The 55698-nt window shown below is 70.6% G+C and carries 38 protein-coding genes and 1 pseudogene; 11 read left to right on the forward strand and 28 right to left on the reverse strand.

Annotated elements, in window-relative coordinates; translation table 11 throughout:
• Window positions 1-230: 230 nt before the first annotated feature.
• The 3 genes from AC5P1B_RS32600 to thyX all read right to left on the reverse strand — a co-directional run bounded on the left by AC5P1B_RS32600 (window position 231) and on the right by thyX (window position 3942).
• The gene (locus AC5P1B_RS32600; RefSeq protein ID WP_493891615.1) at window positions 231-1916 is read right to left on the reverse strand and encodes a ribonuclease J; all 1686 of its coding nucleotides are present in this window, start codon (window positions 1914-1916) and stop codon (window positions 231-233) included.
• 126 nt (window positions 1917-2042) lie between these two features.
• Window positions 2043-2942 (reverse strand): 4-hydroxy-tetrahydrodipicolinate synthase, encoded by a 900-nt coding sequence (gene dapA / locus AC5P1B_RS32605; RefSeq protein WP_493891616.1) that lies wholly within the window; start codon window positions 2940-2942, stop codon window positions 2043-2045.
• Window positions 2943-3201: 259 nt separating this feature from the next.
• Complete coding sequence (gene thyX, locus AC5P1B_RS32610; RefSeq protein ID WP_493891617.1) at window positions 3202-3942, reverse strand: FAD-dependent thymidylate synthase; 741 nt, start codon at window positions 3940-3942, stop codon at window positions 3202-3204.
• A 249-nt stretch (window positions 3943-4191) separates the two neighbouring features.
• On the opposite strand from thyX, the gene AC5P1B_RS32615 reads away from it, so the two are divergent.
• Together AC5P1B_RS32615 and AC5P1B_RS32620 are read left to right on the forward strand one after the other, a co-directional pair.
• A complete protein-coding gene (locus AC5P1B_RS32615; protein ID WP_493891618.1) occupies window positions 4192-4434 on the forward strand; it encodes a hypothetical protein in 243 nt (80 codons plus the stop codon).
• Window positions 4435-4489: 55 nt separating this feature from the next.
• Window positions 4490-5035, forward strand: coding sequence for an SCO5741 family PH domain-containing membrane protein (locus AC5P1B_RS32620; RefSeq protein ID WP_493891619.1), 546 nt, complete (start codon window positions 4490-4492; stop codon window positions 5033-5035).
• A gap of 106 nt (window positions 5036-5141) precedes the next feature.
• Here AC5P1B_RS32620 and AC5P1B_RS32625 read toward each other — a convergent pair whose 3' ends face one another.
• The 6 genes from AC5P1B_RS32625 to eccD form a co-directional block, all read right to left on the reverse strand.
• Window positions 5142-5594 (reverse strand): hypothetical protein, encoded by a 453-nt coding sequence (locus tag AC5P1B_RS32625; protein ID WP_493891620.1) that lies wholly within the window; start codon window positions 5592-5594, stop codon window positions 5142-5144.
• Window positions 5595-5599: 5 nt separating this feature from the next.
• Window positions 5600-6352: a 4-hydroxy-tetrahydrodipicolinate reductase gene (gene dapB / locus AC5P1B_RS32630; RefSeq protein WP_493891621.1), complete on the reverse strand. Its 753-nt coding sequence runs from the start codon at window positions 6350-6352 to the stop codon at window positions 5600-5602.
• Window positions 6353-6427: 75 nt separating this feature from the next.
• Window positions 6428-7819, reverse strand: coding sequence for a M16 family metallopeptidase (locus AC5P1B_RS32635; RefSeq protein WP_493891622.1), 1392 nt, complete (start codon window positions 7817-7819; stop codon window positions 6428-6430).
• Entirely contained in the window at window positions 7816-10032 is a 2217-nt protein-coding gene (locus AC5P1B_RS32640; protein WP_493891623.1) for a polyribonucleotide nucleotidyltransferase, read from the reverse strand. Before AC5P1B_RS32640 ends, AC5P1B_RS32635 begins: the two co-directional genes overlap by 4 nt.
• A 416-nt stretch (window positions 10033-10448) precedes the next feature.
• Window positions 10449-10736 (reverse strand): 30S ribosomal protein S15, encoded by a 288-nt coding sequence (gene rpsO, locus AC5P1B_RS32645; RefSeq protein WP_383697749.1) that lies wholly within the window; start codon window positions 10734-10736, stop codon window positions 10449-10451.
• A gap of 416 nt (window positions 10737-11152) precedes the next feature.
• Window positions 11153-12622: a type VII secretion integral membrane protein EccD gene (gene eccD, locus AC5P1B_RS32650; RefSeq protein WP_493891624.1), complete on the reverse strand. Its 1470-nt coding sequence runs from the start codon at window positions 12620-12622 to the stop codon at window positions 11153-11155.
• Between the two features lie 162 nt (window positions 12623-12784).
• Between eccD and eccCa the strand changes: the two genes are divergently transcribed.
• A complete protein-coding gene (eccCa, locus tag AC5P1B_RS32655; RefSeq protein ID WP_493891625.1) occupies window positions 12785-16768 on the forward strand; it encodes a type VII secretion protein EccCa in 3984 nt (1327 codons plus the stop codon).
• Between the two features lie 171 nt (window positions 16769-16939).
• Here the strand turns inward: eccCa and AC5P1B_RS32660 are convergent, their stop codons facing one another.
• From AC5P1B_RS32660 to eccB, 7 genes are all read right to left on the reverse strand, one after another.
• Complete coding sequence (locus AC5P1B_RS32660) at window positions 16940-17248, reverse strand: WXG100 family type VII secretion target (RefSeq protein WP_493891626.1); 309 nt, start codon at window positions 17246-17248, stop codon at window positions 16940-16942.
• Window positions 17249-17342: 94 nt separating this feature from the next.
• Window positions 17343-17723, reverse strand: coding sequence for a WXG100 family type VII secretion target (locus AC5P1B_RS32665; protein WP_493891627.1), 381 nt, complete (start codon window positions 17721-17723; stop codon window positions 17343-17345).
• 163 nt (window positions 17724-17886) lie between these two features.
• Window positions 17887-18978: a S8 family serine peptidase gene (locus tag AC5P1B_RS32670; RefSeq protein WP_493891647.1), complete on the reverse strand. Its 1092-nt coding sequence runs from the start codon at window positions 18976-18978 to the stop codon at window positions 17887-17889.
• 1745 nt (window positions 18979-20723) lie between these two features.
• Window positions 20724-21149, reverse strand: a complete 426-nt coding sequence (locus tag AC5P1B_RS32675) for a DUF2563 family protein (RefSeq protein ID WP_493891628.1) — start codon at window positions 21147-21149, stop codon at window positions 20724-20726.
• A 387-nt stretch (window positions 21150-21536) separates the two neighbouring features.
• Window positions 21537-22976: an outer membrane protein assembly factor BamB family protein gene (locus AC5P1B_RS32680; protein WP_493891629.1), complete on the reverse strand. Its 1440-nt coding sequence runs from the start codon at window positions 22974-22976 to the stop codon at window positions 21537-21539.
• A gap of 661 nt (window positions 22977-23637) precedes the next feature.
• Window positions 23638-24948, reverse strand: a complete 1311-nt coding sequence (gene mycP / locus AC5P1B_RS32685) for a type VII secretion-associated serine protease mycosin (protein WP_493891630.1) — start codon at window positions 24946-24948, stop codon at window positions 23638-23640.
• Window positions 24949-25235: 287 nt separating this feature from the next.
• Window positions 25236-26810, reverse strand: coding sequence for a type VII secretion protein EccB (eccB, locus tag AC5P1B_RS32690; protein WP_493891631.1), 1575 nt, complete (start codon window positions 26808-26810; stop codon window positions 25236-25238).
• Between the two features lie 406 nt (window positions 26811-27216).
• Between eccB and eccE the strand changes: the two genes are divergently transcribed.
• The 5 genes and pseudogenes from eccE to AC5P1B_RS32715 all read left to right on the forward strand — a co-directional run bounded on the left by eccE (window position 27217) and on the right by AC5P1B_RS32715 (window position 33904).
• Window positions 27217-28554 (forward strand): type VII secretion protein EccE, encoded by a 1338-nt coding sequence (gene eccE, locus AC5P1B_RS32695; RefSeq protein ID WP_493891632.1) that lies wholly within the window; start codon window positions 27217-27219, stop codon window positions 28552-28554.
• Between the two features lie 362 nt (window positions 28555-28916).
• Window positions 28917-29741 (forward strand): hypothetical protein, encoded by an 825-nt coding sequence (locus tag AC5P1B_RS32700; RefSeq protein ID WP_493891633.1) that lies wholly within the window; start codon window positions 28917-28919, stop codon window positions 29739-29741.
• A gap of 119 nt (window positions 29742-29860) precedes the next feature.
• A pseudogene (locus AC5P1B_RS32705) lies at window positions 29861-30052 on the forward strand (hypothetical protein); the annotation flags it as partial.
• A 38-nt stretch (window positions 30053-30090) separates the two neighbouring features.
• On the forward strand, window positions 30091-30453 hold the full coding sequence (locus AC5P1B_RS32710) for a hypothetical protein (RefSeq protein WP_493891651.1): 363 nt from the start codon (window positions 30091-30093) through the stop codon (window positions 30451-30453).
• Window positions 30454-30832: 379 nt separating this feature from the next.
• On the forward strand, window positions 30833-33904 hold the full coding sequence (locus AC5P1B_RS32715; RefSeq protein WP_493891648.1) for a MinD/ParA family ATP-binding protein: 3072 nt from the start codon (window positions 30833-30835) through the stop codon (window positions 33902-33904).
• A 175-nt stretch (window positions 33905-34079) separates the two neighbouring features.
• On the opposite strand, the gene AC5P1B_RS32720 is transcribed toward AC5P1B_RS32715, so the two are convergent.
• From AC5P1B_RS32720 to rimP, 9 genes are all read right to left on the reverse strand, one after another.
• The gene (locus AC5P1B_RS32720) at window positions 34080-35057 is read right to left on the reverse strand and encodes a bifunctional riboflavin kinase/FAD synthetase (RefSeq protein ID WP_493891634.1); all 978 of its coding nucleotides are present in this window, start codon (window positions 35055-35057) and stop codon (window positions 34080-34082) included.
• A gap of 45 nt (window positions 35058-35102) precedes the next feature.
• A complete protein-coding gene (locus tag AC5P1B_RS32725) occupies window positions 35103-40601 on the reverse strand; it encodes a hypothetical protein (protein WP_493891635.1) in 5499 nt (1832 codons plus the stop codon).
• Window positions 40602-41331: 730 nt separating this feature from the next.
• On the reverse strand, window positions 41332-42234 hold the full coding sequence (gene truB / locus AC5P1B_RS32730; protein WP_493891636.1) for a tRNA pseudouridine(55) synthase TruB: 903 nt from the start codon (window positions 42232-42234) through the stop codon (window positions 41332-41334).
• Window positions 42231-42761, reverse strand: a complete 531-nt coding sequence (gene rbfA, locus AC5P1B_RS32735) for a 30S ribosome-binding factor RbfA (protein WP_493891637.1) — start codon at window positions 42759-42761, stop codon at window positions 42231-42233. The genes truB and rbfA overlap by 4 nt, the downstream gene beginning before the upstream one ends.
• A 92-nt stretch (window positions 42762-42853) precedes the next feature.
• Entirely contained in the window at window positions 42854-43147 is a 294-nt protein-coding gene (locus tag AC5P1B_RS32740) for a DUF503 domain-containing protein (RefSeq protein WP_493891638.1), read from the reverse strand.
• 168 nt (window positions 43148-43315) lie between these two features.
• Window positions 43316-46483 (reverse strand): translation initiation factor IF-2, encoded by a 3168-nt coding sequence (gene infB / locus AC5P1B_RS32745; RefSeq protein ID WP_493891639.1) that lies wholly within the window; start codon window positions 46481-46483, stop codon window positions 43316-43318.
• A gap of 154 nt (window positions 46484-46637) precedes the next feature.
• Entirely contained in the window at window positions 46638-46916 is a 279-nt protein-coding gene (locus tag AC5P1B_RS32750) for a YlxR family protein (protein ID WP_493891640.1), read from the reverse strand.
• Between the two features lie 313 nt (window positions 46917-47229).
• A complete protein-coding gene (nusA, locus tag AC5P1B_RS32755) occupies window positions 47230-48234 on the reverse strand; it encodes a transcription termination factor NusA (RefSeq protein WP_493891641.1) in 1005 nt (334 codons plus the stop codon).
• 2 nt (window positions 48235-48236) lie between these two features.
• On the reverse strand, window positions 48237-48749 hold the full coding sequence (rimP, locus tag AC5P1B_RS32760) for a ribosome maturation factor RimP (RefSeq protein ID WP_493891642.1): 513 nt from the start codon (window positions 48747-48749) through the stop codon (window positions 48237-48239).
• A 208-nt stretch (window positions 48750-48957) separates the two neighbouring features.
• On the opposite strand from rimP, the gene AC5P1B_RS32765 reads away from it, so the two are divergent.
• The 3 genes from AC5P1B_RS32765 (at window position 48958) to AC5P1B_RS32775 (ending at window position 51650) form a co-directional block, all read left to right on the forward strand.
• The gene (locus AC5P1B_RS32765; RefSeq protein ID WP_493891649.1) at window positions 48958-49530 is read left to right on the forward strand and encodes a hypothetical protein; all 573 of its coding nucleotides are present in this window, start codon (window positions 48958-48960) and stop codon (window positions 49528-49530) included.
• Between the two features lie 357 nt (window positions 49531-49887).
• Window positions 49888-50343, forward strand: coding sequence for a ferritin-like domain-containing protein (locus AC5P1B_RS32770; RefSeq protein ID WP_493891650.1), 456 nt, complete (start codon window positions 49888-49890; stop codon window positions 50341-50343).
• Between the two features lie 356 nt (window positions 50344-50699).
• Window positions 50700-51650, forward strand: coding sequence for an aminoglycoside phosphotransferase family protein (locus AC5P1B_RS32775; protein WP_493891643.1), 951 nt, complete (start codon window positions 50700-50702; stop codon window positions 51648-51650).
• 293 nt (window positions 51651-51943) lie between these two features.
• On the opposite strand, the gene AC5P1B_RS32780 is transcribed toward AC5P1B_RS32775, so the two are convergent.
• The 3 genes from AC5P1B_RS32780 to AC5P1B_RS32790 form a co-directional block, all read right to left on the reverse strand.
• Window positions 51944-53653, reverse strand: a complete 1710-nt coding sequence (locus AC5P1B_RS32780) for a proline--tRNA ligase (RefSeq protein WP_493891644.1) — start codon at window positions 53651-53653, stop codon at window positions 51944-51946.
• A 367-nt stretch (window positions 53654-54020) separates the two neighbouring features.
• Window positions 54021-54590, reverse strand: a complete 570-nt coding sequence (locus AC5P1B_RS32785; protein ID WP_493891645.1) for a GNAT family N-acetyltransferase — start codon at window positions 54588-54590, stop codon at window positions 54021-54023.
• A gap of 25 nt (window positions 54591-54615) precedes the next feature.
• Complete coding sequence (locus AC5P1B_RS32790) at window positions 54616-55461, reverse strand: GNAT family N-acetyltransferase (RefSeq protein ID WP_493891646.1); 846 nt, start codon at window positions 55459-55461, stop codon at window positions 54616-54618.
• Window positions 55462-55698 lie beyond the last annotated feature (237 nt).

Below are 55698 nucleotides of genomic sequence, written 5' to 3' on the forward strand. Positions count from 1 at the left end.
AAGCCGCGGTCTGGTCTGAATTTGTTTCCAGTGGCCGTTGGAGGGCCTTTGCCTTTCGGCTGCTCCGACTTTATCAGGTCTCCCTGAGTCGAATTCCCACCCCCTCTGCGGAACCTTCTCAGCGCACAAGTACGCCGGGTTCCCGGTGAGGTGGAGCCGTAAACGTACTGGACGGCCGCGCCCGGAGGCAAATCGAGGCCGGGCACGGCCGTCGAGAGGGTGATGGGGCGTCAGACCTCGATGACCACAGGGAGGATCATCGGCCGACGGCGGTAGCTGTCGGACACCCACTTGCCGATCGCACGCCGTACGAGCTGCTGAAGCTGGTGCGGCTCAGCGACGCCGTCCGAAGCGGATTTGGCCAGCGCTTCCTCGATCTTCGGGGCCACGGCGACGAATGCGGAATCGTCGATGCCGGAGCCACGGGCCTGGATATGCGGGCCCCCGACGATCTTGCCGGTCGTACTGTCCACCACGATGAAGACGGAGATGATGCCCTCGTCTCCCAGGATGCGCCGGTCCTTGAGGGAGGACTCCGTGACATCGCCGACCGACAGGCCGTCCACGTACACATAGCCCGCCTGCACCTTGCCGACGATCTTGGCGATGCCGTCCACCAAGTCGACGACGACGCCGTCCTCGGCGATGACCACCCGGTCCTTGGGCACACCGGTCAACGCGCCGAGTTCCGCGTTGGCGCGCAGATGGCGCCATTCACCGTGGACGGGCATGAGGTTGCGCGGCTTGCAGATGTTGTAGAAGTACAGCAGCTCACCGGCGGACGCGTGGCCGGAGACGTGCACCTTCGCATTGCCCTTATGGATGACGTTCGCGCCCCAGCGCGTCAAGCCGTTGATGACCCGGTACACCGCGTTCTCGTTACCGGGGATCAGCGACGAGGCCAGGATGACCGTGTCGCCCTGCACGATGCGGATCTGATGATCACGGTTGGCCATGCGGGACAGCGCCGCCATCGGTTCGCCCTGTGACCCCGTACAGACCAGGACGACCTCGTCGTCCGGCAGGTCGTCCAGGACGCGGACGTCGACGACGAGCCCGGCGGGGACGCGCAGATAGCCCAGGTCACGGGCGATGCCCATGTTGCGGACCATCGATCTGCCGACGAAGGCGACGCGCCGCCCGAACTCGTGGGCGGCGTCGAGGATCTGCTGGATACGGTGCACGTGGCTGGCGAAGCTGGCCACGATGATCCGCTTGTCCGCGCTGGCGAAAACCTGGCGCAGGACGTTCGAGATGTCCCGCTCAGGTGCGACGAAGCCGGGGACCTCGGCGTTCGTGGAGTCCGAGAGCAGCAGGTCGATGCCCTCCTCGCCGAGCTTCGCGAAGGCGGGCAGGTCGGTCAGGCGGCCGTCGAGCGGAAGCTGATCCATCTTGAAGTCGCCGGTGTGGACGACCATGCCCGCCGGGGTCCTGATGGCGACGGCGAGGGCGTCCGGAATGGAGTGGTTCACCGCGACGAACTCGCAGGCGAAGGGGCCGATCCGTTCCTCGTGCCCCTCCTTCACCTCAAGGGTGTACGGCCGGATGCGGTGCTCCTGGAGCTTCGCCTCGATCAGTGCGAGCGTCAGCTTGGAGCCGATCAGCGGGATGTCCGGCTTTTCGCGCAGCAGGTAGGGGACGCCGCCGATGTGGTCCTCGTGGCCGTGCGTGAGCACGATGCCGTCGATGTCGCCGAGGCGGTCCCGGATGGACGAGAAGTCCGGCAGGATCAAGTCAACTCCGGGCTGCTCCTCCTCGGGGAAGAGCACTCCGCAGTCGACGATCAACAGCCGTCCACCGTATTCGAAGACGGTCATATTGCGGCCGATTTCGCCCAGCCCGCCGAGCGGGGTGACGCGCAGGCCGTCCTTGGGAAGCTTCGGCGGTGAGCCGAGCTCTGGATGCGGATGACTCAAAAGACTCTCCTCACCACGCGCGCCACATGTCCCCTGGTCTCCGAAGGGAGCACACAGGGAGGCACGTGGCGCGGGTGACATTCGTGCACTTGCAGTTAGGGCGGTATGAAGTTGTGAAGTCTGTGGTTACAGCTGTACCCCGCCAGCGGCAAGATCGCGCTTGAGCTGCTCGGTTTCCTCGGGAGAGAGCTCCACGAGGGGCAGTCGCAGCGGGCCTGCGGGCAGGCCCTGGAGCGTGAGCGCGGCCTTCGTCGTGATGACGCCCTGGGTGCGGAACATGCCGGTGAAGACCGGAAGCAGCTGCTGGTGGATCTCGGTCGCCTTCGCGACGTCCCCGGTCAGGTGCGCGTCGAGCAGGGAGCGCAGCTCGGGGCTGACGAGGTGGCCGACGACGGAGACGAACCCGACGGCGCCGACGGAGAGCAGCGGCAGGTTCAGCATGTCGTCGCCCGAGTACCAGGCGAGCCGCGAGCGGGCGATGGCCCAGCTGGCGCGGCCGAGGTCGCCCTTGGCGTCCTTGTTGGCGACGACGCGCGGGTGCTCAGCGAGCCTGACCATGGTCTCGGTGCTGATCGGGACGCCGCTGCGGCCAGGGATGTCGTACAGCATGACCGGCAGCTCGGTGGCGTCGGCGATGGCCGTGAAGTGCCGGAGCAGGCCCTCCTGCGGGGGCTTGCTGTAGTACGGCGTGACCGCGAGCAGACCGTGGGCGCCGGCCTTGGCGGCGGCGCGGGCCAGCTCGACGCTGTGCCGGGTGTCGTTGGTGCCGGCTCCGGCGACGACATGGGCGCGCTCCCCGACCGCTTCCACGACGGCCCGTACGAGCTGGGCTTTTTCCGCATCGCTGGTCGTGGGGGACTCACCGGTGGTGCCGTTGATGATCAGTCCGTCGTTGCCGGCGTCCACCAGGTGGGCGGCAAGCCGCTGAGCGCCGTCGAGATCGAGCGCGCCGTCAGCCGTGAACGGCGTGACCATGGCGGTCAGCACGCGCCCGAAGGGGGTCTGCGATGTGGAAGTCGGGGCCATAGGCACCACGCTACTCGCAGCGCACCCTACCGTGCGCCCTCGGGGGACCCGCGACGCCGTCAGGGTGTCCGAGGAAAGCGGGAGAAAACCAGCCAAGGTCGGGGAGGCTGGGGAAAATTCTTGAGGAATCTTGAGAAAAAGGGCACCGGCACTGCCTGCTCGGGGGTTCAGACAGTGCCGGGCCCGTTTGATCAGCCTAGATGAACTTCATGAAACGCCGCAATACGGACATCTCGTCGCACGGTCCGGACACCAGCGCCTACGGGGCGACGCGCCCGTTGGCGTTGAACGCCGCGTGGGTGAGCGGCATCAGCCGGGCCCACTCGGCCTCCATCAGCTCGCCGACCATCTCGATCTCCCGCTGCGGGAAGGACGGCACGGCCGCCTGCTCGTGCTGGGTGCGCAGGCCGAGGAAGTGCATCAGGGACCGCGCGTTGCACGTCGCGTACATCGAGGAGTACAGGCCGACCGGGAGCACGGCGCGCGCGACCTCGCGGGCGACTCCGGCGTCGAGCATCTCCTGGTAGGCCTCGTAGGCGTGGCCGTAGGAGTCCTCCATGATCTTGCCCGTGAGGTGCTGCTGCGCCTGGGTGCCCTCGACGAACTGGTACTTGCCGGGGCGGCCCTGCTGGACCAGCTTGCGGGACTCTCCTGGGATATAGAAGACGGGCTGCAGCTCGCGGTAGCGGCCGGACTCCTCGTTGTACGACCAGCCCACGCGGTGCCGCATGAACTCACGGAAGACGAAGATCGGGGCGCCCACGAAGAAGGTCATCGAGTTGTGCTCGAAGGGGCTGCCGTGCCGGTCCCGCATCAGGAAGTTGATGAGCCCCTTGGAGCGCTCCGGGTCTTTCTGCAGTTCCTCCAGCGATTGCTCGCCCGCTGTGGAGACCCGTGCGGCCCACAGCACATCGGAGTCGGAAGCGCTGTGTTTGACCAGCTCAACGGTCATGTCACTGCGGAAACTGGCCGTGGCGCTCGCTTCGGGAGTGTCGGTCACTGAGAGGGTCCTTCCAGTTGCTTCGCTCGGGCGGCGCCCAGCTTACGGGCCACCACCGACAGTCGCGGCGGACACCTCCGACCGGGTGGTTGCGGGACAAAACGGACCCCGATGGCGGAGTCGGAAGAGGCGATTGATATTTTTCTCCTCAGTTGCCCGATACGGGCACGACAGGGGCAGCTCATACGTTCCTCCCACAGATGCCCTATTCGCGCGGCCGCCGCGCCCGAGTTCACAGGAGAGCGCCAAATGTTCCGCCGGCGAGAGCCCGTGCCGTTCGCCTTCGTCGCCGAAGCCGACCGGTTCCGCAGCAACGTGACGCCGCCGCCCCGAGAACCGTCGACGCGCTCCCAGATAGCCGGGCGAACCCTGGTCGGGCTCACCATAGCGGCGGGATTCGCCGGGGCCCTGCTGTTCGGCATGCCGTCCCTGGACTCCGGCTCACACACCACTCACCGGGTGCCGCACTCGGAAGCGGCCGAGGGCCACTGAGCGGTAACCTCACGCACCGACAGCCCCATCGAGCTGCTGGTGAGTGAGGACGACCGTGCCCCTGCCCTTTCTGACGGCTGACCGCGAGTTCGACGATCCGGCCACCGCCGCCCCGCTGCCCTACGAGAGCCAGGATCAGTGGCACCGCCCGTACCGGCCCGGGCCGTGGCGGGTCGCGCTGGCCGCCGTACTGCTGCTGCTCACGTCCTTCGTCCTGCTGTCAGCCATGATCATCGCGCTCGCGGGCTCCCTGCCCGGGGCCGGTGTGTGCGTGGCCATCGCCGCTCTGATCATCGCCGTCGCCGTACGGCTGCTGCGGGTCGGCGTCTGGGTGAGCGAGAGCGGGCTCCGCCAGACCGGTTTCCTGCGCACCGTGACGTTGAGCTGGCAGCAGGTCGCCTCGGTCCGCACGGGGCAGCAGCCGGTGAAGCTGCTGGGGCTGCCGCGTACGGTGCAGGGCCAGGCGCTGATCATCACCACGGCGGACGGCGCGCCGCTCCGTACGCTGATCACCGACCACAACAGCGACTTCCTCAGCCGCCCCGGGGCGTTCGACCGGGCCGCCGCCACCATCAAGGCATGGGCCGCCCAGCACGCGTGAGCACTGCGGCGCGCGCGGTCCGCCAACGCGTCAGGCCCTCGCCGACGCGATGGGCCGGCGAGGGCCTGACGAGCAGATCAGCGGCGCCGCCGCCCCGTACCACCGGCTAGCCGCGCACCGGCTGCCCGTCGCGCAGGTTGATGGCGCGCTGCATCGCCTTACGCGCGCGCGGCGTATCGCGGGCGTCGTAGTAGGCGATGGCCAGCCGGAACCAGACACGCCAGTCGTCCGGGGCCGCCTCGGTCTGGGCCCGCCGCTCGGCGAAGACCGCGTCCGCCGACTCCCGGTCGATCCGGCCGCTCGGCGTGCGCGCCAGGTCATCGACGGGCAGCGCGCCCTCCGCTTCAAGCTCGCGGGCGAGGCGCCCCGCGTTGCGGGCGAACTTCGTGGTCTGCCACAGGAACCAGGCCCCGATGAACGGCAGGATCAGCACGCCCGCGCCGAACGCGATGGTCAGCACGGTGCCCTGCTGGATCAGCAGCACCCCGCGGCTCCCGACGAGCACGAAGTAGACGACCAGGACAGCGGCGAGCCCGAAGTAGGTGATCTTTGCGCGCATGGTTCTCAGCCCAGATCCAGAAAGTTTTCCAGCCCGAAGGTCAGGCCCTCGGTGGTCACCACGCGCCGCGCGCCGAGCAGGATGCCCGGCATGAAGGAGCTGTGGTGGATGGAGTCGTGCCTGATGGTGAGCGTCTCGCCGGTGTCACCGAGCAGCACCTCCTGGTGGGCGAGGAGCCCGCGCAGCCGCACGGAGTGCACCGGTACGCCGTCCACGTCCGCGCCGCGCGCACCGTCCAGCGCCGTGGTCGTCGCGTCCGGCTGCGGGGCGCAGCCCGCCTCCTGGCGCGCGGCGGCGATCAGCTGCGCGGTGCGGGTGGCGGTGCCGGACGGGGCGTCCGCCTTGTTGGGGTGGTGCAGCTCGATGATCTCTACGGACTCGAAGAAGCGGGCCGCCTGCTGGGCGAACCGCATGGTGAGCACCGCGCCGATGGAGAAGTTCGGGGCGATGAGTACGCCCGTGCCCGGGGAGGCGTCCAGCCACTCCCCCAGCTGTGCCAGCCGGTCCTCGGTCCAGCCGGTCGTGCCGACCACCGCGTGAATGCCGTTGCGGACGCAGAACTCAAGGTTGCCCATGACCGAGTCGGGATGGGTCAGCTCGACGAGGACCTGGGCGCCCGCCTCGGTCAGCGTCTCCAGCCGGTCTCCGCGGCCGAGCGCGGCGACGAGTTCCATGTCGTCCGCCGCCTCGACCGCCCGTACGGCCTCGGAGCCGATCCGGCCCCTGGCTCCGGTCACGGCAACGCGCAGCTTGCTCATCGTTCCTGGCTTTCTCTCGGTTGGGGAGTCGGACGGCTGGGCGGGTGGGACACGGCCGCGGGCACGGCCGTCAGGTCAGGCGACCGCGTCGTGGAGGCGGGCGGCCTGCTTGTCCTTGAGGGGACCGATGACCGCGAGGGAAGGGCGCTGCCCCAGGACGTCGCGGGCGACTTCGCGCACCTCGTCCGGGGTGACGGCGGCGATCTTCCGCAGCATGTCGTCGACGGACATCTGATCGCCCCAGCACAGCTCGCTCTTGCCGATGCGGTTCATGAGGGCGCCGGTGTCCTCCAGGCCGAGCACCGTCGAGCCGGAGAGCTGGCCGATGGCGCGGCGCAGCTCCTCGTCGCTCAGGCCGTTCTCGGCGACCTGGTCGAGCTCGTCGCGGCAGATCTTCAGCACGTCGTGCACCTGGCTCGGGCGGCAGCCCGCGTAGACGCCGAACAGGCCGCAGTCAGCGAAGCCCGAGGTGTACGAGTACACGCTGTAGGCCAGCCCGCGCTTCTCCCTGACCTCCTGGAACAAGCGGGAACTCATGCCGCCGCCCAGCGCGGTGTTCAGGACGCCGAGTGCCCAGCGGCGGGCGTCGGTACGGGCGATGCCCGGCATGCCGAGCATGACGTGCGCCTGCTCCGTCTTGCGGTCCAGCAGGTCGACGCGGCCGGCCGTGCGGATCGTACGGCTGCCCGAGCGCGGCGCGACCGGCTCCGCGTCCGTACGCTCCAGCGCACCGGCCCGGTCGAAGGCCGCGCGGACCTGGCGTACGACACGGGCGTGGTCGACGTTGCCCGCCGCGGCCACCACCAGGTGGGTGGGGTCGTAGTGCTTGCGGTAGAAACGCGCGACGCGGTCCCGTGTCAGGGCGTTGACCGTGTCGACGGTGCCGAGCACGGGGCGGCCGAGGGGGGTGTCGCCGAACATGGTCTCGGCGAACAGGTCGTGCACGCAGTCGCCGGGGTCGTCCTCGGTCATCGCGATCTCTTCGAGGATGACGCCGCGTTCGGCGTCCACGTCCTCGGCCTCGATCAGCGAACCGGTCAGCATGTCGCACACGACGTCGATGGCGAGCGGCAGATCGGAGTCCAGGACCCGTGCGTAATAGCAGGTGTACTCCTTCGCGGTGAACGCGTTCATCTCACCGCCGACCGCGTCGAGAGCGGCGGAGATGTCGAGCGCGCTGCGCCGCTTGGTGCCCTTGAAGAGCAGGTGCTCCAGGTAGTGGGTGGCTCCGTTGAGCGCCGGGGTCTCGTCCCTGGAGCCGACGTGTGCCCAGATGCCGAACGTCGCCGACCGGACGGACGGCAGGGTCTCGGTGACGACCCGCAAGCCCCCGGGGAGGGTGGTCCTGCGGACCGTTCCGATGCCGTTCTCGCCCTTCAGGAGGGTCTGGGTGGTGGACCGGGTACGGGCGACGGCCCGCCCCTCCGAAGAGGGGCGGGCCGTCGCGCGGTGCGCACGGGACGTCACTGGGCGGCTTCGTCCTTCTCGTCGTCGCCGGCCTCGCCCTCGATCACGGGGATCAGGGAGAGCTTGCCGCGCTGGTCGATCTCAGCGATCTCGACCTGGACCTTCGCGCCGACCGCGAGCACGTCCTCGACGTTCTCCACGCGCTTGCCACCGGCGAGCTTGCGGATCTGCGAGATGTGCAGCAGGCCGTCCTTGCCCGGGAGCAGGGACACGAACGCGCCGAAGGTGGTGGTCTTGACGACCGTACCCAGGTAGCGCTCGCCGACCTCCGGCATGGTCGGGTTGGCGATGCCGTTGATCGTGGCACGGGCGGCCTCGGCGGCCGGGCCGTCGGCGGCACCGATGTAGATGGTGCCGTCGTCCTCGATCGTGATGTCGGCGCCGGTGTCCTCCTGGATCTGGTTGATCATCTTGCCCTTGGGGCCGATGACCTCACCGATCTTGTCCACCGGGATCTTGACGGTGATGATCCGGGGGGCGTTCGGGGACATCTCGTCCGGGACGTCGATGGCCTCGTTCATCACATCGAGGATGTGGAGGCGCGCGTCGCGGGCCTGCTTCAGCGCGGCGGCCAGGACCGAGGCGGGGATGCCGTCGAGCTTGGTGTCGAGCTGGAGCGCGGTGACGAACTGCTTCGTACCGGCGACCTTGAAGTCCATGTCACCGAACGCGTCCTCCGCACCGAGGATGTCGGTGAGGGCGACGTAGTGCGTCTGGCCGTCGATCTCCTGGGAGATCAGACCCATGGCGATACCGGCGACGGGGGCCTTCAGCGGCACACCGGCGTTCAGCAGCGACATGGTGGAGGCGCAGACGGAGCCCATGGAGGTCGAACCGTTGGAGCCGAGCGCCTCGGAGACCTGGCGGATGGCGTACGGGAACTCCTCGCGCGACGGCAGCACGGGCACGATCGCCCGCTCGGCCAGCGCGCCGTGGCCGATCTCGCGGCGCTTGGGCGAACCCACGCGGCCGGTCTCACCGACCGAGTAGGGCGGGAAGTTGTAGTTGTGCATGTAGCGCTTGCGCGTCACCGGCGACAGCGTGTCCAGCTGCTGCTCCATGCGGAGCATGTTCAGCGTGGTGACACCCAGGATCTGGGTCTCGCCGCGCTCGAACAGCGCCGAGCCGTGCACCCGCGGAATCGCCTCGACCTCAGCGGCGAGCGTACGGATGTCCGTCACGCCGCGGCCGTCGATGCGCTTCTTCTCCTTGATGACACGCTCACGGACCAGGGACTTGGTCAGCGAACGGTACGCGGCGGAGATCTCCTTCTCGCGGCCCTCGAACTGCGGGAGCAGCTTCTCGGCGGCCAGACCCTTGACGCGGTCCAGCTCCGTCTCGCGCTCCTGCTTGCCCGCGATGGTCAGCGCCTGGGACAGCTCGCTCTTGACCGCGGCGGTCAGCGCCTCCAGGACGTCGTCCTGGTACTCAAGGAAGACCGGGAACTCGCCAGTCGGCTTCGCGGCCTTGGCGGCGAGCTCCGACTGGGCCTTGCACAGCGCCTTGATGAACGGCTTGGCAGCCTCAAGACCGGCAGCCACGACCTCTTCGGTGGGGGCTTCGGCGCCGTCCTTGACCAGCTGGATCGTCTTCTCGGTGGCCTCAGCCTCGACCATCATGATCGCGACGTCACCGTCATCGAGGACGCGACCGGCGACGACCATGTCGAAGACGGCGTTCTCCAGCTCGGTGTGGGTCGGGAAAGCGACCCACTGGCCGTTGATCAGCGCGACACGCGTGCCACCGATCGGGCCGGAGAACGGCAGACCCGCCAGCTGCGTGGAGCAGGAGGCGGCGTTGATGGCGACCACGTCGTAGAGGTGGTCGGGGTTGAGCGCCATGATCGTCTCGACGATCTGGATCTCGTTACGCAGGCCCTTCTTGAACGAGGGGCGCAGCGGGCGGTCGATCAGGCGGCAGGTGAGGACCGCGTCCTCGGAGGGCCGGCCCTCACGACGGAAGAAGGAACCGGGGATCTTCCCGGCTGCGTACATCCGCTCCTCGACGTCGACGGTCAGCGGGAAGAAGTCCAGCTGGTCCTTCGGGTTCTTGGAAGCGGTGGTGGCCGACAGCACCATGGTGTCGTCGTCCAGGTACGCCACGGCGGAGCCGGCGGCCTGCTTGGCCAGGCGGCCCGTCTCGAAGCGGATGGTGCGGGTGCCGAAGCTGCCGTTGTCGATTACGGCCTCGGCGTAGTGGGTCTCGTTCTCCACCAGGAAAATCTCCTCGTCTGCGTCCCTCGCCCGTGTGGCGGGGGACGTTGGTGGTGGAGCGCCTCGTGCCGTTGGTTCCGGCGGCCGGGCCGGTCTTCGATCGAAGCCACCGGAATTGCCAGTTCCGGGAGCCACTACCGAGGACCGGCGCCTGCGGCGTCGATGCGGCGGGAAGAGAGCGCTCCCCCTCGTTCTTTATGGCGTTATGGGACCAGACTACAAACCTTCGGCCACCGCGACGATGGCAAAGGCGTCTGCCCAGGTCGTCACGGAGTCACTCCGTGGACGACCGCGTACAGCGGCACGTCACGCACTGAGGCGCCACATATGCTCGCTGTCCGTGTACGTCCGTACATACGTACATGTACGGCAAAGGGAGCGGCCCCCAGGCGGGGGAACCGCTCCCTGCACGCGTATTACTTGGCGCCTGCCGCACCACGGCGGATGCCGAGGCGCTCGACGAGCGCACGGAAACGCGTGATGTCCTTCTTCGCCAGGTACTGCAGCAGGCGGCGACGCTGGCCAACCAGGAGCAGCAGACCACGGCGCGAGTGGTGGTCGTGCTTGTGCGTCTTGAGGTGCTCCGTCAGATCCGAGATGCGACGCGAGAGCATGGCGACCTGAACCTCGGGGGAACCGGTGTCACCCTCCTTGGTGGCGAACTCGCTCATGATCTGCTTCTTCGTTGCGGCGTCAAGCGGCACGCGTACTCCTTGGTTTCTCGTTTTAGCCGCCGAGTGCCCCTGGTCTGACACGCAGGGGAGCTTCCGTGACTCGGGAGGCGGGGTCCGCTGGGCGCAGTTTCCAGACACTCCGGAAACGCGTACACACACGGCCGTCACACAGCGTACCAGTCGAGGACATGACCCTTTACCACTGGTCGCGGGGGTCGGCGACCAGGCGGGGCGGGCGGGACCGGCATCGTACGGGGGATACGGGGCGCGGGGCACGGGCACGGGGCTGCACCGCACGGGGCACGGGGGCGCCGTACGGGGCACGGGGGCGCCGTACGGGGCACGGGGCACGGGGCAGGGACACCGCCGCACGGAGCACGGAGCACGAAGCACGGAGCCCGCACCGCATGGGGCGCGGGGCGCCTCTGTCGCGCCCCGCGCGTGCGTCAGCCGCTGGTCATGCTCCGTGCCGACGCGTAGATGTCGAGTACGGCAAGGCACAGCGGCACCAGTGACAGCAGGAAGGCGCCCTCGGCGAGGTCGGAGACGCGGCCCCAGAACGGCGTGAGCCCCTTCTTCGGGATGATCAGGCCGATGGCGGTGATCAGCGCGGCTCCGGCCGCGACGGCTCCGGCGAGCCAGACCGTACGCCCGTCCATGCCGGTGTGGTCGCCGCGCAGCAGTTCGTGGCGCATACCGCCCGGGGTGTTCAGCGCGAGGCCGAGTACCAGCAGCCCGATGGCGGTGATTCCCGCGATGAGGACGCAGGCGACCTGCGAGGTGTAGCGGAAGAGCCGGGCGCGCAGCAGCATCGCCAGGCCGGTGGTGAGCGCCAGCACCTGCCCCCACAGCGAGTCGGAGAAGCCGAGGACGGCGGCCGCGCCGATGACGACCACGGAGCAGCCGCCGACCAGGCCGAGCAGCATCTCGTGGCCGCGCCGCGCCTGGGCCGCGACGCGCTCCGCGTCCACCGGCTCGGGCGCGGGCGGCTGATCCGGGTCGGCGTCGAAGTCGGCACGCGTCGCGCTGTACGGGGAGGCGTAGCCGATGGGCAGCCGGGCGAAGCGGGTGGACAGGCCGGGCAGGAACGCCATGGTGCCGATCGCGACCGGCGCGCAGACCGCGGCGGCGTCGGTGGCGGTGACCTCACTGAGGATGGCGCAGAACGTGGCGAGGGTGCCGATGGTGGCGGCGAAAGCGACGGCGACGAAAGGTGCCGCTCCGTGCGGCGTCAGTGCGGCCAGCGCGACGGACGCCACCAGCAAGCAGACGCAGCCCAGCAGGAACTGCAGCTGCCCGGGCCCCTCCCCCTGCTCTGCGGCGGTGATCCCCGAGCCTGCGATGAGCAGCTGCGGCATGGCGGCCAGGCCCAGCGCGACGGCCGAGGCCCGGTCGTCGTAGACCCGTGCCCTGACCCCGGCCAGCGCCGTCAGCAGCAGTCCGGCCACGCCGGCGATGATCCCGGGGAGGCTGTGCATGTTGTGCCGGTCGGGGTCGGCGTACCAGAGCACGGCGCCCAGCAGGATGAGCAGCAGCACCCCGCCGACCAGCCCGGCACCGCGCAGCAGGTCGTCCCGCCACAGGTGCCGGTCGCGGACCACGGCGGTGGCGACGGCGTCGGACACGTCGTCGAAGACGGCCGGCGGGAGGGACTCGGCGAACGGCCGCAGGCTCAGCAGTTCGCCATCGAGTACGCGCTGGGCGGCCAGGGTGCGTGCGCTGTCGAGGACGGCCCCGTCACGGCGCAGCAGGTGGTAGCCGGTGGGCGCGCCCGCGGGCTGGGTCTGCCCGGTCAGCCGCAGGATTTCGGGATACACGTCGGCAACCGCGATGTCGTCCGGCAGGGCGACGTCGATGCGGCTGTCGGGAGCGACGACGGTGACACGGCAGAAGCCGGTCGTTGCGGTCGGACTCACCAGGGGGACCCCTCTGTTCGACGGATGCGCGGCGACACCCTATCTACGCTGATGTCACAGCGTGTCAGTAGGATCACCGAGTGCGGTGAGCGGTCGGCGCTATGGGGCGTTTCGACCCGGCATTTCCCGACGTCGTCACCGCGCAGGGGGATTGGTTCGCCGGTGAGTCAGATCGTCGTCACGCGTCCGCCGAGGGCTTTGCCGTCTCAAGTGCCTTCGGATGAGCTGCGGGTGGAGGCGCCGCCTGAGCTGCCGCGCGGCCAGCAGGAGGGCGTGCTGATGCAGCTGCTCCCGATGCTGGGCATGGGTTCGTCGGTGGTCTTCTTCTTCATGCCGGGCGCTCCCCCGTTCATGCGCATCATGGGCGCGCTGATGCTGGTCTCCACGGTCGCCATGGTCATCGCGCAGGTCGTGCGCTACCGCAGGGGCACGCAGGGTCAGCTGGCGGACGTACGGCGGGACTATCTGAAGTACCTCGCCCAGACCCGGCGCCAGGTCCGGCGGACGGCGCGGGCGCAGCGCGACGCCCAGCTGTTTCTGCATCCGGCGCCGGACCAGCTGTGGTCGCTGGTGGCCGAGGGCTCCGCGCGTTCCGCCGGGGACGCGACCGGCCGCGTGTGGGAGCGCCGGGTCAGCGACCCGGACTTCGGGCAGGCCAGGGTCGGCCTCGGCGCGCAGCAGCTGGCGACGCCCCTGGTGGCGCCCGACACCGCGCCCGTGGACGAGCTTGAGCCGCTGTCGGCGGGCGCCATGCAGCGTTTCCTGGCGGTGCACGGCTCGCTGGACGGATTGCCGATGGCGGTGTCGCTGCGCCGCTTCTACCACGTGACGGTCTCGGGCGACGCGGAGTCGGCGCACGGTGCGGCGCGGGCGCTGGTGGCGCAGCTGGTCGCGCTGCACTCGCCGGAGGACCTGCTGGTCGCTGTGGTGGCATCGCCGGGCGCGGTGCCGCGCTGGGACTGGACGAAGTGGCTGCCGCACACGCAGCTGCAGGGCACGGTGGACGGCGCTGGTACGAAGCGGCTGTTCGGTGACGACCTCGGCGAGCTGGAGGAGCTGCTCGCCGGGCGGCTGGACGGGCGGCCGCGGTTCAACCGCGACGGCCAGCCGCTGCTCGACCAGCCTCATCTGGTGATCGTGCTGGACGGTGGAATGGTGCCGCCGGACTCGGTGTTCGCGGCGCAGGAAGGGCTGCAGGGCGTCACCGTCGTCGAGGTGGTCTCCGGTGAGCTCGACGAGCCGCGCGGCGGCCTTTCCGTCGTCGTACGGCCGGGGCGGCTCAGTCTCGACTCGGGCGGCGGCGTCCGCTACGAGGGCGTGCCGGACGTGCTGTCCCTGGAGGCGTCGGAAGCGCTGGCCCGCCAGTTGGCGCCGTTGCGGATGGGCGGCGGGGACGATGACGAACCGCTGCTCGCCAATCTCGACTTCACCGACCTGCTGGGGCTGGGTGACGCGGCGGCCGTGGACGTGGCGCGTACCTGGCGGCCCCGTACGCAGGCCGAGCGGCTGCGCGTGCCGATCGGCGTCGGCGAAGACGGCCAGCCCGTCATGCTCGACCTGAAGGAGGCCGCGCAGGAGGGCATGGGGCCGCACGGGCTGTGCGTGGGCGCCACCGGCTCCGGCAAGTCCGAGCTGCTGCGCACCCTGGTCCTCGGCCTCGCTGTCACGCACTCCTCCGAGACGCTGAACTTCGTCCTGGCGGACTTCAAGGGCGGCGCGACCTTCACGGGCATGTCCCGCATGCCGCACGTGTCGGCGGTCATCACCAACCTGTCGGACGACCTGACGCTGGTCGACCGGATGGGGGACTCCCTCCGCGGCGAGCTGCAACGGCGCCAGGAGCTGCTGCGCTCCGCGGGCAACTACGCCAACATCCACGACTACGAGAAGGCACGCGCGGCGGGCGCGCCTCTGGAACCGCTGGCGTCGCTGGTCCTGGTCATCGACGAGTTCAGCGAACTCCTGACGGCCAAGCCGGACTTCATCGACATGTTCATCCAGATCGGCCGCATCGGTCGCTCGCTCGGCGTCCATCTGCTGCTGGCCTCCCAGCGTCTGGAGGAGGGCCGCCTACGGGGCCTGGACACCTACCTCTCGTACCGCATCGGCCTGCGCACCTTCTCCGCCGCCGAGTCCCGTACGGCACTGGGCGTCCCTGACGCGTACCACCTGCCGTCCGTTCCGGGTTCCGGCTACCTCAAGTGCGGTACGGAGGAGATGACCCGCTTCAAGGCGGCGTACGTCTCCGGGGTGTACCGCACGGGCGCCGCGCCCACGTCAGCCGGTGCGCTGCCCGTCGAACGCCGACCCGCTCTGTTCACCGCCGCCCCGGTGCCCGTCGTGTACGCGGCCCCGGACCCGGGGGCGGCGCTCACGCCCGCGCGCGCGGGTGACGACGCGCTGGCCGACACGGTCCTCGACGTGATCGTCCGCCGCCTCGAAGGTCAGGGGCAGGCCGCCCACCAGGTCTGGCTGCCGCCGCTGGACGAGGCGCCGCCGCTGGACCAGTTGCTCCCGCCGCTGTCCACCTCCCCCGAGCGGGGGCTGCACGCCGCGGAGTACACCCGCTCGGGCGGTCTTGTCGTTCCGCTCGGCCTCATCGACAAACCCTTCGAGCAGCGCCGCGAAGTCCTCTACCGCGACTTCTCGGGCGCGGCGGGCCACATGCTGCTCGTCGGCGGGCCCCAGTCCGGCAAGTCCACGCTCCTGCGCACCATGATCACGGCTTTCGCGCTGACCCACACGCCGCACGAAGTCCAGTTCTACGGGCTCGACTTCGGCGGTGGCGGCATGAGCGCCATCGCCGACCTGCCGCATGTCGGCGGCATCGCCTCCCGGCTGGACCCGGAGAAGGTACGGCGCACCGTCGCCGAGGTGGCCGGTGTCCTGGCCCGCCGCGAGGAGTACTTCCGCGCCAACGGCATCGACAGCATCGCCACCTACCGCCAGCAGCGCGCCGCCGGTCGGCTCGCTGACCAGCCCTGGGGTGATGTGTTCCTGGTCATCGACGGCTGGGGGCCGTTCAAGCAGGACTACGAGATCCTCGAAAGCGTCGTCACCGACATCGCCGCCCGCGGCCTCGGCTACGGCGTCCACGTCGTCGTCACCGCCTCGCGTTACATGGAGATGCGCGCCAACCTCAAGGACCAGCTCCTCGGCCGCCTCGAACTGCGCCTCGGGGACTCCATCGACTCCGAATTCGACCGCAAGGTCGCCGCGAACGTGCCCGCCGGCGTCCCCGGCCGCGGCCAGGCCCCCGAGAAGCTCCACTTCATGAGCGGCCTGCCGCGCGCCGCCTCAGCCCAGGGCGCCCCGGAGAGCCTGTCCGAAGCGACCTCGTCCCTGGTGCGCGCCATCACCAGCCACTGGTCCGGCCCGCACGCCCCAGCCGTCCGCCTCCTGCCCCGCAAACTCCGCGCGGACCAGCTCCCGAAGGGGTTCGAATTCCCGGAGCGCGGCATCGCCATCGGCATCGACGAGACCAATCTGGAGCCGGTCTTCGTCGACTTCGAGACCGACCCGTTCTTCCTCATCTTCGGCGAGAGCGAATCCGGCAAGACAGCTCTGCTGAGGCTGATCGCGAAACAGATCTCGGAGCGGTACGGCCCGGACGAAGCGAAGATCGTCGTTGGTGACTACCGCCGGTCCCTGCTCGAAGCGATCCCCGACAGCCACCTCCTGGAGTACGCCCCCGTCGCCTCGGCCCTCCAGCTCCACGTGAACGCCCTCAACGGCCTCATGGACCGCCGGACGCCGCAGCCCGACATCACGGCGCAGCAGCTACGCGACCGCAGCTGGTGGAGCGGCCCTCAGTTCTTCGTCATCATCGACGACTACGAACTCGTCTCCACCAGCAGCGGCAATCCCCTGTCGGTGATGGTGGAGAACCTGCCCTTCGCCCGCGACGTCGGCATCCGCTTCATCATCGCCCGCAGCTCAGCGGGGGCGAACCGCTCCATGTTCGAAGCCTTCATGCAACGCGTCAAGGAACTCGGCGCCCAGGGCGTAGTCCTCTCCGGCGACCGCAACGAGGGCGAGGTCCTCGGCAACGTCCGCCCCCGCCCCATGCCCCCGGGCCGGGGCTTCATGGTCACCCGCAAGCGCGGCACACCGCTGGTCCAGCTGGGCTGGCTGCAGGACCACTGACGCGGGTCCGCCGGCACGAGCTCGCCGGCACGGGTTCACTGATACGGGTTCGCCGGCACGGGTTCGATGATTCGAGTGATTCTGGCAGCGGGCGGGGCTCGGAAAACAGTCGGGGCGGACACTCAGCACAGAGTGTCCGCCCTGACCCGCCTACGCGCGCTCAGTACGCGCTTAGTAGCCGATGTCGAACAACTTCGAGGCCCGGCGGTCCGTCTCCTGATAGTCCATGCTGCCCTGTCGGATCTTCTTGGAGATCTCCGTAAGCGTCTTCTGGATGTGATCACCACGAGCGTGGAACTGCTGGTCCGCCGCGTCGAACATCAGCTTCGCCTCACCGTCCCAGCCATGTGACACGGCCTTGACCGCGTTCCAGATCTCGTCGAGCTGCCGCTGCACCACGCCTGAAGCTCGCTCGATGTCTCCGGCCGTCTGCTCGACCGACCCGTAATTGACCTTGAGATCAACGTTGTCTTGTGCCATTTCTCCCCCACTCCCTCAGTCTTCGTCCACATATGACGCGTCGGCGCCGGGGCTGGCGCTGGCGCAGGCGCAGGCGCTGGTCAATGCCAGGTCTCTAGTAACCACTGATCTTGCTGTCGAGTCCCGCCATGTCATTTCGGCCGGACCCACTGAGATGCCCGCCGGCAGCGTCGCCGTTGACGTCGATCGCCCGGAAGCTCGACAGGATCTCGGCGTCGTTGTTGGAGCCGTAGTTGCGGGTGGCGATGACGGCCTCGTGAATACCGTCGATCAGCCTGCGCAGCGCGTCGTGGTCATCGTTCAGCGACGTCTGAGCCCGCTGGAACGCGCCCGCGCCGTCACCGGTCCATGCGGCTTGCACGGTGGCGAGCGTATTCGCCAGGTTCCGCAGGTTGGTCGACAACTCCCCACTCACCAAGCCGATCGTGCTCTCGAACTTCTGAAAGGCCGCGTAGCTGATTTGCTGGCCGGACATGTTCCACCCTTCGCCTTGTCCGAGCGAGTTGTACCCTGAAGCTGATGGGCGCGCTCAACACTCGGTGTCCCCCCTGCTGGAGGCGGTCAATTGTGTTGTGTTCTGTTCGCTGACTGTGCGGCCAAGTCCCCGCCACAGCCGTTCCCACGTAGCCGTTTCTCGGCTACGCCTTTCGGCGGCGGCTCAGGAAGAACGCACCGCCGCCGACTACCGCCGCTGTGGCCACCCCAACCCCAACCCACACGCCGGTGCCCGACCCTTCATCGTCACTGGCGGCCGCGACGGGCCCGGCAGGTTCCCCCTTGGAGCCCCCACCGTTCTTCTCCTCACCGCCGGAGGAAGGTGCCGCTGAGGAGGCCGACGGTTTCGGCTTCGGCTTCACCCGTTCCGGGAAAAGCGGATTGACGTCGGCAGGGCCAGGGTCTCCCTTACCTTCAAGCAGGACCTTGGCCGGGCGGATGGTCCCGTACCCGATGTACTTACTCGGGACCTTGCCCTCGGGTTTTCCCGCCGTATCCATCATCACGCGGAGAACCTGATTGTTCGTCCAGTTCGGGTGCTTGGACCAGATGAGGGCGGCTGCTGCGGAGGTGAGGGCGGTGGCTTGGCTGGTGCCGCGGGTAGCACAAAAGGCATCCTCCGTCTTGCAATGTGCGGGAATATCTACACCCGGCGCCGCAAGAGCTACCTGAGATCCGTACGTGGACCACTTCGCGACCTTCCCTGCCTTATCCGTGGCAGCCACGCCCACTACACCGGGTAGTGACGCCGGATACTCTCGCGAATTCCCTCCGTCACCAGAATTGCCAGTAGCAGCGAATATCAGCTTCCCCTTGGATAGAGCATATTTGATAGCCGACTGGACTATGGCGATGTTCGGCGAGTCGACGAAACTCCCTTGCGAGATGTTGATGATCTTCGCTTCCGAGTCGGCGGCGTATCGAATTCCCTCACTCAAAGGTCTTTCAAAACTACCAAACACAGACGAGGAGTCTTCATTTTTTACGGGAAGAATTTTTACTCCAGGGGCCAATCCCCGTATACCCCCTCCTTTCCCTGTGCCTGCAATGATGCTCGCCATGGCTGTCCCATGCCCATGCTCATCTTCACGTGGGTCGCCGCCGCCTTCCGTCAGATCTCTCCCCTGAAGCACCTGCCCTCGCAGTTCAGGAAGGGAAGCATTAACACCGCTGTCAAGGACAGCGACCGTCACATCTTTTCCCGTGCTCACCTTCCACACGCTGTCCGCTTTCATCGCGTCCAAATGCCATTGTCGAGACCGGATTCTCTCCGCCGCCTCCGCAGCACCAAGCGAGCTAAGACATATACAGACGGCGATAGCAATCACAGTCAGGAGTTCCGCTCTTCGGCGTGAGTGCCGTTGAGAGGTTGGTGACGAGAAGGCATCCCGAGACATATCGCGTGTCCTATCGACTACTCAATGACGCGCGGAACGGTGCTGCGAATCCCAGCGTCGGCATCCTCTGCTGTCCCGTTGTGCCGCCGGTGGCGTTCAGCACTCTGATTATTGATGCGTGAATCCGGGCTAGGCATTTCACCTTCCCGGACGAGACCTGTCCCACCGGGGGTGAAGCCGGAGCGTCCGTGGTTATTTGTACGCGATTCGGCGATAAAGCCGCCCGGCTCAGCCGCCACTCTCCGGACTGTGCTATTTCGGCCGACATCCGCACCCAAGCCTCCAGGATCGGGATGGCCGCCTGCGGCCATCGGTCCCCTCATCGCTGCCCCTCGCTCCTCACCGACGACAGTCCCACGGTTGGTCGAAGTGGGTGTAGCGGGGGCGCGGGGCGCGCTGACTGGCCCGCCGTGCTCTGACGCCACTCGGCGTCCAGCAGGGGTTCCGCCGGCAGGCGTTCCAGCGCCCAGGGCTCCGGGATGCGCGCCGCCGCCCATTGGTCCTCGCGTCAGAGGGCTGCGCTCCTCACCAATCACCGTTCCGCGAGGAGAGCGTGAGGCGGGATTTGCTGGGCTGCTCACCGCCCGAGGCTGACCGCCGGTTGTTCCCTCACCAACCGGCCCAGGATGCGGACCGCCGCCCCCACGAAGTCCCGGCTTACCTGAGTTGGTGACAGGCTTCGTCGCATCCGTGCTGCCAACAGCGTTCCTGCCCACTGGACGCCTGGACACAATGTCGCTTGGCGTAGTCGGCTGGGCAATGCCGGGTCTGCCAATGACGGGGGGCAAGTCCGCACGTGGGGGTTCCTGGACGGACGCACGCGTGCCGCCGTCTGGACGCTGGGGTGCCTGCGCAGACGGCACCCCAACGGAGTCGAGGTTCGTGGTTGCCGACGGGTCTGCTTCCGCCATACGGATATCGCTTGGCTGTGCGAATCCGTTCGCTTCATGAGGAGAACGACTGGCATGCGACACCGCCACCGCAGAAGACTCACTGCCTCTGCCAGCGCCAATGGCCTCGCCCGTCGGCACGGCTAGGTTGTAACGCCTCTCACCGCTCTCCCGGCGCCACTGGGCCATCGGCTTGAACTCCGGCTCCCGCTCCGCATCAATGTCCTCCCGAGCCGCCTTGTAATAGGACGAGAGCCGCTCCATTTGCTGGATCGCCTCATCGCGCTTCGTGGTCGACTCTTTGAGAACGGTGGCCTTCAGATCCGTGTCGCCATGAGCTGACGCCCGATCAACCGGTTTCGGCACGGCGGCCTTCGCCTCGGTCAGCGCCTGACCGGCGTTCACCATGTGGTCGCCTACCGCGCTCGTGAAGGCTCCCAGTCGAATGACCTCTCGCGAGAAGCCGTCCGCCCATTCCTGGAAGCCCCGCGCGCCCTCGCCTTTCCACTCCACTCGGGCGACGTAGCGTCGTAGTTCACGACCGATCGCCCGGACCTTCGGCGCCGCGTCACTGAGCGCGTTTCCCGCGCTCGTCAGCTCGCCGGGATTCGCGTCGGCGACCATCGCGTACAGCTCTTCGAGGGACCGGCCCTCGAACTCTCCCTTTCCCAACGCCCTGCTCCCCGCTAGCTGTTAGCTGTAGGCCGAGCCGGAGCCCCCGGTGGACCCGTCTCCCGTATCCCGCTTCGCGGCCGCCTCCTCATTCGCCGACTGGCCGTCGGCTGACTGCGCGTAATCCTTTTCGGCTCGCCTCTGGAGCTCAGCGAACCGGGCCCGCTGGTCGGCGTCCACGCCGCCGTAGCCGCGGTCGGCGATCTGGACCGCGATACCCAGCGCCTCAAGCTGATCGCCCAGTGTCCGCGAGAACTTCTCCAGGCGGGCGTGGACCTTCTCGTACATGCTCGCCAGGTCGTCGGCGGCTCCAAAACCCTTGCCGTAGGCGGCCCGGGCGATTTTCTGGTCGCCGATCTTCGTCTTCGATGCCGACGACTTCTCCAAGTCGGTCAGGATCTGGTCAATGCGCCCCTTGAAGTGCGCGAGGGTCTCAGCCTCGCGCACGAGGTTGGGGCCACCTTGAGCTCTGGGATTGTCCGATTCGCCCATCTCGCTCCGCCTCCCCCTACGCCGTAGATGACGTCGCGTACCACTCTAACCACTCCGTGCTACCTCGCGCGCAGGGGTAGGGCGAACAAGACGGGGCTCACTACCGCTCGGACAGGGGCGGCGAACTGGCGATTCAGGGTGACTGTCGTGTCATCTGACAGGCAGCCAAACGAGTGACTGGCTAGGGCGTGTCGGCGCCCGAACGAGGTGGTGTCGCCCGGGCGTTCCGCGCAGCGGGGGCGCGGCGGCACCCGCTGCCATGCGATGCCATGTGACGCCAAAGCAGAGGGGGCGGGCACCAGTTGGTGTCCGCCCCCTCTGCGTGGGGAAACGTCAGAGCAGTCAGGGGCCGAAGGCCAGAATGAGCTTCTCGCCTTCCTCGGAGCCCGTCAGGCGCTCGGAGGCCATATAGAAGCGGCCCTCGTCATCGAGCACCCGCCGCGTGCGGTAAAAACCGTCCTCGGTCTTCCGGGTCGCCGCCGGGAGTTGCAGCACCGTCTTCTTCGGCGCACCGCCACTCGGCGAGATGCTGACGAGCGCACCGGCCTTGTCGTAGGTCGGCTCCTGGTAGGCGATGAGGTTCTTACCGTCCATACGGAGCGGGGACATCATTTTGCCGTCGGCCTTGGACTCCCACTTCTTCTTGCCCGTATCGAGGTCGAAGGCGTGGATTTCGGTGGTGAGGCCGCTGCCGCTGCTGTCCATCTTCGTCGGCAGGTAGAAGGTGTCGTCCGACGCGACGACTCCCTGACACCCGCCCATGTTGGTGCCGAAGATGTCCATCCCGCAGTCGGGCTGGTAGCTCTGCTTGCCGGGATCGAGGGCGGAGCGTTCCTTGCCGCCCTCCTTGAGGGCGATGATGCCGCCGGACTTCCGCTTTTCATCGACGAGATGAATCACCACCGGGCTGGTGGAGTAGACCTTGGTGACCTCGTACCCCTTACGGACCGGGAACGTCCATTTGACCTTTCCGGTGGCCGGGTCCATCTTCTGCAGCTTGGCTGTGCCGTCGGTGCAGGAGTAGGCACGCAGCAGGGCCTTGCCGCCGGCGAAGCCCTTGACGGAGCAGGAGGCGCTGAGCTCTTCCGACTTCAGCTCATCACCGTTCTTGAGGTCGACCATCGCCGAGCCGCCGAACCATGACAGTCCGACGCCGTTACCGCTCTGGGCGATCCCCATGCTGGAATAGCCCTCACCGAACAAGCCGCCCTCAGGAGCGGGCTTGTCCCAGACTTTCTTTCCAGCCTTCATGTCGATCAGCGCGAGCTGACTGCATTCGTCTTTCTTGCGGCCCTGGTACGCGATGACGACCTTGCCGTCGTCAGTGGCGTTGGTCGGTGCCGCGCACACGTCCTTGGGAAGCGGGACGTTCCACTTCTCTTCGCCGTCGTTGGTGTACGCGATCACCTTGTCCTTGAGAGCCTTGACGACATAGTCGTCCATGACCCAGAAGCCAGGAATGTCGACACCGCTGCTGGGGACCTTCGGTGCGGGAGTCTGGAAAAGGACCTTCGCTTCGCCTTCCTGGCGCATTTCGTTGGGGTCCACCTCTTCTTCCTCCGGGCTCGCGGTCTCCTCGTCCGTGCCCTTGGTCGGCTCGGACGTCTCCTTCTTCTTGTTGTCGGAACTCTGGCTGGCCTTGGGCTTCTTGTCGCCGTCGTCGCCGCCCACGATGGCCCAGACGGCACCACCAGCCGCGAGGACCACTGCCACGGCCACACCGATGATGAGCGCCGTGCGCTTCTTGCTCTGGCCGTTCTGGCCACCGCCCGGGGCGCCCATGCCGGGCGGACCGTACGGCGACTGCCCCGCCGGCGGGTAGCCGTACTGCGGCGGCTGTGCGTACGGGTTCTGCTGGGTCGGCTGCGCGTGCCCGGCGGGACTGCCCCACCCTGGGGGCGGTGCGTCTGCGGGCGGAGGAGGCGGAGCCACCGGAGGCGTCGGCGGACCAGAAGGCGGCACCGGCGGCTGATACCCGGGCGGCTGCTGAGGAGCGCCGAAGCCACCCTGCGACGGCTCCTGCGGTGCGCCAAAGCCACCAGACGGCGGTTGATTGGGGGGCGGGGGCGGCTGCGACATGAGCGCCTAACCTCTTTACGCGGGCCCGCCGACCGATCGGCCTCCCCCCGCAATTCGGATGAACTATCCCCCGAAAAGGAGCGAATCGGTCACAGGACCCACCATGCAACGACAATCTAGCGGGGGTTCTTTCTACCATTCTCAGCCAAGATTGCACCGGCGAGGTAATGGACCACAGGCCACGGGGGTGATATACCGCCCCGAAACGGCTCATTGGCAGCCGGGCGCATGACGGTGCGCCGCGAGCCGCCGCCCAACACCCCGCTCGCGCGGCCCCGTACCGGCTGCCCCGTCATCGCACGGCGCCCCCGCCCCGGCCGTTCGCACGATGCGCGTGGGCCCCATGCCGCGGGTAGCCGGGCTCTCAGATCTGGCGAGCCCGTCGACGGCGGTTCCGGTCCCGGAGGACGACGGCGGTCCCCATGGTGACCGCGACGACCACCGCCGCCGCGCCCAGCGCGTACGTCGCGAGCCGCTCGCGCCGTTCCTGCGGCGTCTCTCCCAGGGTGAGGGTGGCCGGCTCAGGAGCGCTCTGCCCCTCCGCTCCGACCCGGTCGGGCGTGGGCGCCGTGATGGGCTGCCCGTCGCCGCTCAGGGCGCGTACGGGGTCGACAACGCCCCAGCCGACGTTGTTGTCGCGGCCGTTGATGGACCGGTCAGCGGTCTGCTTCATCTGGGCGACGACCTGCCGCTCCGTCCAGTCCGGGTACTTGTCGCGCAGCAGCGCCGCCACGGCGGCCACGTACGGGGCGGAGAAGCTGGTGCCGTTGTCGACACACTGCCCGTTGCCAGGCACCGTGGAGACCACGTCGACACCTGGCGCGGCGACCCCGACGAAAGGGCCCCGCTGCGAGAACGGCGCGCGTTCGTTGTTGCGGTCGGAGGACGCTACGGCCAGGACACCGGCGTAGGCCGCCGGATAGGTCTCCTTGACCTTGCTGTCGAGGCCGTCGTTGCCCGCCGAAGCCACGACGACGATGTCCTTGCCACGCGCCTCCTGGACGACCTGGGCCAGCTCCGAGTGGTGCGACAGCGGCTTGGCGGTGTCCTGGGAGATGTTGATGACGTCGGCTCTCTGGGCGATCGCGTGCCTGATGGCCGTCACCATGGACTTCGTCGTGCCGGTGCCCTTCTCGTCGTTCTGCCTGATCGGGATGATGGTCGCGGCCGGTGCGAGGCCGACGAAGCCGGTGCCCGCACGCGGACGGGCCGCGATGATGCCCGCGACCTTCGTGCCGTGGCCCGCTGCGTCCGCCGTGGGGTCCTTGCCCTTGCCCTCGCCCAGCAGGTCGAGTCCGCTCTTCTCGTCCACGGCCTCGGCCAGCTGCGGGTTCTTGTCATCGACTCCGGTGTCGATGACCGCGACGCGTACGCCCGTCCCCTTGGCCTGCTGCCAGAGCTCGTCGAGGACAACCCGCTGCAACGGCCATGGGCGCGCCGCGAACTGCTTCTTCATCGGATAGGTGCACTCGCCGCTGCCATCCAGCGTCAGGGCCACGGCACCGCCCCGTACGACGGGAGATCCGCCATCGGCGACAGTGCGCTGGTCCTCGTCCCGCACGGGTGGTGTCCCGCCGGTGCGCGCACCGGCGGCAGGCGGCGCCGCGACGAGTGCTGTCAGCAGGGCGGCAGCGACCAGTGCCACCGGTTTGGCTGTCTGCCGCACCGTCCCCATCGTGTGTCCCTCTCTCCAGCTCCCCGAGCGCCCGGTGCGCTCCGCCCCGTGCCCCGTGCCCCACGCTCCGTGCTCCGTGCTCCGTGCTCCGTGCGCCACGCTCGGCCGCACCGCCGCCCCGTGCTCCGTGCCCCACCGCACCGCCGCCCCGTGCTCCGTTCCCCGTGGCCCGTACGCCGCACTCCCCGCCCCCCACGTCGCGCGCGCCCGCACGCGCCGCGTTCCTGTCTCCGCCCACCATCCACCCACCGTTGCCTGCCGCCGGGTGGCTCCGTCGCTCCCGGCGGCTACGAGCCTTGCGGTTGCAGCGCGGCATTGGTGTCCAGGCGTGGCCCTCTGGCCAGGAACTGCGACCACTCGGTCGGTACCCGCACTGGTGTGACGTCCTGGTATCCAAGCCGGATGCGCGCCTGGTCGTGTTCCTGCCGGTTCTGCTCCTCCGGCTTGTCCGGCTTCCCGTCCGTCCCGATCTCGCTCTTCTCGGCGCTGCTGTCGTTGTTCGCCTGCACGGCATACCGCAGCCCCGTGTCAGTCACCAGGAAGAGTGCGCCGGACTCCGACTTCGAGCCGCTGACCTGACGGTAGAACAGCCCGGTCCCGGGGGTGACGTAGGTGGTGCTGCCGCCCTCCACGACCGTCGCGGGGAAATGCTCACCGGCCCAGGTGCTCAGTCGCGTCGAACCGTCGGCGCCCACGTCGCGCAGCACGCTGCACACCGTGTCGCGAGCGCCCCCTCCAACGGAGGAGTCAGCGGAGTTCACCGCCTTGACGACCGATCGCGGCCAGTCGTACTTCCCGTAGAACGCCTCATCGGGTCCAGCTGGGTGGAACGCGCCAGCGTCCACTTCCTTGGCCTTGGTCTGCCGCAGTTCGACCAGCTGTGGCGAGACGAGGAGCAGCTTGGCGGTGAAGTCGGACACGGGGACGACCTTGCCGCGCAGGACCACGTACTGCTGTGATCCGGTGCCGGTATCGGCCTTCAGTACGGTGCCGACGATGTTCTCGCTCGGCTGGAGCCCGTCGATCCCGGCGTCCACCCCGACGCCGCCCGGAATCATCGGGAAGGTGATCGGCGTCTTGTCGTGGAGGGTGGCCAGCCAGTCGTCGGTGACGCGCTGCGGGGCGGAGGGCCGGGCGACCGTGCGCACCAGCAGCTCGCCCTCGTCGTCGGAGTAGTCGGCCGACCGCGAGCGCCAGTCGCGCCCGCCGATCAGGTACTTGCCGCCGCTCGCGTCCACCAGGTAGCGCGCACCGTCCTGTCCCTGTACGTACAGCGCCTCCCCGGCGCTCAGCCGGTCCTCGCCCTCGGTCCGCGACGCCTCACGCTCGGCGAAGACGAACAACGCGTTCTGCACCGTCTTCCCGCGCCCGCCGGGCTGCTCGCAGACCGCCCAACGCTTGGCCTTCCCGGCCTCGTCCGCGCCGGGCAGCCGGTCCGGTGCGTAGGGGATGCCGAGCGTCGGGCCGTGCGGGATCTTGCCGTTGTCCAGCTCCTTCTCGTCCACCTTGATGACCTTGCCCTTGGTGGGGTCGAGGAGGAGCTTGGCGGAGGACAGGTTGAGGACGGGGTGCAGCTGGGCTTTGCCCTTGGTCTCCAGCACCACGTACCGGGTGGTGGAGTCGCTGCCGATGATGACGTTCGCCTTGGGCGTGTCCCAGCCCTTGGGCGCCTTGGGCTTGAACATGCCCCAGGCGCCGAACCCGGCGAGGATGAGCGCGCCGATGATGACTCCGGGCAGCACCGCGCGCAGTGGCCGGGGGGCGCCTTCCTCCGTGCCGGAGGGAGAGGGTTGGAGGAAGGCGGCGACGGTGCGCTTCTTGGCGAAGGTGTACGCGTTGAGCTCATCCCGCCGTGATGCCATGGACTTTGTTTCTCCCCCACGCTGGAACCGTGTAGCCGCCGTGCTCGGCTGGCGCTCCCCGGGGCCTGCGGGCCGCCGTCGTCAGACCAGCCCCCTACTATGCCGGTTGAAGGTCAACACGTGGTGTGCGGGTTCGCTTCGTACAAGGTTGTACAGCCATGGCATGGGGGCGTGGGCGCTACGGTCTACGGTCGTCGCGCGCGACCGGGAATACGGACCAAGGTCCGGTGACTCGGGGGTCGAGAACATTCGGGCGGGGCATGCCGGAGAGCGGGGCTTGGGGCCGTAGGCGCGCGCCTACGCGTGGCGCGGTGTTGAGGGGACGCCGGAGCTGGCGGCGACCAGGCCCAGAGCGAGGCAGGACCGGCGGGGCGGGGATCAGGGGCCGAGGGCGGAGCTGGGGGCGATGGCGGGAGCAGCGGTGGCGGGTGCGGCAGTGGCTGGCGGGACGGCCACGAGAGGTGTGACCACTCCGGGGCCAGGAGCGACAGGGCCGGCAGGGCCTGGCACGGCCGCGGCGGCGCAGACAGCCGCACCGCGTACGGCGGCGCGGGGCGGCGGATTCAGCGCGTTCCCCCTGCGCCAGCTTGTCCTGCTGGAAGTCGCGGCCGCCGTGCTGCTCGTGGCCTGGGTCGTGGACACGCTGCTGCTTGTCCCTGCCGGCGCCGTCGCCGCGGTCCTGGTCTTGCTCGCCGTGGTGCGTCGGCATCGAAGGTCCTTGCCGGAGTGGCTGGGCACGGCGCTGGCGCTGCGGCGCCGTAATCGACGGGCGGCGGAGCCCGTGCCGACGGGAACGGACGCCGGTCTTGCCCCGGTGCTTGAGTGCGACCCGGCGTTGCGGACCTGCTCGTTCACCGATCGCTCGCGACGCGACGTCGGGATGATCGGCGACGGGACGTTCCTGACGGCGGTCCTCCGAGTGGAGGCCGCGGACGCCGGGCTGCGGCCACGAGGTGGCGAGCGTTCGCTGCCGCTCGGGCTGCTGCGCGACGGCATGGACGTGGACGGCATCCGGCTGGAGTCCGCGCAGGTCGTCCAGCACACGCAACCGGCGCCCGCCCCGCACCTTCCGGAGCAGGCGGTGGCCGCGCGCAACTACGCGCTGCTCCAGGCGCGGACAGGCGCGCCCGCGTTGCGTATCACCTGGGTCGCGTTGAAGCTCGACCCGGAGCTTTGCCCGGAGGCGGTCGAGGCGCGCGGGGGCGGGCTGGAAGGCGCGCAGCGGTGCCTGCTGCGCACCGCCGACCAGTTGGCGAGCCGGCTGACCGGTGCGGGGTTCCGGACGACGGTGCTGTCAGAGGAAGAGCTGATCTCGGCGGTTGCCGCCGCCGCGTGTGCCAATCCCATAGCCGCCGTGCCCAACGGGCCCGATGGCACACCAGCGCGGCGGACCGTGGAAACGCCCCGCACCTGGCGCTGTGACGACCGTCGCCACACGACGTACTGGGTGGGCCGCTGGCCCCAGTTGGGAACGGCTGCGACGCCGCTGCCCCAGCTCGTCGCCGCGCTGACAGCCGTGCCGGTGCTGGCGACCACGTTCAGCCTGACGTTGAGCCGAGGCGGCAGCAAGGAAGCCGTCATCAGCGGGCACGTCCGGATCACGGGGCGCAGCGATGACGAACTGGTGTGCGCGCGGCGGGAACTGGAGCGTACGGCGCGCGAGGCCAAGGCCGGTCTCGTACGACTGGACCGCGAGCAGGTTCCGGGTGTTCTCGCCACGCTTCCACTCGGAGGGACCCGCTGATGACCACACCACCTTCATCACCTTCCACGCCCGGGCCTGGAAGCCACGGGTACTACGGCGGGGCCGCGACGGGTGCCGGAGCCCCGGCGCCCGCCACCGGCCCGTACAGCTCCCCGGGCCGCTACGGGACCGGAGCCGGGACCACGGCGTATGGCGCTCCGAGCGCTTCCGGCCCGGCCAACGTGCCAGGAGCCTCCGCGCCCGCCGGCCATGGAGCGGGCACCGGACATGCGCCGAGCGCCGGTCAGGGAGCCGGGGCGCAGGCCGCGCCACCCGCGTTCGCGCCAGGGGCCTCGGCCTCCGCGACCTCGACGACCGGCGCGACAGCTCCGGTTACGGGTGCCACAACGCCGCTTGTGCGCATGCCTTCAGGCATCGGCGCTCCCGCCTCCGGTCAACGGCCGCCTGGGGCGCGGGTTCCCGCGCCGTCCGGGCCGGGCGCACCTGACTCCGGCGCCTCAGCGGGTGCCGGTCGGCGCGGTGTTCGCGCCCGCTTCGGTTTCGGTCTCCTCGGGCCGCGTCGCGACCGGCACACGCTGTCCGCCGAGCAGCTCGCCGCGCTGTCACTGCCCATCGGCGATTACGGTGTCGTGATCGGCACCGACCAGCAGCAGGTCCCCGTGGCGCTGGGGCTCAATCGTCCAGCTCCCTTTGATGCGGTGCTGATTGGCGGTCTGTGGACCGCTCAGGTCATCGCGCTGCGCACGGCGGGCACGGGCACCCGGGTGGCCGTGGAGACGGGGCGCGCGCAGGCGTGGGCGAGCCTCGTTCAGGCGGCGGGTGGCGGACACCCCTGCATGGTCACGCACGAGGTGGGGCGAGTGGCGCCACAGGGGCCGTCGGTGCGCAGCCCTGTTCTCGTCGTACGGGACTGCGGCATGCGTCCGCCGCGAGGCCGGGTGGCCTCCGCCCCGTGGCAGTCCGTTGTGACCCTTCTGCCCTATGTCAGCCCCGTCGCTCCCCGGCTGCTGGAACATGCCGCGCTCGTCGGAATCCAGCGGGTGTCGCCCGAGGAGGCAGTGGAAGTGGGGCGCGTCATGGCACTGCCGCGAGCGGATGTGGAGGCCCTGTCCTCGCTCCCGGACTGGGTAACTCTGTGGTGTACGCGGCGTTCGCGGCAGTATGTGACGTTGCGGGCCACGGAGGCCGAGACGGGGTTGCTGGGCGCTCCGCGCCGGGTGGACTGAGGCAAGCCAGGCCAGACGTACACTGCCGGTCACCCTTGGGAGACGAGGGGCCGGGGGCGGGCCTGACGCTGCTGCGCGCATGGTGATTAGTCTTGGTGTGTGGGGCGGGAAACCTGATCATGGTCGCTCCGCGTCACAAATGGGGGAACGCCGAGCGGTCGTACGACGGGAACGGTCGAGAACGGTCGGCCCGCCGAAACATTCAAGGGTGTTCGACCACACCAGCAGGAGGCATTGTGAGCAGCGATCGGGACGAGATCCACACGGGTGGAACCACCCCGGGCGAGGATCAGTCCGACGCGGACGCCGAGCACACGGGCGAGTTCACCATCGACTACACCCCGCCCGCTTGGTATACGCAGAACGCTGCGGCCTCTTCGCCCTCCTCGTCGTCTTCGCCGTCTTCGTCGTTTTCGTCACCGCCGCCTCCGACGGCGTCGTCCTCGACATCGGCGTCTTCTTCGTCGTCGTGGCCCTCCCCCCCGCCGTCGGCCCCTCCCGCGCCTCCCGCGCCTCCGACGACCGCGCCGACCGCGGGCGCGTACGACGCGTCGAACGCCACGGATTCAGCGGATTCCAACGCCGGGGATTCACCGGTGACGCTGCCGCCACCGACCGGCAGCCCGGTAGCCGTCCCTGGCTTGCCGCAGCCGGAGACGTTCCCGACGTCCTGGTCGCCGCCGACGGTGACGCCCCCCTCCGATCCGTCTGAGACGGCGCCGCGGACGCCGCACGACAGCGCGGCGGACGCCGCCCCGAAGGCACCGGGCCAGGGCCTTGCCTCGGACGAGGATTCAGGCGCCTCCCCCAGCTCCGGCTCCGAAGCGAGTGGCGCGGGGGCGGCGTCGGTGCCCGACCTGCCCGGGCTGCCCGGTCCGGTGGGTGCCACCTCGGACGAACGGGGCGGTGCCGACCCTGGTCCGGAGCTCACTGGGGCGGGCGAGGCCCGGTCGGCCGGTGACTCGTCGTCGGCCGGTACGGCAGAGCCCGCCGCCACCGGTGAGCCGGGCTCCGCGCCGGAGGCATGGAACGCCGGGAGCGGCGACGGGGCGTCAGCCGCAGCTGATGATGAGAACCGAGACGCGATCAGCATGGCGCCGTCCACCGCCGGCACGCCGAGCGCCGCGGGCACCGACGACTCGCGCGGCTCCCTCGACGGTGGCAGCAGCGCCGGGGAGGACGGGGCGAGCACCGACGCCGGTGCGGGGACGGGTACGGCCGCTGCCGGGCAGGGTGATGTCCCCAGCTATGCCACGATGCGCATCTCGACGGCCTCACTGCGCCGTGAGTTCGCCGAACTGGCGGCGAGCGAGGGCGCCCGTGGCATCGGGGCCGACGAGGCCGCGGACGGACGGAACGAGTCCCAGGGCCCGGGAAGCGCCGAACCGGCCGACGCGCCGTCCCCGGCTTCCGGACCGGCGGACACACCGCCCGTAGCCGGTGCCGAACCGCGAGACGCGGCACCGCGCGACGCCGTCGCTCCGCGGGACGCACCGCAGCCGGTCCCGCAGACGCCGCTCTACGCGTCCACCGACCGGCCCGCGAGCGCCTGGACTCCCCCGGCCGCCCCGCACACCGGGCTGCCGCCGCTGCCGCCGAACTTCGAGCCCGCCACGCCGCCCAGCACGCACCAGCAGCCTGGCTCCGTACCGGCGCCCGAGGCAGCGGGCGGCCCTGCCACGCCTCCCGCCTCCGGCACCCCCTGGGGCTCGCCCTCGCGGGGCGGCCACACGCCGCACTCGTCCGGCGCCTCCGGTGCTCCCGTCCATGGCACGGCGCCCGGCGAGGCCGCGCCGTCGGACACCGCGCCGCCGAGCGATGGCGCGTCCGTGCCACAGCGGCAGAGTCAGGACTGGGCGCCGCCCGCTCCGAACGCTCAGGCCCAGCCCGGCGTCGCACCGCCGCCCGCCCAGCAGCAGCCGGCCCCCAACACGGTGCCGCCACAAGGCGGTTACGGATATCCGCAAGCGGGCGCGCCCGGTCACGCGCCGTACCCCGGTGCGTCCCAGGCGCCCGGCACCGGCCAGCAGCCGCCCGCCGCACAGCAGGCTCCAGCCGCTCATCAGGCTCCCGGTCCGGGCCGGCCACCGGCGGCTGGCGCACAGGGCCAGGACCCGAGGAGCGCCGGTGGCCCGGGCCAGCACGGGGGCTACGGTTTTCCGCAGCCCGGCGCTGCCCCGGCGCCTCAGGCGAACCCGGCGAACACGCCGGGCGCCCCCTACGGAGCGGCAGGCCCGGACGCCGCTGCCCCGTCGGCTGGTTACGGCTACCCGCAGCCCGCTACCGGTGGCGTAGCCGCTACGGGCGGCCCTGTCGGCTCAGGAGCCCCGGCGGGCCAGTTCCCGCCGCCCGCAACCAACCCGGCTGAGGCTCCCGCCCCGCAGCAGCAGCCGTTCCCGGCTCAGCAGGGCCAGCCCGGCCCCGGGCCGGACGCCGCCGCTCCGCAGGGCGGTTACGGCTTCCCGCAGCAGGGCGCCACCGGCGCTCAGGCGAACCCCGCGGCAGCCGTCGGCCCGAACGCCGCCGCCGCGCAAGGCGGTTATGGCTTCCCTCAGCAAGGCGCGCCTGGCACCGCCCCGGCGCACCAGCCGGGTGGCCCCGGACAACCGGCCCAGCACGGGCAGCAGCCCGGCGCCCAGGCGCCCGGTGCGTCCGGCACTCCCGGATACCCGCAGCCCGGTGCCATCGCCGATCCGCGTTCCGGTGAATGGCCCACCGCACCCGCCGACCCGCGGCAGCGTACGGGGCACGGGGCCGGGGCCCCGCTCGGCTACACCGCCGCGGTGGAGCTGTCCGCCGACCGGTTGCTGCGCACCAAGCAGAAGCCCAAGAGGCAGAGCAACAACGCGGGTTCGCGGTTCAAGCTCGGCGGCAAGAAGGAGGAGGCGGAGCGGCAGCGCAAGCTGGAGCTGATCCGTACGCCCGTGCTGTCGTGCTATCGCATCGCCGTCATCAGCCTGAAGGGCGGCGTCGGCAAGACCACGACGACCACCGCTCTCGGTGCGACGCTCGCCACCGAGCGCCAGGACAAGGTCATCGCGATCGACGCCAACCCGGACGCCGGGACACTGGGGCGCCGGGTCCGGCGTGAGACGGGAGCGACGATCCGCGACCTGGTCACCGCGATCCCGTATCTGAACAGCTACATGGACATCCGGCGGTTCACCTCACAGGCGCCGTCCGGGCTGGAGATCCTCGCCAATGACGTGGACCCGGCCGTCTCGACGACGTTCAACGACGAGGACTACCGCCGCGTCATAGAGGTGCTCGGCAAGCAGTACCCGATCATCCTCACCGACTCGGGCACCGGTCTCCTCTACAGCGCCATGCGCGGCGTCCTCGACTTCGCCCACCAACTCATCATCATCTCGACGCCCTCCGTCGACGGTGCGAGCAGTGCGAGCACCACGCTGGACTGGCTGTCGGCCCACGGCTACGCCGATCTCGTTTCCCGCAGCATCACCGTCATCTCCGGTGTCCGCGAGACCGGAAAGATGATCAAGGTCGAGGACATCGTGTCGCACTTCGAGACGCGCTGCCGCGGCGTCGTCGTGGTGCCGTTCGACGAGCACCTGGCGGCAGGCGCCGAGGTGGACCTGGACATGATGCGGCCCAAGACCCGGGACGCGTATTTCCACCTCTCGGCCATGGTCGCCGAGGACTTCGCACGGGTTCAGCAGGAACAGGGCCTGTGGACGGCCGACGGCAACGCCCAGCCGCCGCACCTCCCCCCGCCGCTGCCCGGTCAGCAGGGCGGCCAGCCGGTGGCAGGGCAGCAGCAGCCCGGGTACCCGCAGCACCAGCAGCAGCCGGGGGGTTACGCTCCGCCCCAGTCGCCTCCGGCGGGGCAGGACCAGCCAGGGCAGCAACCCCCGCCGCAACAGGGCTACCCACAGCAGCCGGGCCCCCAGCAGGGCCAGAGCTGGCAGCAGCAGCCCCCGGTTCCGTACCCCGGCCAGCAAGCACAGCCGGGACAGCAGGGGCAGCAGGCCGCCGCCCCCAGTCAGCCGGGGCAGCAGGCTCAGCCCGGTCAGCAGCCCCCGTACGGCTACCCGCAGGCTGGGCAGCCCAGCCCCGCTCCGTACCAGCAGCCGGGACAAGGCGACCAGCAAAACCCCCACCAGGACGGCTGGCCGCAGCCCCCGGCGGCGCCGCAGCAGTAACGGGCGGAGCCGGGCAGCGACCGGCGGCCAAGTGCCAAGGCGTGACCGGAGGCCTGGCTGAGGCGTGACCGGAGGAGCCTGAGGAGGAGGCAAAGGGCGAGGCCCGCACCGTACGGACGGTGCGGGCCTCGTTCTGCTCCGTGTCAGCCGGTTCGACCGGACACAGCCGGGCGTGTCAGCCGGCCAGGCCGCTGTCGTGCGCCTCGACCAGTTCCCCGGCGCGCTTGACGTCGATCGCCATCCGCTCAAGCAGCGCCTCGATCGACTCGAACTTCTCCTGCCCGCGCAGGAACACGAGGAAGTCGACCTCCACGTGCATCCCGTAGAGATCGAGCCCGACGCGGTCGATCGCGTACGCCTCCACGGTCCGTTCGGTCCCGTTGAACTGGGGGTTCGTTCCCACCGAGATGGCCGCGGGCATCCTTTCGCCGTCCGCCGTCAGCCACCCGGCGTACACGCCGTCGGCAGGGATCGCGGTATGCGGAAGGGTCTCCAAGTTGGCCGTCGGATAGCCGAGTTCACGGCCACGCTGAGCACCGCGCACCACTACACCCTCGACCCGGTGCGGCCGTCCGAGGACCTCCATGGCACCCGCCACGTCGCCCTCGGCGACCAGCTTGCGGGTCAGAGTGGAGGAGAACGGCTCGCCGCCGCCCGCCTCGCCCCGTTCGTACAGGTCGATGATCTCTACGTCGTAGTCGTACACCCGGCCGAGTTCCCTCAGCAGATCCACGTCTCCCGCCGCCTTGTGGCCGAAGCGGAAGTTGGGTCCCTCGACGACGACACGGGCGCGCAACTTGTCGACCAGAACCTTGACGACGAACTCGCTGGGCGGCAGCTTCGAGAACTCCGCGGTGAACGGCAGCACCAGCACCGCGTCGACGCCCAGCTCAGCCATCAGCTCGGCGCGCCGGTGGTGCGGAGCGAGCAGCGGTGGGTGGCTGCCAGGGCGTACCACCTCGCTCGGATGCGGGTCGAAGGTCACCACGACGGCAGGGATGCCCAGCTCACGAGCCCGCTGAACCGCCCGGCCAATGATCAGTTGGTGCCCTCGATGTACTCCGTCGTAGGAGCCGATGGTGACGACGCTGCGTCCCCCAGGCCCAAAGAAAGCAGCCTCGGGGATGTCCTCCAAGCCACGCCAGCGTTGCACTGTGCCCGCTCCTCGCCCGAACCTTTGTCTGTCGATTACGCAGGTCTAAGACTGCCATGCCCACGGCCCGCGCCTCGCATCACCCACCCACCGGTCCGCGCCGCCCCAGGCGGCAGGCTGCGGGCCGACCTCGAAGGCGGCCCTGTCGCGTGCGTCGCTGCCCGCTCCAGCGTCGGGGCACGGGGCCCCGTGCCCCGTCGTTGCCGCGACATCGGCCGCGCCTCGGCCCCAGGCCGGCTCCGCCCCGTGCTCCGTGCCCCGTGCCCCGTCCGTCGCCGCTCCTGCCGCTCCGTCCCCGTCGCCCGCTCCTGCCGCTCCATCCGCTCCGCGTGCTGCGGGAGTCTCCGGCGCGGGCCGCGTGGGCCGTGCGCCATGCCCCCCGTCCTCGCGGGTGTCCGCCCCGCGCTCCGTGCTCCGTGCCCCGCGCTCCGCGCCCCGTAGGCCCCGCCCCGTGCTCCGTAGTCCCGGTCCGGCGCCGCGCAGATCCTCCTCCGCGCCCCGTAGCAGCTGCTCCATGCCCGGTAGCGGCTGCTCCGCGCCCCGTGGGCTGGGCTCCGCGCCCAGTCCCTCGGGGCACAGCGCCGACCCGTCCGCCGCGCGGCGGCTCGCATCCGGGGCCGCGCCGGCGGCCGTGACTCCTGCCATGTCGCCCGTATGGTCCAGCCGGTCGTCCGCCGCGCCATCCGCCTCGGAGACGGTACGGGCGCGCATGGCCAGGCTGGCGCACTCCCGTCGGGCGCTGGAGCCCACCATCGCCGCCCACTCGCTCGGCGCCGTCTCCAGCCAGCTCCAGACCATGGAGGCGAAGCCCGGCACCTCGCGTGCCAGCTGCGCCAGCCTCCGGTCGAACCAAGCAGCTCCTTCCGGCGTTCGGACGAGCAGCATGCCCGTCTGGTGTACGAGGTCCCGCGTGTGGTCTTCCGCACGCTCGGCGGCGCCCTCCGCCGCCGCTCGCAGCAACGCGTCCAGCACGGCGGCGTTTCCCGCCTCGGTGGACTGCTCGTACGCTCCGTAGCGCTCGCGATCCAGCAGCACAGCCAGCAGTTCCTGCCGCAGGGGCAGTGAGGTGCGCGTCCCCGGGGCAGCGAGGACGGGCGCCAGCGCGCGCCGCACCACGACCGGTTGGCCGCGCAGCATGTCCGCCACGAGCGGGTACAGCACCGCGCGCGCGGCCGGGCCCTGTTCCAGCCTCCGGTCCACGAACGCCGCCACGGACCGAGCGGCCTCAGGGCGGTGCTCGACCAGTTCTCGTACGAGGGTGGCTACCCGCCGCTCCAGCGAGGGCGTGGTCACCTCGGCGAGGACACGCAGCACCTCGTCAGCGCCCTCCCCTGGTTCGTACAGCCGCACCTGGAAGGCGGCGAGCACCGGCTCCGGGTGCGGGTCGATCGCCGCGCCCAGCGCACTCGCCGGCAGGTGCGGATCACCGGCGACGAACCGTGCGACAGCGGCCGGCAGGTACGTGGAACGCTGGACGGGGTCGCGCACGAGGAGGGCGAGGGCCGCACCGTGCAGTGTGCAGTCGGTGGCCCGGGCGAGCAGCGCGAGTGCTGCGTAACGGAGCAGTTCCCGGTCGGCGTCGGTGCGGACCCACGGCACCACGCTGAGCCCGTACGTCGCCGCCGCGACATGTCGCTCGGGCCGTTCGTCGTGCGCCCACCGGTCCACGGCGCGGCACAGTGCGGACGGCTCGTCCTCGGCGAGTGCGGCGAGCAGTTCATCGGCGTGCCGGTGCGCGGCGTTCACCAGCTCCTCGGTGAGGTCATCGATGGAGCGCTGGCGATACGTGTAGAGCAGCGCTTGCGCGGCAGCGGCCACCGTCGGCCGCATGTCCGGCGTTACCGCCGTCCCGGACGTGGCGGGCAGCGGCCTCTCGTCGGGGAACCACCGGCACAGCAGCGGCTGCACAGTGCGGGGGTCGGCGCGGAGCAGCAGTCCGACGGCGGCCAGAAACCGGTCGTCCTGCCGGTCACCTGGCGGCGGTGGCGGGCCGTCGGCGGGCAGCAGCCTACGGAGCAGGTCGATACGGTCGGCCAGTGCGACGGGCAGGCGCAGCCAGAACCACGGCCCGAAGTCGGCGAGCCCTCCGAGCCCAGGAGTGGCGTTCCCATCGAAGCCGCCGCATTGCACGGAGCGGAGTGTGACCCGTTCGGCGAGCGACGTCACGACGTCCAGATACAAGCTCGCGTCGGGCACCCGGAGGAGCACTTCGCCGAGCAGATGCGCGGCCCACCAGGACGCCTCCGTGCCGAGGGGCGGTACGTCAGCACCGGGGGACGGCACATCAGCGGTCGCGGGCAACGGGTCCCGGACATCGTGCGAGAGGTGTGCGCCAGGCCGCGGCGCGCGTGCGGCGGCGAACGGGCCGTCGGCCTCGGGGCGCGTAGCGCTCACCTCGGCAACCGGTCGCTCCGCCCGTCGCGTGGCCGACTGGGGCTCCGTGGCAGCGTGCCCGGACGTCCGCCGGTCACCACCCGGCTGGCGCGGCAGGTCGACAGAGGCTGACGTCCGCTCCGTCGCCGCCCACCCCCCATACCAGCACGAGCGATCCACCGCTGTCACCAATTCGGTGAGCAGAGGGGACAGTTCGCCGGGGCCGGAGCGTCGCCCGACCAGGAGCAGCGCCTGGACCACGGGTCCGATCCGGTGCCGGGGCACCGGAAGCGCGCGGGGCTGTGCGCTTGCCGGGGGCGGAGGCGACGGTGACGGCTCGCAGCTTCCCTCACCAGGGTGCGGCTGACGGGGCTCAGGGGGCCGCGCCGGTGTGGATGCCGCCGCGTTCTTCGGTCCCTGCCAACGGTGGACCAGGGAATGGAGCGCCGCCTTCACATCGAGATGGGTGCCCTGGAGCCAGTCGGCGAACTCCTCATGCGCGAAGCGGTACCCGGCCCCGGCGGGCACCAGCAAGCCCTCCGTGAGGACGGCCGCCGCCCACCCCGATCTCCACGGGAAGACCGCTTCGAAGGACTCCCGGTCGAGTTCGCCCTGGGCCGGGCCAAGGCACCGCCGGGCAGCCTCGTGAACCTGCCCGGAGACCTTCGCGGCGAGCCGCCGTACCGCCGTGCCGCGCAGGGGCGGATGCTCAGCCGCAGCGAGTCGTACGGCGATCCGCAGGCAGACGAGGTCGAGGTAGGCGGCGAAGATCTCCCAACGGTCCGGTGCCGTGCTCTCTGGCGGCTCCGGGCCCCGTCCCGCCCCGTCCGCGCCGTGCTCTCCGCTGGCTCCGGCCCCGGCGCCCGCACGACCGCGAGGATGGCCGTCCGCGCCCGCTCCTCCGCCATCGGCCTCCGCGCCAGCACCAAGCCCGGCACCGGTGAGGCTGCCTTCGCCTCCCGAGCCAGCACGGGCCCCCGGGCGCCCCGTGCCCCATGCCGCCGACGCCCCGTCCACCGCGCCCCATGGAGCCGACGCGCCCGGAAGAGCGGCTCGTACCTCCGCGAACAGCCTGAGTGCGAGCGGATGCCGTTCATCCGCCTTCGCCACGCAGCCAGCGGGGAGGCCGTAGCGCGCTCGGGCGCGCTCGGCCTGCTTCGGCGTGAGGTCACCGAGGCGTACGCAGTCGGGAAGCACCCGCGGCTTCGCCCCGAGGAGCCCGGGGAAGAGCGCCGAGGACGCCCCTGGCCGGGCGGCAGCGGGCTGCCGTGGCCTGTGCAGAGCTCCCGCCGGGAACAGTGGTCCGGCCTGTTCCCAGTGTTCGGGGCGGCAAGCGATGATCAGGCGGGCTCCGGTCTGGCGTAACCACTCGGCCGTCGCCGACGTCCACTGTGGCATCCTCGGTGCGAGCGCCGGCGGCATCTCCTCGGGGCCGTCGAGGAGGATGAGCAGCGGCCTGCCGGCGGCGGTCGCCAGTGTGGCCACGTCGTCCGGGGTCGCGGGCGCGACGTCACCGGCCGCACCGGTCGTACGCGCCTCCGCACGACCCTGGCCGTGGCCGTGCGCATCCTCGCCGCCGTCCCCGTCACCTTCCCCGTCTCTGCTCCGGCTCCCGTTCGCATTCGCGTTCCCGACCGAGGATGCCGCGACGATCCGGCCGGCTTCGCACAGCGTCCGCTCCAGCGCGTCCCTTACGTCGTCGTCGCCGGCCCAGAGGTCCGCGCCGCGCAGCCACACCGTGGGCGCGGGCTCGGGGCCACGCGCCCGGCGCGCGGCGAGGGCGGCGAGTTCCGTCGTACGCCCCGTGCCGGGGTCGCCGACCAGGCCGAGAACGCGTGCGGGACCGGCAGACCCGCGCCCCGTTTCCCGACCTCCGGCACCGCGCCTCTCCCCAGCCCCGGGCCCGTCCCCCGCGCCGCCCGCCGCCCAGCCGCCCGCATCCCCACGCACACCCGCACGCGCGTCCGTCGCTACGCCCCCGCCGACGCCCGCGTCCGCACTCTCCCCCGCGCCCTCGCTGAACCCCGTCTCCACACCCGCCCTCACCGCCGTGGGCGTGTCAGCCTCCGGAGCCTCGTCAGCCGCGCTCTGCGCCGTCCGGTCGGCCTGGAAGCGGTCGAACTCCGCGCGGGTCTCGGGCCGCGCGACGGGTTCACGCCACTGGCGCGCGTCCCCGGCCGCGCCTACCGAGATGGCGGTCAGCTGAAGCGCTCCCGCCAGATTGAGGTCCGCCCCGAACGCGGGCACCGTGGCCCCGTTGCGGGCGAAGAGCGCGGCCAGCGCCCCCGCTGAGGCCACCTCCGCCGCCGTTCGCAAGGGAACGGCGATGCTCTGTGCCCGGTAGCTGGTCTGCAGGGCGGTGCCGAGGACAGCGACAACGGCACCCGTCGTGACGTCGAGGACAGGCGCCCCCGACGCGTACCCGCCCAGCTCGAACCGTTCGTCGTGACCGCTGCGGCTCCTTTTCGACTCGCCCCTGCCCTTGGAATGGCCTACGTCTGCCACGGGGGACACTCCCTGGAGCCGCCCATGGTCCGCGGCGGCGGCCCCAGAACCCGGAGAGCGGCCTCGCACGCAGTCGCCACCACACGCTCCAGCGGTACGGGAGGGGCCACTGCCGCTGGTAAGGCCACCGCCGCTCGGAGGGCACTCTCGGTCACACGTGCCGTCGCGTCCCGGCTCGCGGCCACCGCCGCTGTCACAGTCCACGCCGCCGCATCGGCACTCGGAGCCGCACGCGGCTCCGTACGGCTCCTCTTCGAAAAACAGCTCCAACGCGTCATCCAGCAGGTGAAAACGGTCGGTGGCGGTGTACGTCACCGCGACCTGGCCGACGATCCGCGCGCGGAGCCAACCGTCGTCGAGCAGCAACGCGGCCGCTCCCTCCCGCACCGTCCGGGCCGCGGCGACGGGCAAGGGGGGCGCGGCCAGCCCTGTCGTACGTACGAGCGCCAGATTCGACTCGGGGAGACAGGTGACCGCGTCGGCGTCGACAAGGCACGTGTGGTCACCCGGTGCGTGCAGGACAAGACGGGCGAGGCCGTCCACCGCCTCGTGGCTGGTGACCAGGGTGCCGAGGTCGTCAGCGACAAACCCCAACCCGCGCGGCCGTCCGGCCAGGTCTCGGATGCGTACCAGCGCCCGTTCCGCTTCGGCCAGCCGCACCACCATTTGCCGCACCCTCCCCGCCGAGCGGTCGTGCTCTGCCCACGGGGCCCGCTCTCGCCCCGTGCCCCGAACCGTAGGTGGCGAGTGATCGCGCTGGAAGATCACGAGGCCTGAGCGCCCCCCTTCGCCCCCGTCGTTCGCTCCGAGCGCCCGTCCGATGGGGTGAATCCCGGCCCCAGTACGGATAGGGGCTACGAACGGGGACGGAGCGGCGGTCGCCTGGAGATCAACGGCCTCCTCGCCCGGGCCACTCCACTCGGCCCGGCCCGGCCCGCCCGGCCCACACCGTTCCACCACGGAAAACGCAGCCGGGCCGGTCCCGCCGTAGCGAGTCCGGCCCGAAGGACCTGGCGAGGCTCAGCAGCCAGCCCCGCAGAGCGCGGCCAAGGCCGCCCCGGCCCGTGGCGTGGGCGGAGCAAGGCCAGCAGCCCGTCTCCACGCCCCGCACGGGCGCCCCATGCCCCGTCCCAACCCATATGCGACGCACACACGCCCCGTGCCCCGTACGCCCGCAGGAACTCCGCCGCGTCCCCCTCGCGAGCCCAGCGCCCGGCTCACCGTGCGAAGCACGCACGCGCCCCATGCACAGGCTCCGTGCCCCGTGCCCCGTGCTCCGTCCCCCGTACGCCACTGGAGCTCTGCGCCGTCACTCACCGCCCCGCATCACGGCGCCCGTCGTACCCGCCCCGTACCGCACAGCACACCCCGTACCGACCGGGCGGTCGAGCACCGGCTACGCGAAGACGGCCAGGCTCTTCGCTTTGCCGTCCTGTTCCTCGACGAGCGCCAGGAAGCGGCCGTCAGGGCCGAAGACGGCGATGGGGCCGGCGACTCCCAGCTCCGGAGCGCGGAGCCGGACGCCGTTGCCCAGCAGCCGCGCCTGGTCGGCGTCGACGTCCCAGCGGGGGAAGGCGGCCGCGGCGGCCTCCGCGATCGGGAGGACCGTCAGGGAGGCCTCCAGGTCTGCCAGTGAGTGCGCCCTGTCGAGGGCGTACGGGCCGACCCGGGTACGGCGCAGGGCCGTGAGGTGACCGCCGGTGCCGAGGTCGGCGCCGAGGTCGCGAGCGAGCGCACGGATGTACGTGCCGGAGGAGCAGACGACCGTGACGTCGAGGTCGGCGACATGGGTGCCGTCCTCGGCCACGGCGGCGCGCACCTCGTGGACGGCGAAGGCGGAGACGGTCACCGGCCGGGCCGGGATCTCGAAGTCCTCGCCCTCGCGCACGCGTGAGTACGACCGCTTTCCGTCGATCTTGATGGCGCTGACCTTGGACGGCACCTGCTGGATGTCACCGGTCAGCTTGGCGACGCCCGTGTCGATGGCCGCCCGCTCGACGCCGACGGCTCCGACGGAGCTGGTGATCTCGCCCTCGGCGTCGTCGGTGACGGTGTTCTGCCCGAGCCGGATCGTCGCCGCGTACTCCTTCTCGGTCAACGCCAGGTAGCCGAGCAGCCGGGTCGCCTTCTCGACGCCGATGACGAGCACACCGGTCGCCATCGGGTCGAGCGTTCCGGCGTGCCCGACGCGGCGCGTCCCAGCGAAACGGCGCAGCTTGGCCACGACGTCATGGGAGGTGAACCCGGCGGGCTTGTCCACGATCACCAGTCCGTCGGGACCGGTCCCCTTGCGCTTCATGCTTTCGGGGTGCCCTCGTTCCCGCCCTCGGCGCCGCCCTGTTCAGCGGCTTCGCCGGTGGCGTTCTCGCCTTCGCCCTCGGTGTCGAGGCCGGGGGCGTCGTCGTCCTCCTCCGGCTTGCGGTAGGGGTCGGCGTCACCCGCGTACGCGGCACCGGAGGACGCCTCCCGCACCTGCGCGTCGGCGGCCTTCGCCTTGGCGAGGAGGTCGTCGATGGTGCGGGCGTTGTCGGGCAGCGCGTCGGGGACGAACGTCAGGGTGGGGGTGAAGCGCACGCCGGTCTGACGGCCCACCTCCGTCCGCAGGACGCCCTTCGCGCTCTCCAGCGCGGCCGCCGAGGCGGTCCGCTCCTCCTCGTCGCCGAAGACCGTGTAGAAGACGGTCGCGTCCCGCAGGTCGCCGGTGACCCGGGTGTCCGTGATCGTCACGTAGCCGAGCCGCGGGTCCTTGATCCGGCGCTGAAGGGTCTCCGCGACCACGACCCGGATGCGGTCAGCCAGCTTGCGTGCCCGCGCGGTGTCGGTCATGCGTCTTCTTCTCTCTTCTTCGGTTCACGTATCAGTCGTCGGTCGTCAGCCCCGGTCACCAGGCAGGCATCGCCCGCGGCCGTCAGCGGTGATCAGTCGTCATCGCCATGGAGCCGCCGCCGTACCGACAGCAGCTCCACCTCGGGCCGGGCTGCGACCCAGCGCTCGCACCGGTCGAGTACCTCCGCGAGGTGCCCCGTATCCCCGGAGACCACCGCCAGGCCGATCTCGGCCCTGCGGTAGAGGTCCTGGTCACCGACCTCCGCCACGCTCACCGCGTGCTTACGGTGCAGCTCGGCGACGATCGGGCGAACGATGGAGCGCTTCTCCTTCAGCGACCGGACGTCGCCGAGGAGCAGATCAAAGGACAGGGTCCCTACATACATGGGCGTCCGGTTAACCCGCCGGTTCGGGGTAGCTCCCCGCCACTGCTTGGCAGGGACACCAGAACCGTACACGCAACAGCCGGGGCCGATCGACGGGAATTCTCCCTCCTGCCGCACGCGGGCGGCACGAGGGGCCCGCCGACCGGCCCCGGACTATGTCAGACGAGATCAGCCGCGGGGCTTCTCCCGCATCTCGTACGTCGCGATGACGTCGTCGACCTTGATGTCGTTGAAGTTGCCGAGGTTGATACCACCCTCGAACCCTTCGCGGATCTCGGTGACGTCGTCCTTGAAGCGGCGCAGCCCCTCGATGTTGAGGCTCTCCGCGATGACCTTGCCGTCACGGAGGAGGCGCGCCTTGGTGTTGCGCTTGACCTCACCGGAGCGGACAAGGACACCCGCGATGTTGCCGAGCTTGGAGGAGCGGAAGACCTCGCGGATCTCCGCCGTGCCGAGCTCGACCTCTTCGTACTCCGGCTTGAGCATGCCCTTCAGGGCTGCCTCGATCTCCTCGATCACCTGGTAGATGACCGAGTAGTAGCGCACATCCACACCCTCGCGCTCGGCCGCCGACGTGGCGCGGCCTTCGGCCCGCACGTTGAAGCCGATGACGATGGCGTCGGAGCCCGCCGCCAGGTCGATGTCGGTCTCGGTGACCGCACCGACGCCGCGGTGCAGAATCCGCAGGTCCACCTCTTCGCCGACGTCGAGCTGGAGCAGCGAGGACTCCAGGGCCTCGACCGAACCGGACGCGTCGCCCTTGATGATGAGGTTGAGCTGCTGGACCTCGCCCGCCTTGAGCACCTTGTCGAGGTCCTCAAGGGACACCCGGCGGGTGCGCTTGGCGAACGCGGCGTTGCGCTCGCGAGCCGCGCGCTTCTCGGCGATCTGACGGGCCGTACGGTCCTCGTCGACGACCAGGAAGTTGTCGCCCGCGCCCGGCACGTTGGTCAGACCAAGTACCAGGACCGGAGTCGACGGGCCCGCCTCTTCGAGGTTCGCGCCGGTGTCGTCGAGCATCGCCCGGACCCTGCCGTACGCGTCGCCCGCCACCATCGTGTCGCCGACGCGCAGCGTGCCGCGCTGGACGAGCACGGTGGCCACGGCGCCGCGGCCACGGTCGAGGTGCGCCTCGATCGCGATGCCCTGCGCGTCCTGCTCCGCGTTGGCGCGCAGGTCGAGCGAGGCGTCGGCGGTGAGGACGACGGCCTCAAGCAGGCTGTCGATGTTCAGGCCCTGCCTGGCGGAGATGTCGACGAACATGGTGTCGCCGCCGTACTCCTCAGCCACGAGACCGAACTCGGTGAGCTGACCGCGCACCTTCGTCGGGTCCGCGCCCTCGACGTCGATCTTGTTGACCGCGACCACGATCGGCACGTCGGCCGCCTTGGCGTGGTTCAGCGCCTCGATCGTCTGGGGCATCACACCATCGTTGGCCGCCACCACGAGGATCGCGATGTCGGTCGACTTCGCACCACGGGCGCGCATGGCGGTGAACGCCTCGTGGCCCGGGGTGTCGATGAAGGTGATCGCGCGGTCCTCGCCGTTGACGGTGGTCGCGACCTGGTAGGCACCGATGTGCTGGGTGATGCCACCGGCCTCGCCCGCGACGACGTTCGTCTTACGGATCGCGTCCAGCAGTCGCGTCTTACCGTGGTCGACGTGACCCATGACGGTCACCACCGGCGGACGGGAGACGAGCATTTCCTCGCCGCCCTCGTTCTCACCGAACTCGATGGAGAACGACTCAAGAAGCTCGCGGTCCTCCTCCTCCGGGCTGACGATCTCGACGGTGTAGTTCATCTCGTCAGCGAGGAGCTGCAACGTCTCGTCGGTGACCGACTGGGTCGCCGTGACCATCTCGCCGAGGTTGAGCATCACGGCGACGAGCGACGCCGGGTTGGCGTTGATCTTCTCCGCGAAGTCGGTCAGAGAGGCACCACGCGACAGGCGGACGGTCTGTCCGTTGCCGCGCGGCAGCATCACGCCGCCGACCGACGGGGCCTGCATGGCCTCGTACTCCTGGCGCCTCTGACGCTTCGACTTACGGCCACGGCGCGCCGGACCGCCGGGACGGCCGAAGGCACCCTGCGTTCCGCCACGGGCACCGGGGCCACCGGGACGGCCACCGAAACCGGGACGGCCACCGAAACCACCGCCACCACCGGGGCCACCGCCACCGGGACGACCGGCGAAGCCGCCACCGCCACCGGGACGACCGCCGCCGCCACCGCCACCGGGGCGACCGGCGAAGCCGCCACCGCCACCGGGACGACCAGCACCGGCACCGCCACCGGGGCGACCGGCGCCGGCGGGGCCGCGGCCACCGCCGCCACCCGGGCCCGGACGCGGACCGGCAGCGGGACGCTGCGGCATCATGCCCGGGTTCGGACGGTTACCACCGGGGCCACCGGGGCCGCCACCGGGGCGCGGGGCACCGGCGGGACCACTCTGCGGACGGGGCATGCCGCCGGGGCTCGGACGAGCGCCGCCCGGACCCTGCGGACGCGGACCGGCGTGACCGCCCTGCGCGCCACCCTGGGGACGGGGACCAGCCTGGCTCGGACCACCGGGGCCGGGCCGGGCGCCACCGGGACGGGGCGCCTGCGGGCGGGACATGCCGGTGCTGCCACCGGACGTGAAGGGGTTGTTACCCGGGCGCGGGCCGGAGGGGCGTCCACCCGGACGGCCTCCCGCACCCTGACCCTGGCCACCGGGGCGCGGGGCGCCGGTACGGCCACCCTGGCCCTGGCCGCCCTGACCGGGCGCGGCCGGACGAGCACTGGGGCGCGGGCCGGGCGTCGCGGCGGGCTTGGCGCCGGTGGGCTTGGGACCCGCCGGTGCGGCCGGAGCCGCGGGCGGGGCAGTGAACTCAGGCTGCGCCGGGGCGGCCGGAGCCGCCGGGGCGGCGGGCGCCGCGGGGGCAGCGGGCGCCGCAGGGGCGGCCGGAGCCGGACGCGGGCCCGGCGTCGGAGCCTTCGGGCCCGGCGCGGGACGCGGGCCCGGAGCGGGCGCCGCACTGGTGCCGCCATCGGACTCGGCGGCGGCCGGCTTGGTGCCGGGCGCCGGAGCCTTGGGGGCAGCCGGACGGGCCGCCTGCGGGGTGGGTGCAGACGGCTTGGCGGGCGTCGCCTTGCGCGGCGCCGCGGGCTTGCCAGCGGCACGGCCAGAACCGTTGCCCTGCTGGAAAGCGTCAGTCAACTTGCGTACAACGGGCGCCTCGATCGTCGAGGACGCCGAACGTACGAATTCACCGAGTTCAGTGAGCTTGGCCATGACGACCTTGCTCTCAACCCCGAACTCCTTGGCGAGTTCGTATACCCGGACCTTAGCCACATCGCTCCTTTTAGGTCCGGGGTTGTCCGCCGGACCGTCGCTACTTCATGGGCGTACTCATCGCGTACTCATCGAGTGCTCATCGCAATCTCGACCTACTTCCAACTCGCGAGGTACCTGACCGCACGGTGTCCCGTGCCGTTCTTCTTCACTCTTACGGTGTTACGTGCTCGACGTACTGGCGCAGGGCCGTCGTGTCGAGCGGGCCCCGGCCCCGGAAGGCCCTGGGGAACGCCCGGCGGCGAACCGCCAGGTCGAAGCAGACCAGTGCCGGGTGCACATAAGCACCCCGGCCGGGCAGCGTACCGCGCTGATCGGGGACACAAATGCCCTCGACCACCACGATGCGCAGCAGATCGTCTTTGGCCGCGCGATCCCGGCACCCCACACACGTTCGTTCAGGGCATGCGCTGTCACGCGTCCGGCCAGACACTGCTTAAGTCTACCTCCCCGAGACGACCTCACCCGTTTGGGGCAATGATCGAACGTTTCCTGGGTTTTTAATTCGCCACCGAGGTCGCTATCGCGCCACCGGTGACCCTCCGTGCACGCTGGCTCGCCGGAGGCGCCGCAACGGCTGAGGCGCCGAGCCTCCCCGGCGCCTCAGCCACTTCACGGCTTTCGGTCCCACCACGGCGCACCGACCTTGGCACCTTGGTCGGCATGTGCCCCGCGTCAAGCCGACCCAAGCCCTCGCCGTCCACCAAACGCACCCGTCGGCTCGTACGGGGCGGCCTGGGCCCGGCTCAGCCCTGGTCGGCGGACTGCTGCTCGGTGTCCGGCCGGATGTCGATCCGCCAGCCGGTGAGACGCGCGGCGAGCCGGGCGTTCTGGCCTTCCTTGCCGATCGCGAGCGACAGCTGGTAGTCGGGAACGGTCACCCGCGCCGAGCGCGCCGACAGGTCCACCACCTCGACCTTGCTCACACGTGCCGGGGACAGCGCGTTGGCCACGAGGTCCGCCGGGTCGTCCGACCAGTCCACAATGTCGATTTTCTCACCATGCAGCTCGGCCATGACGTTGCGGACCCGGCCGCCCATCGGGCCGATGCACGCACCCTTGGCGTTGAGTCCCGAGCGGGTGGACCGCACGGCGATCTTGGTGCGATGACCAGCCTCACGGGCGATGGCCGCGATCTCCACCGAACCGTCCGCGATCTCCGGGACCTCCAGCGCGAACAGCTTCCGCACCAGGTTGGGGTGGGTACGCGAGAGCGTCACCGATGGGCCACGCACCCCCTTGACCACCCGCACGACATAGGTACGCAGCCGGGTGCCGTGCGAGTAGTCCTCACCCGGGACCTGCTCCTGGACCGGCAGGATCGCCTCAAGCCTGCCGATGTCCACGAGGACGTTCCTGGGGTCCTTGCCCTGCTGGACGACGCCCGCCACGACATCGCCCTCACGCCCGGCGTACTCACCGAACGTGATCTCCTCCTCGGCGTCCCGCAGCCGCTGCAGGATGACCTGCTTGGCGGTCGTGGCAGCGATCCGGCCGAAACCGGTCGGAGTGTCGTCGAACTCCTGCGGCTCGGCGCCCTCTGCCGCGCCCTCCAGGTCGGCGGCGTCTTCCTTCGCCCACACCGTCACATGACCGGTCTCCCGGTCCAGCTTCACGCGCGCTCGGCGGCGGCTGCCCTCAGTACGGTGGTACGCGATGAGGAGAGCGGCCTCGATCGCCTCGACCAGCAGGTCGAACGAAATCTCCTTCTCCCGTACCAGACCCCGCAGGGCACTCATGTCGATGTCCACGGCTACGCCTCCTCTTGGCTCTCGTCGTTCTTGTCAGTGGTCTTGCGATTGAACTCGATCTCCACCCGTGCCTTGGAGATATCGGTGAAAGCCAGTCGGCGCTCGGTGGGCTTACGGCCCTTCACCCCGGGAACTTCCAGGGCGAGCCCCTCGTCATCGACGGCGACGATCCGAGCGATCAGCTCCCCGCCCTCGACGAGCTGCGCCTTGATGAGGCGACCGGTAGCGCGACGGTAGTGCCGCGGCTCCGTGAGCGGCCGGTCGGCACCGGGAGAGGTGACCTCAAGGACGTACGGGGCACCGCCCATGACGTCCGTCTCGTCGAGCTGCTGGGAGATCGCGCGGCTCAGCTCCGCGCACGCGTCCAACTGCACGCCGTCGTCGGAGTCCACCACGATACGGAGCACGCGCCGCTTCCCGGCCGGTGTCACCTCGACCTCTTCCAGATCCAGCTCTCGCGCGCTGACGAGCGGTGCCAGCAGTTCGCGCAGCCTCTCGCTCTGGGTGGTGCTCATCCGGGTGACTCCTCGGCCGCGTGTGCTGTTGTGGGAAAGTCGCGTGTCGGGTCAAAGCCTAGCTGTTCCGGCGGCGCGCTGACGATTCGGAGGCCGCGCCGTCGTCCGGCCCCGAAGTCCGCCGCCGTACGAGGCCACCTACGGCGGGGGCAGCACCACACAGCCGAGAGTGATCGGTACGCTCGCCAGCGGTGATCACGAGCAGGGAATGAGGAACGTGCCGCTCACGACGACATCGCCGGGCCCCTCGGGCCCGCGCAGACGAAGCCTGCTCGCGCTGGCCGGCGGCACGTTCGGTGCCATGGGCGTCACGGCGCTGCTGAGCGGCTGCTCCGACGACTCCGGACACGGAGCGGACACGGACGCGCGCGCCGCGGACGAGGAGCGACTGCGGGCACGCGCCGGACGGGAGTCGACCGCCCTGCTCGCGCGCTACGAAGCGACAGCCGAGGTCCACCCGGTGCTCGCCGACCGGCTGCGGCCACTACGGGACGAGGTCGCCCGCCACGCTGAGGCGTTCGGCGCCGCTCCACCGCCGGGCGCCCCGTCCCAGCCCGCCGACGGCGGCGCTACCGCCACACCCGGCGGCACGCGCCCAGCCCGCGGTGTGCCCCGCGACGCCCGCAAGGCGCTCACCGCGCTCGCCGACGCGGAGCGGCGCACAGCCGACGCCCGCACCACCGCACTCGCCGCCGCCCCGCCCGAACTCGCCCGCCTCCTCGCCTCCGTAGCCGCCAGCGGCGCCGCCCACGCGTACCTGCTGACGGAGAGCCGCACATGAGCATCTCGGCCGCGCCACGTAGGGGGGCGGTGGACGGAGCACGGGGCGGCACGGTGGACGGTAGACGGGGCACGGGGCCGAGGCCGCAACGGGGCCCGGGGCACGGGGCGGCGCGGCCAGAGACGGAGCGGGCAACAGCACCGCAGAGCAGGACTAGGGAAGGATGGCGACATGACCAGCGCCTGGCCACGCGCCGCCCGTAGTTCGGCATCCGACCCGGAGCCGGAGTCAGCCCCAGGGCCAGACCCGTACTTCCGTTCCACCTCCACCTCCACCTCCACGCTCGCTCTCGCCTCTGACACGGACTCCGGCGCCGACTCCGGCGACGGTGACGGCGAGGACGCCGGTGACCGTGCGTTGCGGGCCACCCAGGCAGCACTGGCCGCCGAGCACGCGGCTGTCTACGGCTACGGCGTGGTCGGCGGGCGTATCGAGGACCAGCGGCTGGCAGAGGCCCGTGAGGGGCTGACCGCGCACCGAGCGCGCCGGGACGCGCTGGACCGTGCCGTCCGCGAGCTGAAGGGCGATCCCGTCAGCGCCGCCGCCGCGTACGCGCTGCCCTTCCCGGTGCCTGACACGGCCACAGCGGCGCGGCTCGCCAGCGAGTTGGAGGGCAGGGTCTGTGCTGTGTACGCCGACCTCGTACGGGCCACGGAGGGCGCCGCACGCCGCGAGGCCGCCGCGGCGCTCCGCGAAGCCGCAGTCCGGGCGGTGCGCTGGCGCGGCAGCGGCGTAGCCTTCCCTGGGCTCACCGAACGGGCCGCAGGCAGCGTCCCGACGGCATCCGCGAACGGTGCGGCCGACGCTCTGTGACCGGACCCGCTCCGCGCTCCTGACACTGACCGGGGCGGGGGAAGAGAGCGGAGCCCAGGGAAACGAACGGAGCACGGGGCACGGGGCGGTGACGGCGGCCTGGTCCCGGCCGAACGGAGGACGGGGCACGGAGGACGGGGCACGGGGCACGGGGCGAAAGGCCGCAACGGAGCACGGGGCATGGAGCACGGGTAACGCTCAGCGAATCGGCGGCAAGCGCGAAGAGCGCTACGCGCAGAGATCGGGAACCGCCACGCCGCCCACAAGGGACGGGCGGTCGAGCACCCGGGCGCGACGGCGCGCACGACGCCGCCGCACGCATGGGCAGCCAGGCAAGTGAAAGGGACAGCTCGGGAATGGCATCAGCACCGCAGGACGGCGGCAGGGAGCACGCGGACGTTCACCTCGAACCGCCCCAGCGCCTGGTGCGCGCTCTGCACGCCGAGCGGGGCGAGGCGGGCGACGCATGGCTGGCGACGCTCCCCGCCCGGGCCCAGCGGCTCCTGGAGCGCTGGGAACTGACGGCGGAACGGGTACGGACCCCGGGTGGCCGATCCAGCCTGCTCGTCCTCGTACGGCAGGCTGACGGAACCCCGGCTGCCCTGAAGCTCAGCATGCTGACGGAGCGCACCGAGCACGAGCACGCGGCGCTGGCCCACTGGAACGGTTCGGGTGCCGTTCGGCCGCTGCGGAGCGACCCAGCGGAGGGCGCCCTCCTGCTGGAGCGGCTGCACGGCGAAGTCAGCCTGCGTTCCCTGGCGGAGCCGAAGGCGATACTGGAGGCCGCCGAGACCGTCCGTCGCCTGTGGGTACCACCGCGGGAGGGCCACTCGTTCCCGACCGTCTCGGAGCGCATGGCCCGGGCCTCCTCCGAGCTGCACGAGTGGCGTGACCAGCCCTGGGCCGTCGACGCGGTACCGCTGATCGACGAGGCGCTCGATGTACAAGCGGGGCTGCTGGCCGACACCACCGAGGAGTTGCTGCTGCACGGCGACTTTCAGCAGGGCAACGTACTGGCAGCCGACCGTGCCCCATGGCTGGCCATCGCCCCGGAGCCCGTCGTCGGCGAGCGCGCGTACGACCTGTCCTGGCTCGCTCGCGACCGCCTGGACACCCTGGTGGCGCTGCCGAGTGCGGCCAACGCCGCCCGACGCCGCGTGAACAAGCTCGCCGACTCACTCGACGTCGACCGAGACCGGCTGCGCGGCTGGGCCCTCATCCGCTCCGTGGAGGCGGGTGCGCATTGCCTGGCGCACGGTGACCGCGAGGACGGCGAACTCCTTCTGGAGTTCGCGGGCTGGCTGTAGCGCCAGTCAACGGCGGTCATCGGCCGTGAGCACAGGGCGGGGACACGGGTCACGGAACACGGGGCGACAGGACCGGCGCCCACGAGCACGGCATAGTCCACGGAGCGCGGCCAGGCCCAGGAGCGTTCGCGCTCAGGCGGAGCACGGGGCACGGGGCGGGGCAGTCGGGCCTCCTGCCCCGCTCCGTGCTCCGTGCTCCGTGCTCCGTGCTCCGTGCTCCGTGCTCCGTGCTCCGTGCTCCGTGCGGCAACTGTCAGGCCGTCACATCATCAGGTCAACAAGTCACCAGCTCGTCACACGGTGAGGCGTGCCACGGCCTCGTCGACCGGCAGTTCCTCACGCTCGTTCGTACGACGGTCCTTCAGCTCGACGACGCCGTCCGCCGCACCGCGTCCGACGACGAGGATGGTCGGTACCCCGATGAGTTCGGCGTCGGTGAACTTGACGCCCGGCGACACCCCGGCGCGGTCGTCCACCAGCACACGCACTCCCGCCGCGCCCAGCCGCTCGGCGATCTCCAGCGCGAGTTCCGTCTGCCGTGCCTTGCCAGCCGCGACGATGTGCACATCGGCCGGGGCCACCTCGCGAGGCCAGCACAGGCCAGACTCGTCATGCGTCTGCTCGGCGAGCGCGGCCACGGCGCGAGAGACGCCGATACCGTACGAGCCCATCGTCACCCGGACGGGCTTGCCCTGCCGGCCAAGAACATCAAGCTCGAAGGCGTCGGCGTACTTCCGGCCAAGCTGGAAGATGTGGCCGATCTCGATGGCCCGGTCGAGCTCGATACCGGCGCCGCAGGCGGGGCAGGGGTCACCGGGTTCGACAACGACCACGTCCAGATAGTCGTCCACCTCGAAGTCGCGACCACAGACGACATTGCGAGCGTGCGCGTCGGCCTTGTTGGCTCCGGTGACCCAGGACGTGCCGGGGGCGACGCGCGGATCGGCGATGAACCGGAACGCCTTTCCGGCCATGCCCTGCGGGCCGACGTAGCCGCGTACAAGATCAGGCCGGTCCGTGAAGTCCTCGGCGGTCACCAGCTCGACAGTGGCGGGCGCCAGGTGCTCCCCCAGCTTGCCGAGATCCACCTCACGGTTCCCAGGAACGCCGACTGCCACGATTTCACCATCGACCTTGACCAGAAGGTTCTTCAGGGTGGCTGAGGCGGGGACGCCCAAGTACTCGGCAAGCGTCTCGATCGTGGGGGTGTCGGGAGTGTCCAACTCCTCGACGGGGCCGTGCACGGTGCCGTCCTGAGGCACCACGGCGACCGTGACCGCCTCGGTGTTCGCCGCGTAGTCGCACGCCGGGCAGTCAACAAACGTGTCCTCGCCCGCGGCGGCGGGAGCCAGGAACTCCTCCGAAGCCGAGCCGCCCATGGCTCCGGAGACCGCGGAAACGATCCGGTAGTCGAGCCCGAGACGTTCGAAGATCCGGGTGTACGCCTCACGGTGCAGCCGGTAGGACTCGGCGAGGCCCTCGTCGGTGGTGTCGAAGGAGTACGAGTCCTTCATCTGGAACTCGCGGCCCCGCAGCACACCCGAACGCGGCCGGGCCTCATCCCGGTACTTCGTCTGGATCTGGTAAAGGATCACCGGCAGGTCCTTGTAGGACGTGCACTGGTCCTTGACCGTCAGAGTGAAGATCTCCTCGTGGGTGGGGCCCAGGAGGTAATCGGCACCCTTGCGGTCCTTGAGGCGGAAGAGCAGATCACCGTACTCCTCCCAGCGGCCGCTTACCTCGTACGCCTCACGGGGCAGCAGGGCCGGAAGCAGTACCTCCTGGCCGCCGATGCCGTCCATCTCCTCCCGGACGATCCGGGAGACGTTGTCCAGGACCCTCTTGCCGAGCGGCAGCCAGGACCAGACACCCGCCGACGTACGGCGGACGTACCCGGCGCGGACGAGCAGTTTGTGGCTGGCGGTCTCGGCGTCGGCCGGGTCGTCGCGCAGTGTCTTGAGCAGCATTGTGGACATGCGCTGGACGTGGACGGCGTGGGCCATGGGATCTCCTGCGTGCGAGGTGCGGTGAGCGAGAGGTTAGCCGCCGCGGGTCACGACGGGGAAATGGGTGCCCCCACCGCCCGCGGTCGCGGTAACACACGGGCCCGCGCTCCGTGCTCCGTACGCCCACGCCCACGCCCGTCTGTTCTCAGCCCCAGGCCCCCGTGCCCCGCGCGCCAGGCTCCGTGCCCCGTGGGGCGGCGCCCCGTCCCCCGCACTCATGCCCCACGCCTGCCCAGGACCCCCGCGCCCCGCGCCCCGTGGCGCCACGCTCCCTGCTCCGTCCCCCGTGCTCCACGCCCCGTAGCCGCGCGTGCCCCGTAGCCGCCGATCTGCCTCGCCCGTTCTTCCTCCCTCCCCTGCTCCCTCACTGCCGTCGTAGCGGCAGACGTGCGCCCATCACGGCGTACGGGCTCTGGGCGCTGGGGAAGTGGACGGGGCGGGCGAGGTCGCGGTAGCCCAGGGCGCGGTACAGGCCGCGGGCCGGGGTCTCGGAGTCGATCGCCGAGAGGATGCTGCGCGGCTCGACGGCTCCGTCGGTGATCGAGGTGATCATCGTTCGGCCGACCCCGCGGTTCTGGTAGGCCGGGTGGACGTGGAGTTCGGTGATGACAAAGGCGTTATTCAGCCAGTCCTCTTGTCCTTCGGCGCGAAGGTACGGCTCGACGACTGTGGACCACCAGTGGGTGCGGTCGTTGGGCAGACCGTAGACGAAGCCGACGAGGCGCCCCGTCTCCGTGGTGGCGCCGAGTGCGCGGGCGCCGGGAGTGCTGAGGTGACGGAGCACGATGTGCCGCCGTACTCCGATCTCGTCATCCGTCAGGCCGAAAGCGAGAGCCTGTACGGCGAGGGCGTCGTCAACCCGGGTGACCAGGTCGAGTGGCCCGATGACGACGCCTCGGGGATCTGGGAGCTGTCCCGCGGGGGGATGCGACATGAGCGGCACCCTACTGGCCGAGCAGTCAGAACAGCACGCTCATGAACGCGCCGACTTCCTGAAATCCGACCCTCCGGTACGCCGCGCGGGCGGCGGCGTTGTAGTCGTTGACGTACAAGCTGACGACGGGAGCGACCTCATGGAGCGCGTAGCCGAGTACGGCGGCCATGCCGGTCTCGGACAGGCCGCGCCCCCGGTACTCGGGGGCGACCCATACTCCCTGGATCTGGCACGCCTGCTGGGTGGCCGCGCCGATCTCGGCTTTGAAGACGACCTGGCCGTTCTCGATGCGGGCGAAGGAGCGTCCGGCTCCGACCAGTTCGGCGACCCGGGCCTGATAGAGCAGACCCCCGTCCCCCGCGAGCGGCGAGACGCCGACCTCCTCGGTGAACATCGCCACGCACGCGGGCATGATCACCTCCATCTCGTCCTTGAGGACGCGGCGCACGAGCGGATCGGGCGCGACGTTCTCGGGCATCGAGGTGGTGATCATCAAGGGCTGATGGCCGCGGACCTCGCGGGCGGGGCCCCAGCTGGGTTCGAGCAGGGACCACAGGTCGGCCGTGGCGTCGGCGGGGCCGACGATCGATGAGCAGCGCCGTCCGGCGCGCCGGGCGCGGTCAGCGAAGGCCCGTACGGCCTCTGGCGTGGCGCAGATGGGAACCAGGTTGGCTCCGGCGTAGCACAGCGACTGCAGCCGCCCACCCGCGTACCAGCCCCACATCTCGCCGCCGAGCCGCCAGGGATCAAGCCCCGCCGCCTGCACCCGGGCCGCCACGAAGGCGTTGGCTACCGGGTCGCGATTGAGAACCGAAAGGGCCGCGTCGAGCTCACCTGGCTCAAGCACCCGGGTGGTGGTCGTCGTCAGCACGTGTCGATTTGCCTCATCGTCGCGGACCTGCGGGCCGGAGGGAGACCCGCCATCGCACTGTACCTCGCCACCCAGCGCACCACCCCCTGTCAACCGTGGACCGGCGGGGGGCGACCACGGTCAGCCGACGGTGACCTCAGGGTCCCCGGAAGCGATGCCGTCCTTTTCCATCTGTTCGGCGATCTTCATGGCCTCGTCGATCAGGGTCTCCACGATCTTCGACTCCGGCACGGTCTT

It is taken from the genome of Streptomyces sp. A01 (genome assembly GCF_059026195.1).

Bases quoted from the DNA above. Each gene is read 5' to 3' on its own strand.
- AC5P1B_RS32775 (WP_493891643.1), top strand. From the start codon at position 50,700: ATGGCATCAGCACCGCAGGACGGCGGCAGGGAGCACGCGGACGTTCAC.
- eccE (WP_493891632.1), top strand. From the start codon at position 27,217: ATGGCGGGAGCAGCGGTGGCGGGTGCGGCAGTGGCTGGCGGGACGGCC.
- AC5P1B_RS32785 (WP_493891645.1), bottom strand. From the start codon at position 54,590: ATGTCGCATCCCCCCGCGGGACAGCTCCCAGATCCCCGAGGCGTCGTC.
- AC5P1B_RS32615 (WP_493891618.1), top strand. From the start codon at position 4,192: ATGTTCCGCCGGCGAGAGCCCGTGCCGTTCGCCTTCGTCGCCGAAGCC.
- mycP (WP_493891630.1), bottom strand. From the start codon at position 24,948: ATGGGGACGGTGCGGCAGACAGCCAAACCGGTGGCACTGGTCGCTGCC.
- eccB (WP_493891631.1), bottom strand. From the start codon at position 26,810: ATGGCATCACGGCGGGATGAGCTCAACGCGTACACCTTCGCCAAGAAG.
- AC5P1B_RS32725 (WP_493891635.1), bottom strand. From the start codon at position 40,601: ATGGTGGTGCGGCTGGCCGAAGCGGAACGGGCGCTGGTACGCATCCGA.
- AC5P1B_RS32780 (WP_493891644.1), bottom strand. From the start codon at position 53,653: ATGGCCCACGCCGTCCACGTCCAGCGCATGTCCACAATGCTGCTCAAG.
- dapB (WP_493891621.1), bottom strand. From the start codon at position 6,352: ATGAGCAAGCTGCGCGTTGCCGTGACCGGAGCCAGGGGCCGGATCGGC.
- AC5P1B_RS32680 (WP_493891629.1), bottom strand. From the start codon at position 22,976: ATGGGCGCCCCGGGCGGTGGCCAGAACGGCCAGAGCAAGAAGCGCACG.
- dapA (WP_493891616.1), bottom strand. From the start codon at position 2,942: ATGGCCCCGACTTCCACATCGCAGACCCCCTTCGGGCGCGTGCTGACC.
- AC5P1B_RS32740 (WP_493891638.1), bottom strand. From the start codon at position 43,147: ATGTATGTAGGGACCCTGTCCTTTGATCTGCTCCTCGGCGACGTCCGG.
- AC5P1B_RS32670 (WP_493891647.1), bottom strand. From the start codon at position 18,978: ATGAAAGCGGACAGCGTGTGGAAGGTGAGCACGGGAAAAGATGTGACG.
- AC5P1B_RS32700 (WP_493891633.1), top strand. From the start codon at position 28,917: ATGCCTTCAGGCATCGGCGCTCCCGCCTCCGGTCAACGGCCGCCTGGG.
- AC5P1B_RS32765 (WP_493891649.1), top strand. From the start codon at position 48,958: ATGAGGAACGTGCCGCTCACGACGACATCGCCGGGCCCCTCGGGCCCG.
- truB (WP_493891636.1), bottom strand. From the start codon at position 42,234: ATGAAGCGCAAGGGGACCGGTCCCGACGGACTGGTGATCGTGGACAAG.
- AC5P1B_RS32625 (WP_493891620.1), bottom strand. From the start codon at position 5,594: ATGCGCGCAAAGATCACCTACTTCGGGCTCGCCGCTGTCCTGGTCGTC.
- rbfA (WP_493891637.1), bottom strand. From the start codon at position 42,761: ATGACCGACACCGCGCGGGCACGCAAGCTGGCTGACCGCATCCGGGTC.
- AC5P1B_RS32715 (WP_493891648.1), top strand. From the start codon at position 30,833: ATGGCGCCGTCCACCGCCGGCACGCCGAGCGCCGCGGGCACCGACGAC.
- rimP (WP_493891642.1), bottom strand. From the start codon at position 48,749: ATGAGCACCACCCAGAGCGAGAGGCTGCGCGAACTGCTGGCACCGCTC.
- AC5P1B_RS32660 (WP_493891626.1), bottom strand. From the start codon at position 17,248: ATGGCACAAGACAACGTTGATCTCAAGGTCAATTACGGGTCGGTCGAG.
- AC5P1B_RS32665 (WP_493891627.1), bottom strand. From the start codon at position 17,723: ATGTCCGGCCAGCAAATCAGCTACGCGGCCTTTCAGAAGTTCGAGAGC.